This is a genomic window from Halostella salina (assembly GCF_003675855.1).
Taxonomy (GTDB): domain Archaea; phylum Halobacteriota; class Halobacteria; order Halobacteriales; family Natronoarchaeaceae; genus Halostella; species Halostella salina.
In genome coordinates this window covers 111418-167826 of the sequence record NZ_RCIH01000008.1, presented here as the reverse complement: position 1 = coordinate 167826, position 56409 = coordinate 111418, and the positions used below count along the sequence as shown (strand labels likewise).

The 56409-nt window shown below is 67.9% G+C and carries 56 protein-coding genes (2 of these 56 cut by a window edge); 38 read left to right on the top strand and 18 right to left on the bottom strand.

Features of this window, described 5'->3' with window-relative positions; translation table 11 throughout:
- Positions 1–315: the 3' portion of a zinc ribbon domain-containing protein gene (locus D8896_RS15920; protein ID WP_121823105.1), read on the top strand. 114 nt of this gene lie to the left of the window's left edge; the window shows 315 of its 429 coding nt (coding positions 115–429); its start codon lies beyond the left edge, outside the window; its stop codon occupies positions 313–315.
- Positions 316–319: 4 nt separating this feature from the next.
- Here the strand turns inward: D8896_RS15920 and D8896_RS15915 are convergent, their stop codons facing one another.
- A complete protein-coding gene (locus tag D8896_RS15915) occupies positions 320–916 on the bottom strand; it encodes a TetR family transcriptional regulator C-terminal domain-containing protein (RefSeq protein ID WP_121823104.1) in 597 nt (198 codons plus the stop codon).
- 157 nt (positions 917–1073) lie between these two features.
- Here D8896_RS15915 and D8896_RS15910 point away from each other — a divergent pair, with 157 nt between their 5' ends.
- Entirely contained in the window at positions 1074–2510 is a 1437-nt protein-coding gene (locus D8896_RS15910) for an MATE family efflux transporter (RefSeq protein WP_121823103.1), read from the top strand.
- Between the two features lie 3 nt (positions 2511–2513).
- Complete coding sequence (locus D8896_RS15905; protein ID WP_121823102.1) at positions 2514–3296, top strand: polyprenyl synthetase family protein; 783 nt, start codon at positions 2514–2516, stop codon at positions 3294–3296.
- 197 nt (positions 3297–3493) lie between these two features.
- On the opposite strand, the gene D8896_RS15900 is transcribed toward D8896_RS15905, so the two are convergent.
- Positions 3494–3820, bottom strand: coding sequence for a NifU family protein (locus tag D8896_RS15900; RefSeq protein ID WP_121823101.1), 327 nt, complete (start codon positions 3818–3820; stop codon positions 3494–3496).
- Positions 3821–4662: 842 nt separating this feature from the next.
- Here D8896_RS15900 and D8896_RS15895 point away from each other — a divergent pair.
- The 3 genes from D8896_RS15895 (at position 4663) to D8896_RS19540 (ending at position 6520) form a co-directional block, all read left to right on the top strand.
- On the top strand, positions 4663–5781 hold the full coding sequence (locus D8896_RS15895) for a tyrosine-type recombinase/integrase (protein WP_121823100.1): 1119 nt from the start codon (positions 4663–4665) through the stop codon (positions 5779–5781).
- A gap of 72 nt (positions 5782–5853) precedes the next feature.
- Positions 5854–6279 (top strand): universal stress protein, encoded by a 426-nt coding sequence (locus D8896_RS15890; RefSeq protein ID WP_121823099.1) that lies wholly within the window; start codon positions 5854–5856, stop codon positions 6277–6279.
- Positions 6280–6355: 76 nt separating this feature from the next.
- Positions 6356–6520 (top strand): hypothetical protein, encoded by a 165-nt coding sequence (locus D8896_RS19540; RefSeq protein ID WP_162991602.1) that lies wholly within the window; start codon positions 6356–6358, stop codon positions 6518–6520.
- A gap of 7 nt (positions 6521–6527) precedes the next feature.
- Here the strand turns inward: D8896_RS19540 and D8896_RS15885 are convergent, their stop codons facing one another.
- The 5 genes from D8896_RS15885 to D8896_RS15865 form a co-directional block, all read right to left on the bottom strand.
- On the bottom strand, positions 6528–7292 hold the full coding sequence (locus tag D8896_RS15885; protein WP_121823098.1) for a sensor domain-containing protein: 765 nt from the start codon (positions 7290–7292) through the stop codon (positions 6528–6530).
- A gap of 96 nt (positions 7293–7388) precedes the next feature.
- Positions 7389–7763, bottom strand: a complete 375-nt coding sequence (locus D8896_RS15880; RefSeq protein ID WP_121823097.1) for a CBS domain-containing protein — start codon at positions 7761–7763, stop codon at positions 7389–7391.
- Positions 7764–7810: 47 nt separating this feature from the next.
- Positions 7811–8638, bottom strand: a complete 828-nt coding sequence (locus tag D8896_RS15875) for a ZIP family metal transporter (RefSeq protein ID WP_205596854.1) — start codon at positions 8636–8638, stop codon at positions 7811–7813.
- A gap of 95 nt (positions 8639–8733) precedes the next feature.
- Entirely contained in the window at positions 8734–9117 is a 384-nt protein-coding gene (locus tag D8896_RS15870; protein WP_121823095.1) for a cupin domain-containing protein, read from the bottom strand.
- Positions 9114–9368, bottom strand: coding sequence for a hypothetical protein (locus D8896_RS15865; RefSeq protein WP_121823094.1), 255 nt, complete (start codon positions 9366–9368; stop codon positions 9114–9116). The genes D8896_RS15870 and D8896_RS15865 overlap by 4 nt, the downstream gene beginning before the upstream one ends.
- 304 nt (positions 9369–9672) lie before the next feature.
- Between D8896_RS15865 and D8896_RS15860 the strand changes: the two genes are divergently transcribed.
- Together D8896_RS15860 and D8896_RS19535 are read left to right on the top strand one after the other, a co-directional pair.
- Positions 9673–10830 carry a glutathione-independent formaldehyde dehydrogenase gene (locus D8896_RS15860; RefSeq protein ID WP_121823093.1) on the top strand — a complete coding sequence of 386 codons (1158 nt, stop codon included), beginning with the start codon at positions 9673–9675 and terminating at the stop codon, positions 10828–10830.
- Between the two features lie 66 nt (positions 10831–10896).
- Positions 10897–11055: a hypothetical protein gene (locus D8896_RS19535; protein ID WP_162991601.1), complete on the top strand. Its 159-nt coding sequence runs from the start codon at positions 10897–10899 to the stop codon at positions 11053–11055.
- Positions 11056–11074: 19 nt separating this feature from the next.
- Here the strand turns inward: D8896_RS19535 and D8896_RS15855 are convergent, their stop codons facing one another.
- Entirely contained in the window at positions 11075–12193 is a 1119-nt protein-coding gene (locus D8896_RS15855; RefSeq protein ID WP_121823092.1) for a CobW family GTP-binding protein, read from the bottom strand.
- 135 nt (positions 12194–12328) lie between these two features.
- On the opposite strand from D8896_RS15855, the gene D8896_RS15850 reads away from it, so the two are divergent.
- Entirely contained in the window at positions 12329–13177 is an 849-nt protein-coding gene (locus D8896_RS15850) for a thioesterase family protein (protein ID WP_121823091.1), read from the top strand.
- 8 nt (positions 13178–13185) lie between these two features.
- On the opposite strand, the gene D8896_RS15845 is transcribed toward D8896_RS15850, so the two are convergent.
- Together D8896_RS15845 and D8896_RS15840 are read right to left on the bottom strand one after the other, a co-directional pair.
- Positions 13186–14832, bottom strand: coding sequence for a hydantoinase B/oxoprolinase family protein (locus tag D8896_RS15845; protein WP_121823090.1), 1647 nt, complete (start codon positions 14830–14832; stop codon positions 13186–13188).
- Positions 14829–16838 (bottom strand): hydantoinase/oxoprolinase family protein, encoded by a 2010-nt coding sequence (locus tag D8896_RS15840; RefSeq protein WP_205596853.1) that lies wholly within the window; start codon positions 16836–16838, stop codon positions 14829–14831. The genes D8896_RS15845 and D8896_RS15840 overlap by 4 nt, the downstream gene beginning before the upstream one ends.
- A gap of 248 nt (positions 16839–17086) precedes the next feature.
- On the opposite strand from D8896_RS15840, the gene D8896_RS15835 reads away from it, so the two are divergent.
- The 6 genes from D8896_RS15835 (at position 17087) to D8896_RS15810 (ending at position 19609) form a co-directional block, all read left to right on the top strand.
- Positions 17087–17347 (top strand): AbrB/MazE/SpoVT family DNA-binding domain-containing protein, encoded by a 261-nt coding sequence (locus D8896_RS15835; RefSeq protein WP_121823088.1) that lies wholly within the window; start codon positions 17087–17089, stop codon positions 17345–17347.
- A gap of 2 nt (positions 17348–17349) precedes the next feature.
- Positions 17350–17751: a PIN domain-containing protein gene (locus D8896_RS15830; protein ID WP_121823087.1), complete on the top strand. Its 402-nt coding sequence runs from the start codon at positions 17350–17352 to the stop codon at positions 17749–17751.
- A 52-nt stretch (positions 17752–17803) separates the two neighbouring features.
- Positions 17804–18163 (top strand): ArsR/SmtB family transcription factor, encoded by a 360-nt coding sequence (locus tag D8896_RS15825; RefSeq protein ID WP_121823086.1) that lies wholly within the window; start codon positions 17804–17806, stop codon positions 18161–18163.
- The gene (locus tag D8896_RS15820) at positions 18160–18516 is read left to right on the top strand and encodes a DUF7521 family protein (protein WP_205596852.1); all 357 of its coding nucleotides are present in this window, start codon (positions 18160–18162) and stop codon (positions 18514–18516) included. Before D8896_RS15825 ends, D8896_RS15820 begins: the two co-directional genes overlap by 4 nt.
- Positions 18513–18785 (top strand): DUF7521 family protein, encoded by a 273-nt coding sequence (locus D8896_RS15815; RefSeq protein ID WP_121823085.1) that lies wholly within the window; start codon positions 18513–18515, stop codon positions 18783–18785. The genes D8896_RS15820 and D8896_RS15815 overlap by 4 nt, the downstream gene beginning before the upstream one ends.
- Before the next feature lie 86 nt (positions 18786–18871).
- Positions 18872–19609 carry a sensor domain-containing protein gene (locus D8896_RS15810; RefSeq protein ID WP_121823084.1) on the top strand — a complete coding sequence of 246 codons (738 nt, stop codon included), beginning with the start codon at positions 18872–18874 and terminating at the stop codon, positions 19607–19609.
- 53 nt (positions 19610–19662) lie between these two features.
- Here the strand turns inward: D8896_RS15810 and D8896_RS15805 are convergent, their stop codons facing one another.
- On the bottom strand, positions 19663–20307 hold the full coding sequence (locus tag D8896_RS15805) for a universal stress protein (protein WP_121823083.1): 645 nt from the start codon (positions 20305–20307) through the stop codon (positions 19663–19665).
- A 210-nt stretch (positions 20308–20517) separates the two neighbouring features.
- On the opposite strand from D8896_RS15805, the gene D8896_RS15800 reads away from it, so the two are divergent.
- The 6 genes from D8896_RS15800 (at position 20518) to D8896_RS15775 (ending at position 25581) form a co-directional block, all read left to right on the top strand.
- On the top strand, positions 20518–21630 hold the full coding sequence (locus D8896_RS15800) for a P-loop NTPase (RefSeq protein ID WP_121823082.1): 1113 nt from the start codon (positions 20518–20520) through the stop codon (positions 21628–21630).
- A 117-nt stretch (positions 21631–21747) separates the two neighbouring features.
- A complete protein-coding gene (locus D8896_RS15795; RefSeq protein WP_121823081.1) occupies positions 21748–22272 on the top strand; it encodes a DoxX family protein in 525 nt (174 codons plus the stop codon).
- 13 nt (positions 22273–22285) lie between these two features.
- Complete coding sequence (locus D8896_RS15790) at positions 22286–22582, top strand: hypothetical protein (RefSeq protein ID WP_121823080.1); 297 nt, start codon at positions 22286–22288, stop codon at positions 22580–22582.
- Between the two features lie 148 nt (positions 22583–22730).
- The gene (locus tag D8896_RS15785) at positions 22731–23351 is read left to right on the top strand and encodes a helix-turn-helix domain-containing protein (RefSeq protein ID WP_121823079.1); all 621 of its coding nucleotides are present in this window, start codon (positions 22731–22733) and stop codon (positions 23349–23351) included.
- A 56-nt stretch (positions 23352–23407) separates the two neighbouring features.
- On the top strand, positions 23408–24295 hold the full coding sequence (locus D8896_RS15780; RefSeq protein WP_121823078.1) for a universal stress protein: 888 nt from the start codon (positions 23408–23410) through the stop codon (positions 24293–24295).
- Between the two features lie 65 nt (positions 24296–24360).
- Complete coding sequence (locus D8896_RS15775; RefSeq protein WP_121823077.1) at positions 24361–25581, top strand: iron-containing alcohol dehydrogenase family protein; 1221 nt, start codon at positions 24361–24363, stop codon at positions 25579–25581.
- A gap of 34 nt (positions 25582–25615) precedes the next feature.
- Here D8896_RS15775 and arcD read toward each other — a convergent pair whose 3' ends face one another.
- Positions 25616–27064 (bottom strand): arginine/ornithine antiporter ArcD, encoded by a 1449-nt coding sequence (gene arcD / locus D8896_RS15770; protein WP_121823076.1) that lies wholly within the window; start codon positions 27062–27064, stop codon positions 25616–25618.
- A gap of 159 nt (positions 27065–27223) precedes the next feature.
- Between arcD and D8896_RS15765 the strand changes: the two genes are divergently transcribed.
- Entirely contained in the window at positions 27224–27994 is a 771-nt protein-coding gene (locus D8896_RS15765) for a creatininase family protein (protein WP_121823075.1), read from the top strand.
- 317 nt (positions 27995–28311) lie between these two features.
- Here D8896_RS15765 and D8896_RS15760 read toward each other — a convergent pair whose 3' ends face one another.
- Entirely contained in the window at positions 28312–30255 is a 1944-nt protein-coding gene (locus tag D8896_RS15760) for an archaea-specific SMC-related protein (protein ID WP_121823074.1), read from the bottom strand.
- Positions 30256–30534: 279 nt separating this feature from the next.
- Here D8896_RS15760 and D8896_RS15755 point away from each other — a divergent pair, with 279 nt between their 5' ends.
- Complete coding sequence (locus tag D8896_RS15755) at positions 30535–31299, top strand: IclR family transcriptional regulator (protein WP_121823073.1); 765 nt, start codon at positions 30535–30537, stop codon at positions 31297–31299.
- A gap of 125 nt (positions 31300–31424) precedes the next feature.
- On the opposite strand, the gene D8896_RS15750 is transcribed toward D8896_RS15755, so the two are convergent.
- Positions 31425–32288 carry a fumarylacetoacetate hydrolase family protein gene (locus tag D8896_RS15750; RefSeq protein ID WP_121823072.1) on the bottom strand — a complete coding sequence of 288 codons (864 nt, stop codon included), beginning with the start codon at positions 32286–32288 and terminating at the stop codon, positions 31425–31427.
- Positions 32289–32379: 91 nt separating this feature from the next.
- Between D8896_RS15750 and xacF the strand changes: the two genes are divergently transcribed.
- The 4 genes from xacF to D8896_RS15730 all read left to right on the top strand — a co-directional run bounded on the left by xacF (position 32380) and on the right by D8896_RS15730 (position 37166).
- Positions 32380–33819, top strand: coding sequence for a 2,5-dioxovalerate dehydrogenase (gene xacF / locus D8896_RS15745; RefSeq protein ID WP_121823071.1), 1440 nt, complete (start codon positions 32380–32382; stop codon positions 33817–33819).
- Positions 33820–33889: 70 nt separating this feature from the next.
- On the top strand, positions 33890–34972 hold the full coding sequence (gene gfo6 / locus D8896_RS15740) for a D-xylose 1-dehydrogenase Gfo6 (protein ID WP_121823070.1): 1083 nt from the start codon (positions 33890–33892) through the stop codon (positions 34970–34972).
- A gap of 74 nt (positions 34973–35046) precedes the next feature.
- The gene (locus tag D8896_RS15735) at positions 35047–35913 is read left to right on the top strand and encodes an MBL fold metallo-hydrolase (protein WP_121823069.1); all 867 of its coding nucleotides are present in this window, start codon (positions 35047–35049) and stop codon (positions 35911–35913) included.
- A gap of 77 nt (positions 35914–35990) precedes the next feature.
- Entirely contained in the window at positions 35991–37166 is a 1176-nt protein-coding gene (locus tag D8896_RS15730; protein ID WP_121823068.1) for a mandelate racemase family protein, read from the top strand.
- Positions 37167–37271: 105 nt separating this feature from the next.
- On the opposite strand, the gene D8896_RS15725 is transcribed toward D8896_RS15730, so the two are convergent.
- Positions 37272–38750 carry a CoA-acylating methylmalonate-semialdehyde dehydrogenase gene (locus tag D8896_RS15725; protein WP_121823067.1) on the bottom strand — a complete coding sequence of 493 codons (1479 nt, stop codon included), beginning with the start codon at positions 38748–38750 and terminating at the stop codon, positions 37272–37274.
- 167 nt (positions 38751–38917) lie between these two features.
- Between D8896_RS15725 and D8896_RS15720 the strand changes: the two genes are divergently transcribed.
- The 3 genes from D8896_RS15720 (at position 38918) to D8896_RS15710 (ending at position 42397) form a co-directional block, all read left to right on the top strand.
- Positions 38918–40264, top strand: coding sequence for an aminotransferase family protein (locus tag D8896_RS15720; RefSeq protein ID WP_121823066.1), 1347 nt, complete (start codon positions 38918–38920; stop codon positions 40262–40264).
- A gap of 84 nt (positions 40265–40348) precedes the next feature.
- Entirely contained in the window at positions 40349–40870 is a 522-nt protein-coding gene (locus tag D8896_RS15715) for an Lrp/AsnC family transcriptional regulator (RefSeq protein WP_121823065.1), read from the top strand.
- A 147-nt stretch (positions 40871–41017) separates the two neighbouring features.
- Positions 41018–42397 carry a dihydroorotase gene (locus D8896_RS15710; protein WP_121823064.1) on the top strand — a complete coding sequence of 460 codons (1380 nt, stop codon included), beginning with the start codon at positions 41018–41020 and terminating at the stop codon, positions 42395–42397.
- A gap of 21 nt (positions 42398–42418) precedes the next feature.
- Here the strand turns inward: D8896_RS15710 and D8896_RS15705 are convergent, their stop codons facing one another.
- Positions 42419–43657 (bottom strand): Zn-dependent hydrolase, encoded by a 1239-nt coding sequence (locus D8896_RS15705; protein ID WP_121823063.1) that lies wholly within the window; start codon positions 43655–43657, stop codon positions 42419–42421.
- A 127-nt stretch (positions 43658–43784) separates the two neighbouring features.
- Here D8896_RS15705 and D8896_RS15700 point away from each other — a divergent pair, with 127 nt between their 5' ends.
- From D8896_RS15700 to D8896_RS15690, 3 genes are read left to right on the top strand one after another with little or no spacing between them, the layout of a single operon-like run.
- Positions 43785–44447: a phosphoribosylanthranilate isomerase gene (locus D8896_RS15700; protein WP_162991600.1), complete on the top strand. Its 663-nt coding sequence runs from the start codon at positions 43785–43787 to the stop codon at positions 44445–44447.
- A 2-nt stretch (positions 44448–44449) separates the two neighbouring features.
- Entirely contained in the window at positions 44450–45370 is a 921-nt protein-coding gene (locus tag D8896_RS15695) for a carbohydrate kinase family protein (protein WP_121823183.1), read from the top strand.
- A gap of 51 nt (positions 45371–45421) precedes the next feature.
- A complete protein-coding gene (locus tag D8896_RS15690; protein ID WP_121823061.1) occupies positions 45422–46351 on the top strand; it encodes a nucleoside hydrolase in 930 nt (309 codons plus the stop codon).
- Between the two features lie 19 nt (positions 46352–46370).
- Here D8896_RS15690 and D8896_RS15685 read toward each other — a convergent pair whose 3' ends face one another.
- Entirely contained in the window at positions 46371–47777 is a 1407-nt protein-coding gene (locus D8896_RS15685; protein ID WP_162991599.1) for an ADP-ribosylglycohydrolase family protein, read from the bottom strand.
- Between the two features lie 122 nt (positions 47778–47899).
- Complete coding sequence (locus D8896_RS15680; protein WP_121823059.1) at positions 47900–49588, bottom strand: bifunctional metallophosphatase/5'-nucleotidase; 1689 nt, start codon at positions 49586–49588, stop codon at positions 47900–47902.
- Positions 49589–49779: 191 nt separating this feature from the next.
- Here D8896_RS15680 and D8896_RS15675 point away from each other — a divergent pair, with 191 nt between their 5' ends.
- From D8896_RS15675 to D8896_RS15655, 5 genes are all read left to right on the top strand, one after another.
- A complete protein-coding gene (locus tag D8896_RS15675; protein ID WP_121823058.1) occupies positions 49780–51075 on the top strand; it encodes a DUF7405 family protein in 1296 nt (431 codons plus the stop codon).
- Between the two features lie 144 nt (positions 51076–51219).
- Entirely contained in the window at positions 51220–52392 is a 1173-nt protein-coding gene (locus D8896_RS15670; protein ID WP_240452050.1) for an iron transporter, read from the top strand.
- 287 nt (positions 52393–52679) lie between these two features.
- Positions 52680–53624, top strand: a complete 945-nt coding sequence (locus tag D8896_RS15665) for a BMP family lipoprotein (RefSeq protein WP_162991598.1) — start codon at positions 52680–52682, stop codon at positions 53622–53624.
- 90 nt (positions 53625–53714) lie between these two features.
- Complete coding sequence (locus D8896_RS15660) at positions 53715–55280, top strand: ABC transporter ATP-binding protein (RefSeq protein WP_121823056.1); 1566 nt, start codon at positions 53715–53717, stop codon at positions 55278–55280.
- Positions 55277–56409 carry the 5' portion of an ABC transporter permease gene (locus tag D8896_RS15655; protein WP_205596851.1) on the top strand. Its footprint extends 76 nt past the window's final position, so the window shows 1133 of its 1209 coding nt (coding positions 1–1133); its start codon is at positions 55277–55279; the stop codon falls past the right edge of the window. Before D8896_RS15660 ends, D8896_RS15655 begins: the two co-directional genes overlap by 4 nt.

The following is a 56409-nucleotide window of genomic DNA, read 5'->3' as shown; positions in this document are numbered from 1 at the left end:
CTCGTGCTGTTCGCCGTGACCGTCCTGTTCGTCGACCCGGCCACCGTCAACGCGTTCGCGACCGGCGGCTCCGTGGACCCGCTTGCGATCGCGCCGATCTACGTCGTCGGGGCGGTGAGCGTCATCGACGCCTACCTCCTCGCCCGGGCAGGGAACTTCGTCGCCCGGATAACCCCGAACGGGGACGGCGAGTTCACGCACTGCCCGAACTGCGGCAAGGAACTCGACGGTGACCTCGACTTCTGCCAGTGGTGTTCGACGGACCTGGCCGACGTCGAGGTGGCGACGCCGGCGGACGAGGGTTCCGAACGGTAGCCGGTCAGTTCTCCAGCAGGGTCGCCTCGACGTACTCGTCGGCTGTCTGTCTGGCTGTTTCGAGCGCCTCCATATCGTCGAAAACCACGGCACGGGTACGAGCGCCGTCGACAATTGTCATCAGTCCGCGCGTCACGTGGTCCGCGTCGGCGTCCGCGAACGCGCCCTCGTCGATCCCGTGGTTGATCACCGCCTTAAGCATGTAACGGATGTACTCGTCGTTCTGCCGGAATCGGTCGCTGAACGCCTCCTTGTACGGTGCCTGACTCCGCATCTCCAGTAACGCGACCGCGAGGTCCTGGTTCTCCTGTGGCTTGAGCAGCAACTCGTCGAGCAGGATGTCGAGTCGCTGCTCGGGGTCGGTCGTCTCGATCCCCTGAATCGAGTCGACGAACCGCTCCAGGAGGTAATCGAGGAACGTGGCGAGTAACTCCTCTTTCGTGTCGTAGTAGTAGTGTACCGCCGCGGTCGACTTCCCGTACTCCTCGGCGATCCGCTTGACCGTGAGGTCGGCGTACCCGTGGGTACGAAGTGCCCGGTAAGTCGCCTGCATTATCTCCTCGTTGGGCTCGGAGAACGTATGCTCCGATGGGTCGGCCATTACGTACCGCGTTCGTCCGTGACCGCATAACGGTTTTGACCCACGTTCGGACCGGGTTCCAAAGCCTTTTGACTAACTGGTTAGTAAGTCGGACAACTACCGCTATGACCGACCACGTAGCAACCGGCAGTCCGAACGTGACGGAGGCCCCAAGCTGATGGGGGTGCGGAGTCGTCTCGGCGCGCTGTTCAAAGGGCCCGAGGAGTTCGACCTCACGTCCGGCGGCATCGGGAAACCCCTCTTCTTCCTCTCGATGCCGATCGTCGTGACGAACCTGTTTCAGACGGCCTACAACCTCGCGGACACGTTCTGGCTGGGCCAGTACAGCACGGACGCGCTGGCGGCGATCAGCTTCGCGTTCCCGATGGTGTTCCTGCTCATCTCCCTGGGCATGGGTATATCGGTCGCCGGGAGCGTCCTCGTCGCCCAGTACACCGGGGCCGGCGAGGAGCGAGAGGCCGAGTACGCGGCCTCACAGACCGTAACGTTCGCCGTTACCGCGTCGGTGCTACTGGGCGGTATCGGCTACTTCCTCGTCGAGGACTTCCTCGGACTCATGGGCGCGTCCGACGACGTGTTGCCCCTCGCGTCGAGCTACATGGAGGTCATCTCGCTGGGACTGCTGTTCATGTTCGGGTTCGCGGTGTTCATCTCGCTCATGCGTGGCTACGGCGACACGATCACCCCGATGCTCGTCATGTTCGGGTCGGTCGTCCTCAACATCGTCCTCGACCCGTTCCTCATCTTCGGGTGGGGGCCGTTCCCGCGACTCGGCATCGAGGGTGCCGCCATCGCGACCGTGTTCTCGCGCGCGCTGGCGCTTTTCGTCGGGCTGGCGATCATGTTCCGGGGGACACGCGGCGTCGAGATCAACCTCCGTGACATGGCCCCGGATTTCACCTACCTCCGCCGGCTCCTCCGCATCGGGCTGCCGGCGTCGGTCGAGGGAACTGGACGGGCGCTGTCGATGAACCTGCTCCTGTTCATCGTCGCGCTGTTCCCGGACGCGGTCGTCGCCGCCTACGGTATCGGAACGCGCGTGTTCTCGGTCGTCTTCCTGCCGGCGATCGCCGTCGCCCGCGGCGTCGAGACGATGACGGGGCAGAACATCGGCGCGGCCAAGCCCGACCGTGCCGATCGGGCGGCCGGGCTCGCGGCGACGGTCCTCTTTGCCGTCCTCACGGGCGCGGGAGTCCTCGTCTGGCTGCTCGCCGCGCCGATCGCCGACGTGTTCACGACCGACCCCGCGGTCGTCGACATCGCCGCCGGCTTCCTGCGCTACGTCGCGCTGACGTTCGGGTTCATCGGCATCATGCGCGCGTACACCGGAAGCTTCCGCGGAGCGGGCAAGACGCTCACTGCCGCCGCCATCTCCGTGTTGATGCTCGGGCTCGTCCGGTTCCCGATCGCCTGGGTCGCCGCCGGCGAGATCGGCGAGACCGGCATCTGGCTGTCGTTCGCGGTGTCGAACGTCGTCGGGGCGGCGGTCGCCTACGCGTGGTATCGGCGCGGGACGTGGCGCGAGGGCGACCTCACCGAGTCCAGGGTCGACCTCGACGACCCGAGCACGTCGACCTCGGCAGGTGGTGACTGAGCGATGGACCCGCAGGCCAACGACCGGTGTGTGAAGGTCGACGACCTGATCGGGAACCTGCTTGACGGGAAGGATGGAAGCGCGATGGCGGTTGCCCGCGAGGCAGTTCGAGCGGCCGATGACGAATGGTACGGCCGGTTCGTGGCGGTGACGTACGAGTCGGTCGTGGGTACGACCGACCCCGACATGGTGGTCCCTGCGGGGGCAGCGATCGAACTCCTCCGGGGCTACTGCCGGCTCCGATGTGAACTGCTCGGAGACATCGCCGCTGATCCCGGTCGTTCCCCCTCATGGGACCCGACGACGGCGCTACTGGCCGGCGATTATCTCTCAACGTCGGCGTACGCAGCCCTGGGTTCGCCCGACCACGTGGCCCTCGGCGACTGCTTCCGTGCACTCACCGCGGCGATCGAAGGGATCACTGATGCGTTCTACGCCGAACACGCGCAGGCGTCGGCCGACCCGAACAGACCGCTTCCTGACCGGCTGGCGGGCAGTCTCGGTGCGTGTGCTGCTGTCATCGGTGCGACACTGGCCGGCGTCGACGCGGATCGGCACGATGCCATCGCGGAGTTCGGCGAGGGGCTTGCCGCCGCCAGACTGCTCCAGTCCGCCCTCGACCCCGACGCTACCGGGTTTCCACACGTCCGGTTCGAAGCCGAGGACCGGCGGCTCCGCCAGCGTGCCCAGCGCCGACGGGCGGACGCTGAACTCGCGGTCCGAAAGCTTCCGACGAGCGTCGACTCGACGGTCCTCCGAACGTTCCACGAGACCTCGCTTTCGTGACTGTTCCAGTTCGAATCCGGTGAACGTGGGGTCGGACTCCGGACTCGTGCTATTGCCGCCAGTTCGGAGACGCTCTTGACCTCCTCCCACGGCTAAAGCCGTGGCTTTCGCCTCGCTACCGCTGTAAAAACAGATCCCGACCTGCGACGCCTATCGAGACGCCGGTGGATGCGACGCTCGACGACGACACCCGTCAGTTAGAACGGGGGATTGTAATCCTCGTACTCGTCCATGTCCTCCATGTCCTCGGTTTTCGATGGCATCACCGCGGCGCTCGGGCCGCCCGAGCGAACGACCTCGACGTCTTCGAGGCCGTCGACGCTTTCGGGTAGACGGCGCTCGATGGCTTTCATCGTCATCGGGGCGATGCCACACCCGGAACACGCGCCGCCGATGGCGACGGTCGCAGTTCCGGCCGCTTCGTCGACGTCACGCACTTCGAAATTGCCGCCGTGTTGCTGGATCTGCGGAACGTTGTTGCTCAGGAAGTTTCGCGTCTGTCGTTCAAGCCCTTCTGCGCTCATTGCAGTTCAGCATATTCCCGCAAGTATCATAAAACTGTGGTATTAGGGGATCCTAAAAACTGGTGTTTAGGGGCTCCTAAAGAGCACTCATACGCGAATACCAGAACAGGTACTACCTCTATGATATTTTTCGTGTCGCCTAAAAACGGCACCCGCGATTTCGTCATCCTGTTTGTGGCCGCGGTGCGACGGGACTGCCTCTGCAAACACGCGAGACCGACCACGATGTTGCGTACCGGAGTATCAGGCGTGAAAAACGGGTCCAGACCGCAACACGTCTTCCCCGGATCCGCGCTACACAACTCGCTGACGATACGTATCGTGGGTCGGTCGGTGACGCTGGGTTCGGATATTTCTGATTTCTGTCCTGTGGTTCGCCAGTTTCCCGGATGTATCCGACCCACTGCCTGTCGAATCCGGGTTACGAACGCGACTGTTCACTGAGTTGTTCTATGAACGACCCGATCATCCCCTGTGATGTGGTGGATTCCGGGGGTATCGGTGAGCATCGAACGGATATCGTTGTCGGATCGGACGGGGAGGCGTATCAGCGTTCAGGGTATCCGACCGGTCTCGGGTACGACGCGCCGTTCTCGTTTTTGTACCGGGGGCGTGGACAATTTGGTATATCACTATGAACTTTATAAATCTGAAAAACCACGTTTCCCGCCGTAACAGACCCACATACGCCTTTTCTCTGTGGAATACATTTACTCGTGCTTAGTGAGGTAAGCACGAGTAAATATAAGGGCCCACCTGCCCTCGTCCGAAGCGAACACGATGCGATCGGAAGGATCACCGGATACCGGTGCGGAACCGACCGTTCTCGGAGGGGACTCCCCGTGACGCGGATCGACGCCGTGGTCGACGACTTCCTCGCGGACAAGGGAAAGGGTCGCGGCGGCGAATCGGGCAACTATCGGCGCGACGCTGCTCGCGAACTCGACCGGTTCGTGTCGTTTCTCGACGACGAGAACCGTCCGACCGAGTTCGATGACCTGTCGCCGTCGGACCTCCGGGCGTACGCCCGGCAGCTCGCCCGGCAGGGGTGGACAGCCGGCACCGTACGGACGTACTACGCCTACGTCTCGTCGTTCTGCGGCTGGGCGGTCCGCGAGGGCTTCCTCCCGGAGAACATCGCCCAGCGACGCGAGGCGACCGAGCCGCTACCGGCGGAGAACGGCCGAACGAGCGGAGACCAGCAGGCGTGGAGTCCCGCGGACCGACGGGCGCTCACGTCGTTCGTCGATGAGCGCGTCCGGGAAGCATTCGCCGGCGAGGACTCCCGCGCCGCCATCGCGGCCTGTCGAGACCGCGCGCTCGTCTACCTCCTGTCGTACTCGGGGGTTCGTGGGGCCGAGGTGCTCGCCGACCGGAACGACGACCGGCGGGACGGGGTCCGCTGGCGCGATGTCGAACTCGACGACCGCTACCTGACGGTGTTCGCCAAGAAACAGCGGTTCGACGACCGCGGTCTCCCCGAACCGGTCGTAAACCCAATACGACGATATCGAACTGAACTCGACCCGCCGAGCGACGACTGGCCGGTGTTTCCGACGTTCCACCGGCCGACGCTGGCCGACCGGATCGAGACGGAACTCGCGGATCGCGGGTACGACGACGCGGCGATCGCCGACGCCCGAGCCGACCGAACGGTGTTCGAGACGTGCCTGGCGCTCGACGTGGCCCCGCCGTCGATCACGACGGACGCCGGACGCCGGATACTTCGTCGACTCTGTGACGAGGCCGACATCAACCTCGACGACGACAACGACTACCTCCAGCCCCACGGCGCGCGGCGCGGCGCGGGCGAGGTACTGGTCCGAACCTTCGGGCACGCTGCCGCGGCGCGGGCGCTCGACAACTCGGAGGAGATCGTCCGGGAACACTACTCCCACATCGAGGCCGGCGACATGGCCGACCGCATGACGGACGCGTTCGAGGAGATCGACGGGGAGTGACGGCGTCGGTCCCGCCGGTTGCTCATCGGTCGCGGAGCCAGATACTTGTCATCCCTCCGTGTAGGTCGATCCATGACGGATATTCTGGTCCCGATCGACGGGTCGCCGCTGTCGTACAGTGCGCTCGAATACGCGCTGGAGCACTTCCCCGACGACTCCGTGACGACGCTGTACGTCATCGACCCGGTCGAGGCGGCGTACCCGGCGAACGTCGAGACCGTGCCGATGGGCGAGGAGTGGTACGAGAGCGCCAAGGAACGGGCCGACGGGATCCACGACCGCGCCCGCGAGATCGCCGCGGAGTACGACGCCGAACTGACGACGCTCACGGAAGTCGACCGGCCCCGACACGCCATCATCTCCTACGTCGAGGAGCACGATCCCGAGGGCATCGTCATGGGGAGCCACGGTCGCGACGGGATAGAACGGCTCCTGCTCGGCAGCGTCGCGGAGTCGGTGATGCGACGGTCGGAAGTCCCGGTGACGGTCGTCCGCTGACACAGGCCGCTCGGTCTTTCGGGTGTCACCGATCCCCACGGTTCCGTTTTTTCCGCCTCCACGTGGTCCACAGCGTATGGCGCTACCGACCTGGAGCGAGTACTGGAACGAGATCGAACCCACGGCGGTGCTTCTCGTCGGGTTCGTGCTGTTCGTCGTTCCCGAACCGACGACGTCCGTGCTCGGCGCGGGGCTGCTGCTGTTCGGCGCGGCGTGGTGGTTCTACGAGTGGGGTCGCTGACCGTCGGTCAGATATCCCTGTCGACGACCGGGTTGACCGACGCCTCGCCGAGCATGAACTGCGCGTAGCGACCGGTGATCCAGGCGAAGGCGTTCGTGACGTTCATGGCGGCGAGCAGGAGACAACAGCCCAGCAGCGACATCAACAGCGCCTGCGGCAGGGTGGTCACTTCCCACGAGGTGATTGTCACCACCGTTTCGACGCCGATGAGCAGGCTATCCCAGGGGACGTACAGGGAGGGCGTCAACTGGACCGGCCCGTGCATGATGAGACCGACGTGGACGCCGGGCTGGTCGTAGAACAGCGGGACGGCCATCAGCGTGCCGCTGGTCACGAACAGCGTCAGCAGGAGGATAAACGAGAGGATCCCCACGACGAACTTGCTCGCGAGGTACAGCACGGCCTTCCACGTGTTCACCGAGAGGAACAGGCCCTTCGCGCGGGTCAGGACCCCTTCCTCGCGGAGCCACACTCGCTCGGGCGTGTCGATGTCCACGCCGAGCAGCACGCTCGCCAGTATCGATTCGAACCGGGCAGCGCCGACCGCACAGACCAGCACGAGCGCGGTCAACGGCACGCCGACGACGAGGACGATCATCGCCAGCGAGAGGGACAGCCCGACCGACAGCGCGATAAAGTACGCGAGCCCGAGCGGGAACGCAAGCGCCAGGTACAGCAGGTTCTTGTAGGTCTGCGCCCGGAACGGCACGCCGACGACGGACCGGACCGTCGGCCGCTTACCCCGGAGGTTGGAGGGGGTTCGGAGGGACATCAATCGTTTGACCTGACCGGGGCACAGCCAATAAACGTTAGGGAACGTCTCTACCGGCCGGATCTCTCGGGTCGGTGAAGTCGCCCCCGACGGCGGTCAGGACAGATGCGCGGTCACGTCTGTCGAGGAGATCATCCCAACGTAGTCGTCGTCGACGACCGGGAGGTGTTTGATCCCGTACGTGGTCATCATCGCGGCGACCTCCTCCATGTAGAGGTCCGGCGCGGCGGTCTCGACGTCGGTCGTCATCACGTCGCTCACCGCCAGTTCGGTCACGTCACGGCCGTCGGCGACGGCGTCCAGCACGTCCGTACTGCTGATGATGGCCCGTGGCGTCGTCGGCACGACCAGCGCGTTGATGTCCTTCTCGCGCATCCGCTGGGTGGCTTCCATCACCGTGGCGTCGGCGGGGATCGTCTCCAGCGGCGAGGACATCACGTCTTCGACGGTCGGTCTGTCGTCGGAACTCATACTCCCATGGACGCGTGTGAGGACCATGGAGCTTTCGACCGGACGCCCTACGCGAGCGCGATGTCCAGATAGAGCATCACGATCGTGCCGAGGATCGTACCCAGCGTGGCGACCCGCTCGTTGCCCCGCGTGTGGGTCTCGGGGACGATCTCGTCGCTGATGACGAACAGCATCGCGCCCGCAGCGAACCCCATCGCGTAGGGGAGCAGCGCGGACACCCGCTGGACGGCGAACGCGCCGAGCACGGCCAGCGGTATCTCGACGACGCCCGCGCGGATCCCTGCGACTGCCGCGTAGAACCGCCTGTCGAGCCCGGCGTTGACCGCGGCGACCGACACGGCGAACCCCTCCGGGATGTTCTGAATCCCGATCGCGAGCATGAGCGGGATGGCGGCGGCCGGGTCGCCGCTGCCGAAGCCGACGCCGACGGCGAGCCCTTCGGGCATGTTGTGGATGGTGATCGCCAGCACGAACAGCACGACGCCCGCGAGCCGTTTGTCGTCGACCGGGAGGCTCTCCGAGGGGTTCGCGGCGTCCGTCCGTCGCCGCCCGGTGACGAGATAGTGTGCGTGGGGGACGAGCACGTCGGACCGGTCAAGCGCCACCGCGCCGAGCGCGACGCCAAGCAGCACGGGGATCGGATCACCGCCCGAGTACGTCTCGATCCCGGGGATGATCAGGCTCGTGAAGCTGGCGGCGAGCATCACGCCCGCGGCGAAGCCGAGCACGCCGTCCAGTGACCGCTCGGAGGGGTTCCGCCAGACGAACACGAGCGACGCGCCGACGAGGTTCAGCGTCGCGATGAACAGGCCGCCGACGAACCCGTGGACGACCGGATCGCTGCCGAACAGCTCGACGAACTGCTCGGCTACCATCCGCGCCACCCGGGAGCGGTCATTGGTTGGGTCACCTGTCGACGCCCGGACTCTTGAAGCTACTCACGTCCCGGAACGCCCGCCGCGGAAACCGGTCACCCGTCGTCGAGCGGATCGAACTGTCCGGTCCGAAGTCCCTTCCGAACGGGGTCGTGCTCGGCGTCGGTCGGCGGCGGTGCCGTGACGAGCAGCGCCTCCAGCCGCTCGTCCGCGTCGGCTTTCACGCCGCGGTCAGCGTTCGCTGCGACGACGACAACGTCACCGGGGTCGACCCGGTGTTCGTCGTCCCCGTCCCGGACTATGCCCGTGCCGGACCGAACGTGGATCGCCACGTCGCTTGCCGGCGCGTGCACCGGAATGAACTGGCCCGGTTCGAAGTACCCGCAGACGATTTTCATCCGGTCGCTTTCGAACACCTGGACGGCGGAGAACTGGCCGTCGCCGTAGGTGCGTTCTGCGTCGAAGTCCGTCGCCGTCATGCGGACCCCTCTGTCCGGCAGACGTCACAGCCGATCGACCAGACGGCGATCAGCGCCACGACCACGGGGACGTGCGCGAGGACCAGCAGCGGAAACACGAGCCGACCGAGCCCCAGCGCGCTTCCGAGGGTTCGGACGGCAGTTCCGAACAGGGGCAGCGCCAGGAGCGCACCCAGGGTTATCGCACCCCGCACCGGCAGCGACTGGTCGTCGATCGCGTGGTGGAGGTGGTGGACGTGCTCGCGGATCATCGGCCGGTACCTCCCGTACTGGTGGCCGTCGATGCTAGTTCACGAGGTCTCAGCCCCAGTGAGTTTTTAGGCTTGCCTAAATACATACGGTTTGATCTGTCCGAGTGGTGATCAAAGTCCTTCTGTCGAACGTGTTCGTGTTAGCCCTCGAGGGAACCCCTGCGAGCCGGTGGCCGCCGACGGGTTCCCGAGCCGACGGGCCACCGGCGACCGTGGTATAACTGACCTGGTACTACCAAATTTACACAAACGATACTTATATTGTACGACCTACAGTTATACAGTGGTGTACTAACTAATGTCAATGGACGCCGTCGTTTATAAAGGCCCACATGAGGTAGCGGTCGAGGAAGTGGACGAACCGGAGATCGAACACCCGAACGACGTGCTGATCGACATCACGACGACGTGTATCTGTGGCTCCGACCTCCACATGTACGAGGGACGGACGGCCGCGGAGCCGGGGATCGTGTTCGGCCACGAGAACATGGGGATCGTCACGGAGGTCGGCGACGCCGTGACCTCGCTGGAGGAGGGCGACCGCGTCGTCGCCCCGTTCAACGTCGCCTGCGGGTTCTGCGAGAACTGCGAGGAGGGGTACACCGGCTTCTGTACGAACGTCAACCCCGGGTTCGCCGGCGGCGCGTACGGCTACGTCGCTATGGGCCCGTACAAGGGTGGACAGGCCGAGAAACTCCGGATCCCCTACGCCGACTTCAACGCGCTCCAGTTGCCCGAGGGCGACGAGCACGAGGACGCGTTCTCGCTGCTGGCGGACATCTTCCCGACGGGCTGGCACGGGACCGAACTCGCCAACCTCGAACCGGGCGACTCAGTCGCCATCTACGGCGCGGGACCGGTCGGCCTGATGGCCGCCTACAGCGCGAAGATCAAGGGCGCTGCGGAGATCTACGTCGTCGACCGCGTGCCGAGCCGACTCGACCTCGCCGAGGAACACTGCGACGCCACCGCGATCAACTTCGAGGAGGGCGACCCGGTCGATCAAATAAAGGACGCGCACGGTGGCGGGGTCGACAAGGGCGTCGACGCCGTCGGCTATCAGGCGATCGACCCGGACAAGGAGGCCGACGACGCCTACGACCCGGCCCGGGAGAACCCGGCAGTCGTCATCAACAACCTCATCCGGACCGTCAAGCCGACGGGCGAACTCGGCATCCCGGGGCTGTACGTCCCGGAAGACCCCGGCGCGCCCGACGAGATGGCCGCGCAGGGCCGCCTCGGGATCGACTTCGGCCTGCTGTTCGAGAAGGGGCAGGCGCTCGGCACCGGGCAGTGCAACGTCAAGGAGTACAACCGGGAGCTTCGGGACCTGATCATCGAGGGCCGCGCCGACCCCAGCTGGGTCGTCTCCCACCGCGTCGACCTCGACGAAGCGCCGGAGATGTACGAGGCGTTCGACGACCGCGAGGAGGGCGTCACGAAGGTCCTGCTGGAGCCCTGACCCGCCCGCGGAATCCTTTTTTCGGCGACACGACTAAACAGCCGGCCGTCGTAGGTTGCCCGTCCGATGTGCCAGTACTGTAGCTACCGATACCACGACGACTGGGCCAGACTGCTCGCCTACGACGACGTGTATCAGGCGGCGACGGGCGGCGACTCCGAGTCGACGTACGGGTTCCACGAGTCGTGGGACGAGGTCCGGGAGGACGTGGGCTACGGCGCGTAGCGGCACCGTTCTCGACTCCTCAGGACTCCCGCGGAAACGGGTCCTCGTCGTACGACGCCGACCGCTCCGCGTCCGTCGCGAGGCAGTCGTCGAGGGTGGCGGTCAGCGCGTCACGGTCCAATTCCCGACCGATGATCACGAGCCGCGTCGCCGGGTCGTCGCCGCCCCACTCGCCGATCGGGCCGGCCTGGACGGCGGGACCGGCCTGGCTGACCCCGAATACTTCGTCGGGGCGGCTCGCGACCCACGCGAACCCCTTCGCCCGGACCACGTCGCCGCGCCACTCGTCCAGCCACGCGTCGAACCGCTCCGGGTGGAACGGGCGGTCGCTCCGGTACACGACTGACTCGACGCCGTGGGCCGCGGCGGCCGGCTGTTCGCCGTGGTCGTGACCGTGCCCGTTGTCGTCGCCACCGTGGTCCCCGCTTTCCGCAAGCGCTTGCTTCCACCCTTGCCGTCGTCGTGCATCCTCAAAGTCGAACAGCCCGGTTCCGAGCACCTCGCCGGGATCCACCTCGGAGTAGGTCGTTCGGTGGAGCTTCGCCCGCGGCTGGAGTTCCCTGACCGCCGCCTCGACGGCGTCGAGTTCTTCGTCGGGCACCATGTCGCACTTGTTCAGCAGGAGTACGTCGCAGAACTCGATCTGGTCGACGAGCACCTCCGTCAGGGGGCGCTCCGGGTCCGGGGCAGCGTCTGGCAGCGACGCGTCCGGGTCGAACGCCTTCCAGAACCCGTAGGCGTCGACGACCGACACCGTCGTGTCGAGCCGGAGGCGGTCGGGGACCTCGTCGCCGTCCGCCCCCGTCAGCGTCCGCGCGATGGGGATCGGCTCGCTGATCCCGGACGCCTCGACGACGAGATAGTCGAACGACCGGGATTCCGCCAGCTCCGTGACCTCGGTGACGAGGTCGTCCTGCAGCCGACAGCAGATGCAGCCGTTCGAGAGGTCGACCACCCCTTCCTCCGTCTCGCCGTCTAACAGTTCCGCGTCGACGTTGACCTCGCCCATGTCGTTGACGACGACCGCGATCCGGCGGTCGCCGGGGTCGTTCAGCAGCCGGTTGACCAGTGTCGTCTTCCCCGCCCCCAGCGGCCCGCTGACCACCGTTATCGGGACCGCGTCGTCAGGTGCGCTCATGTCGGACGTTCACACGGTCCCCACGGTAATCAAACCCCGGCGTCGAGACGACGGGCCGATCTCCCGTCACGGCGACCGCCCGTCTCGTTTGCCGTTTCCTGTACTGTAGTAACCCCCGGTCCCGACCCCACGGACGTGCAAACGATCAGCGACCACCGAGTGAAGTTCGGCGAGTTCGCCGGGCCGCTCGTCCACGGCGCGACCTTCTTCGACTGGCAACTGCGCTCGACACAGGAGCTGGCCGCGGCGGTCGACTACCCGTTCGAGACGATCCTCGCGGACGACGGCATCCCGTACGCCCCCGTCGTCGTCAGCACCTCGGTCGACCGCTACCCCGCCATCGGCGACAGCGTCTCCGTCGAGACGGTGCCCCGTGAGGTCGGCGAGTCGAGCGTCGAACTGGTGTACGAGACCGTCGACGGCGACGGCGACCCGGTGTCGACGGCGCGGATGACCCATGTGACGATCGGGACCGACGGCTCCGCCCTCCCGCTGCCCGAGACTGCGCAGTCGGCACTGGACGACGCGTGCGTCGACCGCGACCCCGCGGTCGGACCCGACGACGCTGAAGGTGATTCGGCGGCCGACGACTACCCGTCGTTCTCGAAGTCGGTCCCGATCCGCAGTCCGCACATCGAGGGAGCCGAACTGGCCTACTTCGAGGAGTACCCGCGGTTCGCCGACGTGGCGATGGAGGAGTTCCTGACGGAGCAGGGCACCGGCCTCGCGGAACTGAACGACGAGAAGCGACCGTACAAGCTCCGTGACTGGCGCTGGGAGTTCCAGTCGCCCGTGCTGTTCGAGTCGACGCTGACCGTGGACTGCGACGTGGTCGACGTGACTCCGGAGCGGATCCGGGTCGCACACGAGCTGTCCAGCGGCGGCCGGACCAACATCGAGGGCGTCACCGAGTACGGCTGTTTCGACCGCGACGGGAACCCCGTGGCGTACGACGACGCGATGCTCGCGCCGTTCGAGTCGTAAGAAGCGACTTATCGGTCCTCGACGGTTCCGTCGGCGCGGTCCTGCGCTCGCGCGTCCGGGTCGCGGTCCGCCGGGTCGCCGTACCCGCCGCCGCCCGGCGTCCGCACCGTGACGGTCGTGCCGGCGGGGACCTCGCGCGTGCATTTCGCGGGCACCGCGTCGCCGCCGATGCGGTTCTCGCCGGTCGCGCCGTCCGCACCGCCGTCGACGCCGGCCGGCGCGTGCCGGCGGCGCTCGGTCAGCAGCGAGACGACCGCGTCCGTCTGGACCGTGACGGCCCGCTCCAGTCCGAGTCCGCCGCGGTGCTCGCCGTCGCCGCCGCTGTCCGGGCGGAGCGCGTACCGCTCGACGCGGAGGGGGTACTCCGTCTCGATCGACTCGACCGGCGTGTTGAGCGTGTTCGTCATTCCGACCTGCACGCCGTCCATCCCGTCGGCGTCCGGCCGCGCACCGAACCCGCCGCCGACCGTCTCGTAGTAGGTGAAGCCGTCCGCGCCGCGGCCGCCGACCACGAGGTTGTTCATCGTCCCCTGCCCGTCGGCCGGCAGTTCGCCGGGCATCGCCTCGCGGAACGCCGCGAGGGTCACGTCCGCGACGCGCTGGCTGGTCTCGACGTTGCCGCCGACGACGGCGGCCGGCGGCCGTGGGTTCAGCAGGCTCCCCTCCGGCGCGTCGACGGTCACCGGCTCGTAACAGCCGTGGTTCGGCGGGATCTCGGGGTCGGTCACCGCCCGGAGGACGAAGTAAACGGCGCTTCTCGTCACGGCGAGCGGCGCGTTCACGTTGCCCGGCACCTGGTCCGCGGTGTCCGCGAAGTCGGCCGCGACGGTCGGCCCGTCGACGGTGAGTTCGACCGCCACCGGCACGTCGTCGTCCGTCAGGCCGTCGCCCTCAAGTGCGTCGCGGGCGCGGTACGTGCCGTCCGGGATCGCGGCGAGTTCGTCCGCGACGCGCCGGCGGGAGTAGTCGATCACAGCGTCGAACGCCGCCGTCAGGCGGTCACGGCCGCGCTCGGCGAGCAGTTCGCCCACGCGCTCCTCGGCGCGGTCGGTGGCCGCCAGCTGCGCCCGGAGGTCGGCGCGGCGCTCGTCAGGGTTGCGGACGTTCGCCAGGAACAGGTCGCGCACGTCGTCGACGACCTCGCCGTCCGCCCGGAGCCTGACGGGCGGGAGCCGGAGGCCCTCCTGGTACACCTCGGTCGCGCCGGCGGGCATGCTCCCCGGCGCGGTCCCGCCCACGTCCGCGTGGTGGGCGCGGGTGGCGGCGTAGCCGACGATCCGGCCCTCTGGTGCGACGGGCGAGACGACGGTCACGTCCGGCAGGTGCGTGCCGCCGGCGAACGGGTCGTTCAGGACGAACGCGTCGCCGGGTGCCGGGTCGCGCTCGCGGACCGCGTCGACGGCCGCCGGCATCGCGCCGAGGTGAACCGGGATGTGCTCGGCCTGTGCCACCATCCGGCCGTCGGCGTCGAACAGCGCCGCCGAGCAGTCCTTGCGCTCCTTGATGTTGGGCGAGTACGCGCCCCGGATCAGCACCGACCCCATCTCCTCGGCGATCCCGGACAGCCGGTTCCGGAACACCTCCAGCGTCACCGGATCGACCCCGCCGTCGGCCGGATCGCCGTCGGAGTCTCCCCCGGGGCCGCCGTCGCTCACGGCGACCCCTCCGTGAGAACCACGGCCCCGTCCCCCCTGACCGTGCCGGCCCACCCCGGCGGCACGACAGTCGTGCTCTCCGGGCCGTCGAGGACGGCCGGCCCGTCCACCCGGTCGCCCGGGGCCAGCGCGCGCCGGTCGTACGCGGTCGCGTCGCGTGGCTCGCCGTCGAACCACGCCTCGCGGGTTCCCTGACGGGCGTCCCCGTCGCCCCCGTGGTCGGTCTCGGCGACGCCTCGCTCGATCCGGGCGGTCGCCCGGAGCGTGACGGCCTCGACCGGTTCGTCGACGCTGTAGCCGTACGCCCGCTCGTGGGCGGCGTGGAACCGCTCCCTGACCGTTGCTGGGTCGAACCCGCCATCGACCGTGACTTCGAGCTCGAAGCTCTGGCCGGCGTACCGGCAGTCGACCGCCCGCTCGACGGTCGCGGCGTCCGGGTCGGTCGCCTCGGCCAGCGCCTCGTCGGCCAGGGCGGCGAACGCGTCGTCCATCGCCGTCGGGTCGGCGTCGGCGAGTCGGACCAGCCGGGTACGCACTGCGTCGTGCTCCTCGTCGGCATCGAGCAGGCCGTACGCCGAGAGGACGCCGGATGGCAGGGGGACGACGACGGGGTCGATGTCCAGCGCGGCAGCCAGCGCCGCGGCGTGCATCGGTCCCGCGCCGCCGAACGCCACGAGGCCGAACTCGCGCGGGTCGATCCCGCGCTCGACGGTCACCTCGCGGATCGCCCGCGTCATCGTCGCGTTCGCCACGCGGTAGACGCCGCGGGCCGCCGCTATCGCGCCGTCCAGCCCCGCCTCGTCGGCGAGGTCGGCGAGCGCGTCGCGGGCGGCCGCGGCGTCGAGTTCGAGTTCGCCCCCGAGCGCCGCCGTCGGGTCGACGTAGCCGAGGACGACCGCGGCGTCCGTGACGGTGGTGCGCTCGCCGCCCCGGCCGTAGCATGCCGGCCCGGGGTCGGCTCCGGCGGACTCCGGGCCGACCCGGAGCGCGCCGCCCGCGTCGACCCACGCGACGCTCCCGCCGCCGGAGCCGACCGTGTGCACGTCGACCATCCGCGTCCGGACCGGGATGCCGTCCACGTCCGCGTCCGCGGTGCGCTCCGCCCGCCCGTCGCGGACGAGGCTCACGTCGCTCGACGTGCCGCCCATGTCGAACGTGACGAGGCCGGCGAGGTCGTGGTCGTCCCGGACCGGCTCGCCCACACGGTTCGCGCCGACGACGCCCGCCGCCGGCCCCGAGAGCACCGTTCCGACCGGGCGGTTCCGGACGGCCTCGGCGGTTGCGACCCCGCCGTTGGACTGCATGACGCGGGGCGACGGAACACCCTCATCGGCCGCGCGCTCGACGAGGCTGCCGAGGTAGGCGTCGACGAGCGGCGCGACGTACGCGTCGACGGCCGTCGTCGCCGTGCGCTCGAACTCCCGGAACTCGGCGAGCACCTCGTGAGACGCCGACACCGGCACGTCGAGTTCGTCGCGCAGCACCGCGGCCGCGCGGCGCTCGTTTTCGGGGTGGGCGTAGGCGTGGAGGAACGCCACCGCCACGCTCTCGACGCCGGCGGCTCGTAGCTCGGCGGCCACCTCGCGCAGTTCGCTCTCGTCGACGGCCGTCTCGACGCCGTCCGGCGTCGTCCGTTCGGTCACCTCGTAGCGCCGTCGCCGCGGGACGAGGGGGGCCGGCTTCTCGGCGTCGAGGTCGTACAGCGCCGGGCGGGCCTGCCGGCCGATCTCCAGCACGTCGCGGAACCCGTCCGTGGTGACGAGGCCGGTCGTCGCGCCGTCGCGTTCGAGCAGGGCGTTGACCGAGACGGTCGTGGCGTGGACGAACTCGCCGACCTCGCCGGGGTCGATCCCCGCCGTCCCGCAGGCCTTCCGGATCCCCTCGATCACGCCGACGCTCCCGTTCTCGGTCGTGGGCACTTTCGCCGTCACGAGGTCGTCGTCCGTGACCAGTACCACGTCGGTGAACGTGCCGCCCACGTCGACGCCCACCCGAACGCCGCTCACGCGGCGGTCACCTCGTCGGTCGCGTCGCCCGGCCGTGTCGGAGTATCGGTTTCGAGCATCCTCTGTGTCTACAGTTCTCACGGCCCGGTTCGGGCAAAAGCGTTGCCGTGATCGAACGATCGGGTGTCGCCCCCGCCGTTCGCGCTGTCCAGTACCGCCCTGTCGGTGTAGCCGCCGGGCGCTCCGAGACAGGAAGTAGATCCAGTTTACGGGAAGAATTTAGTATCCTCACGTACTACGCCCGTTCGATGTCGAAGTCGACCGACAAACGGGGGCGGATCTACCTGCCGAAGGAGGTCCGAGAGCGGTTCGGTGACCGGTATCGGATCGTCGAACTGCCGAGCCACGTCGCGCTGTTTCCGGTCGACCCGGACCCGCTCACGGGGGTTCGGGAAGCCGTCGGCGACGCCTTTGCGGGCGCGGACCCGGACGAGTTGAAGGCCGACGCGCGAGCCGCCGTCGCGAGGGACGCCGCCGCGGATGCCGACGACGGGGAGCGGGAGGAGTGACCGTGTACGTTGAGACCGACTTCCTCACTGCCCTGGTGAAAGACGACGACTGGCTCCGCGAGGCCGCCGTCCGGGCGCTGGAGGAGCGCGACGACATCCACACCTCACTGCTGGCGTATGCAGAGCTGCTCGTGCTGTTCTACGACCGCGACGACGGGGCGTACGAGATCGACGCGCCGCGGGCGGTCACGAACCTCCTCGAACTCGTGCCGATCGTCCCCGAACACCACGAGGACGCCGTGCTCGCCGCCGCGGCGTTCATCGAGGAGGACGATCTGACGCCGTTCGATGCCGTTCATGCCGGTATCGCAGCGACTCGGGACGAACGCGTCCTCACGACCGAGACGGACTACGAGTCGGTCGGGCTCGATCGGGTTCCGCTCGACGCCGACGGGACGGAGTGACGCGGCCCCGAGTGTCCCGGATTTTTATACCATCCGACGGAAGGAGTCGACGATGAGTGCGGGCGACGGGCAGGAGCCGGACGAGGCCCTGTTCACGCTGCTCGAGGACGAGTACGCCCGCGAGATCCTCGTCGAGACGCACGAGGAGCCGCGGTCGGCGCGGGCGCTGAGCGAAACTTGCGACGCCTCGCGCTCGACCATCTACAGACGCATCGAACGCCTGCAGGACCATGGACTCGTCGAGAGCCGTCAGCAGCTGGACCCGGACGGCCACCACCGCGAGGTGTTCGTGGCGACGCTCCGGCGCGTGTCGGTGGAGCTGACCGACGACGGGTTCGTGGTCGAGGTCGACCGCGCCGAGGAGGACGCGGCGAACCGCTTCACGAGACTGTACGAGGAGTTCGCAGGATGACCGGGATCACACCACTCACGGCCGCTGGCGCGCTCACCCGGGTCGTCCCGGCACAGGTCGAGGTCACCGGCGGGTCGGCCGCCGTCGCCGCCGCGGCGCTCGTGACGTTCTTCGTCGCGCTGGCGCTGTCGGTGCTCGTCACGTACCAGTGCGTCCGGGGCTACCGGCAGTCCCGCCGGCGGCCGATGCTGTTCCTCGCGGTCGGCGTGTTCCTGCTCGCGAGCGCGCCGATGTTCCTGCGGCTCCTGCTCGGGAACCTCCACGCAGTCACGCCCGCGACGCGAATCTTCGTCGTCGCGGTGACCGAACTGGCCGGGCTGCTGACGATACTGTACGTGGTGTACGACCCATGATATCCCAATCCATCGCCGACGCCGCGACAGCGCTCACCGCCGTCGTCGGGCTGTACGTCGCGTACCTCGCGTTCCGCGGGTACCGACAGAACGCCAGCCCGGTCATGCGGGCGCTGTCCGCGGGCGTCGTCTGCATCGCCGTCGTGCCGTTCCTCGTCATCAACGTCGGGGGGTCCGTGGTCAGCCTGACCGACGCCCAGGCCCTGCTCGCGGTGCTGGTCTCGCACACCCTCGGCCTGGTCGTGATCTACGCGACCCTCCGGAACTGATACTTAACCGTTTCGTCGGGTCGCCGGGTTGGCAACCCTGTGGCCCCTTATACGGGCCGTCCGCCGAAAGGTGTACCCGTCCGACGATGTCCACCGCTACCCCCGACCGAGGCGGACCGCTCCGGCGGTTCCTCGGCGCTCCGTTCAGTCCGCAGACGTACAGCAACCTCGCGTACCTGGCGCTGGCGTTCCCGCTCGGGATGGCGTACTTCATCGGGATCACGATCGGCCTCACCTTCGGCGGTGCCCTCGTCATCGTCTGGGTCGGCGTCCCGATACTGCTGGGAACGATCGCCGCCGCGACCGTCATCGCCGGGTTCGAGGCGGCGCTGGCCCGGCGGCTGGTCGGCACCGACGCGCCCGCCCCGGCCTCCCTGCGGGGGTTCGACCCCGCCGATATCCCGCGTCCCGGCAACGGCGTCATCGCCGCCGTCGTCCGGTTCCTGCTACGGCCCACGACGTGGACGAGCCTCCTGCTCGTCCTCGTCAAGTTCGTCTTCGGCGTGGTCGCGTTCAGCGCGCTGGTCGCCGTCGGCGCGACGGTCGCGAGCGCGCTCGGCGCGCCGCTGCTGTACAACCAGCCCGGCGTCACGTACCAGTTCGGCGGCTACACGGTCTCGACGCTGGAGACCGCACTGGCCGTCAGCGGCGTCGGCGTCGTCGGCGCGTTCGTGGGGCTCCACCTGCTGAACTGGCTCGCCGAAACCGGTGCCGCCGTGACGGCCGCCCTCCTCGACGTCGCCGACGAACGGTCCGGCCCGGACGGAACAACCGAGAACCGGGAGCCGGCCGACGTCGACGGGACTGACGACGAGTCGGCGTAGCGCCGGCCGTCGTTCTGCCCGCTACCGGCCCGCCGCCTCCCGGCGTTCGCGGATCAGTCGTCAGTTCGCGCGATCCGGGTGTTGCCGGTCGTGGCGTCGATGTGAACCCTGAACTCTCCGCCCTCGGCTCGGAACGGGACGATCCACGCGCTCGTCCCGCGGTAGGGCTCCTCCAGCGGTTCGACCGGTGCGTGGCCGGCGTCGGCGAGGGCGGCCTCCGCACGCTCGATGGCCGCTCCCGGGGTGTCGACCGCCGGCGTCTCGTCGACCATCCGGACCGTGATCACCGGGACCGTCGCCTCCCGGACCACGCGTTCGGTCACGCTTCCGAGGAGAACGCGGTCCAGCCCCGTCCGCCCGTGGGTTCCCATGACGATGGCGTCCGCGTCGGTGTCGGTCACTGCGGCCAGGATCTCGCTGTCGACTTCGCCGCGTCGAACCTCAGTCTCCACCTCGACGTCCGCCCGCTCGGCCGCCTTCTCGACGGCGGCCAACCCCTCCCGACCGCTCGTCTCGATCGTTTCGAGCGCCGCTCCGCCCAGCGCGCGGTACTCCGTCGCGTCCACGACGAACAGAGCGTGGACCGTCGCGTCGACCTCGTCGGCGACCGCGACGGCGTGTTCGATCGCCCGCCGGCTTCCCTCGCTACCGTCCGTCGGGACCAGGATGTGGTCGTACATGGCGATCCCCGTTTGCATCTACCGCGACCGCTCTCAAAAGGCCGGGGGGGATTCCCGTGGTACGGGAATCGGCCGACTCAGGTCGGTTCGGACGGCGTATTACCCCCCGAAATAAACCCCTGTATTTTCGTGCGGAACCGTGGTGCCCGTGGCGGACCGACGATCCGACACAGGGAGACCGGTTCGCGCAGTCCACGACGCTGGACCGCCGGCGACCCCGACAGGACCATGACGATACGCGAATCCACGGTGCTCGAACGCCTCGACGCGGTCGAAGACCCGGCACTCGGGGGATCCATCGTCGACCTCGGGCTGATACGCGGAGTCCGGGTCGACCCGGCGACCGTGCACGTCACGGCGGCGTTGCGCGCCCCGTACGCCCCCGACGAGCGACTGATCCAGCACCGCATCCGAACCGAGCTGGCCGACCTTGGGCGGGAGGTCCGGATCTACGCCGAAGGTGCGGGCGACCCCGGCGTGCTCCAGCACGCCAACGCCGTCGCTGTGACCGCCGGGGACCGTGGCGTCGGGAAAACGACAGTGGCCGTCAACGCCGCGACGGAGCTCGCGGGTCGCGGCGCTCGCGTCGGCGTCCTCGACGCGGACGGGAACGGACCGAGCGCGGCGGAGCTGGTCGGGCTTCCGGACGACCGACGGCGCGACGCCGCCGAGCGGTTCGTCCCGGCCGAGACGGACGGACTGAAACTGCTGTGTGCGGACTGGTTCCGCACCGACGGTCGGCCGACAGCGGGGCGACCCCCCGAGGACGGGCTGCTGACGGCGCTCGTCTGCGACGTGGAGTGGCGGCCACTCGACTACCTGTTCGTCAGCCTCCCGCCGGGCGGCGAAGCCGGGTCGGGAGTCGGGGAGGTCGGTATGGCCGGGGCGGTCCTGGCGACTACGACGATGCCCGACGAGGGAAACGCCGCGATCCGCACCGTCTCAACGCTCGCTGAACACGATATACCGGTCCTGGGCATCGCGGAGACGGTGCGGTCGTTCCAGCGGGCGAGCGGTGGTCGGTCGACCGACGGGGCCGGCGGTGAAGCGCTTGCGACGGCGGTCGACCGGCGGCCCCTCGGCCCGCTCCCCGTCGACCGGCGGCTGCGGCATGGTTCGGACGGCGAAGGCGACGACGACCGGACGCGGGCGGCGTATGCCGCGTTCGTCGACGCGGTCACGAACGAGGTTGGGAAGCGGCAGCGACGCGCGGTCCGGCGGACTGGCGAGGCGGACGCGGCGTCACCGCCCGACGGACGGCCTCGGGTGACGAACGTCGGGGACTGGACGACCGGAGAGTCGGGCCGCGGCCCCCGGTCGGGGTCGACCGGCGTCCAGTGAAGGGCCGATCCTCCCGGTCGTGACGGTGCGCCGGTGTGCGTACTTAAAACCCTGTAAACTGGTGGGACGCGCATTCGACCCTCCCCGTGGTAGGAGTACGTGTGAGGTGAGATAACCATGTCATATCAGGCGGCCAATCCGCTGTCGGACGAGTTCGAGTTCGAACTGTCGGGGCCGCTCGCGGGGTACTGGCTGGCGTTCCTGCGGGTCGTCACCGGCTGGTGGTTCTTCCACGCGGGGATCACGAAACTGATCGAGGACGGCCTGGCGTACAGCTACGGGCCGGCGTACCTGCAGGGAATGGAGGGCACGGCGCTCGGTCCCATCCCGGTGTGGATGGGGAACAACCTCGCCTGGTTCATCGAGCCGATGGTGCCGCTGGGCGAGACGCTGATCGGACTCGGGCTGCTGTTCGGGGTTCTGGTCCGGCTGGCGTCCTTCTTCGGGGCGTTCTTCATGGTCCTGTTCTGGATCGGCAACGCCGGCTTCGGCAACGGGCTGGTGAACGGCGACTTCATGGGCCTGCTGCTGTTCGTGACGATGGCGGTTCTGGCGACCGGCCGCTACTACGGCCTGGACGCGGTCATCGAACGCACGGAGTTCGTCAAGCAACGCCCCAGACTGCGGTACCTGCTCGGCTAAGGAGGGACAAAACATGAAATCACAGTACGACACCGTCGACAAGGCGGCGATGGCACTCGGCAGCGCGCTCATGCTGCTGGGGGTCGTCGTCCTCGGAATCGTGGAACTGATCGCGGGCGAGCCGTACAGTCCGGTCCCGATCACCAACGACGCCGGCGAGGTGCTGGCGTCCCCGGCCGTCGACCCGGTACTGCGGACCGGGCTCGTCATCGCGGGGCTCGTGGTCCTAGTGCTGTGGGGAATCTACCGGATGGCGACGCCCGAACCCAGAACGGAGGACGCCCGGAGCGCCGAGCTACCGTCCGACTGATCCGGACTGGACGGCGGGGGTCCCCTGCGTTCGGGTTTTTTCCGACGAGGTCACCGGCTGGCGGGTGATAAGTGCGAACCTCCCGATTCTCAGGTTCGGAGAACAGGGGCCGTGTATATAGGCGGAGCCGGTCCAACCCCCAGATGTGATGATCGGGGACACCGCGAACGCGAACGAGACGGCGATGGGGGTGGGGCCACTGGAGGTACAGCTCGCCGTCGAGGTCGACTCCGCCTCGGTCTGTCCGCTCCGGGAGCGCGACGCGGACGAGATCAGACAGTCGCTGAGCCGGTCGGCCGTGGACGAGACGTGTCAGGTCGTCGTCGAAGGCGACGGGGACGCGGACTACGAGCGCACCACGGTCGGCGAGACCTGTCCGTGCTCGGTGCTGGCGGACCACGACTGTATCCCGGAGATCGAATCCGTCGAGGACGGTCGTCTGCTGTACTCGGTCGTCGTCCCGAGCCGCGAGGAGCTTCGGGCCGTCGTTAGCGACCTCCGGGGCGTCGGCGCGTCGGTGTCGCTGGAACGCATCCGGGCCGACAGCGCCGACGACGGGTCGTCGGTCGACGGCGTCGCGCTGACGGCAAAACAGCGCGAAGTGCTCACGCTGGCCATCGAGGCGGGCTACTACGAGCAGCCGCGGAACGCCTCGCTGTCGGACCTCGCCGGGGAACTCGGTGTGACGCCCTCGGCCGTGTCACAGCGGCTGAACGCGATCGAACGAAAGCTCGTCCGTACCCGTGCCCGTGGCATCAACTCGCAGTGAGTGCCCGGCCCCCGATTTAAGTCCGAACGCGGTCAACCGACACGCAGACCCCATCCATGTACGACACGATTCTGATTCCGACGGACGGCAGCGACCACGCGGCAGCTACGGCCGGGCACGCACAGGCGCTCGCGCGGCGGTTCAACGCGACGGTACACGTGATCAGCGCGGTCGACCTGGTGACTGCCGGCGGGATGTTCAACGCGGGCGGCGTCGACAGCGAGTTCGTCGACCGGCTCGAAGCGGACGCGGCGGAAACCGTCGAGTCCGTCGAGGCGCTCGTCACGGGGGAGACGGCGGTCGAGACAGCAGTCGTCAGGGGGTCGCCGGCCGAGGCGATACTCGACTACGCCGACGACCACGACGCGGACCTGATCGCCATGGGGACCCACGGCCGGACCGGCGTGGACCGGTACGTCGCCGGCAGCGTCACGGAGCGCGTCGTCCGGCTCGCGGACGTGCCGGTCCTGACGGCGAAGCCGGTCGAAGATGACGGGGGCGAGGGGCAGTACGACGATATCCTCGTCCCGACCGACGGCAGCGACCACGCGGCCGCCGCGGCCGAGCACGCCGTCGGGATCGCGCAGGCCATGGACGCCCGCGTTCACGCGCTGAACGTCGTCGACTTCTCCAGGGTCGCAGCCAGCCCGAACCTGCGGCCGCCCGCCGAACTCACCGAGCGCCTCGAAGCGGAGGGGGAGAAGGCGACGGAGGCGGTCGCGGAGCGAGCACGGGAAGCTGGTGTCGACGCCGTCACCGCCGTCGTTGAGGGGTCCCCCTCCCGGGACGTGCTGGCGTACGCCGAGGACCACGGGATCGACCTGATCGCCATGGGAACTGCCGGCCGGACCGGGCTGAAACGGGTCCTCCTCGGGAGCACGGCCGAGCGAACCCTCCGACACGCGGAAGTCCCGGTGCTGACAGTCACCCATGGCGACGAGTGAGTGACGAGCCAACCGTCGGCGGGAGAACCCCGAGGGTTACGTACAGTCCGGCCCAGTGGACAGACATGACCGAGCTTCGCCCGGACGGGACCGACCGTTTCGAATACGACTCGCCGGTGCTCCGGTTCGACCGCGGCGTCGTGGACTCGCTCGCCCCCGAACTCGACCGGCAGGGGATCGACAGCGTGCTCGTCGTCTGCGGGGAGACGGTCGGGAACACGCCCGAGGTCATCGACCCGGTGCTCGACGGACTCGGGGACCGCCTCGGGAGCGTCTTCGCCGAGACGACGCCGGAAAAGCGCCTGCGAACCGCGGTCGACGGCGCGGTCGCGATGCGGGAGGCGGACGCGGACGCCGTCCTGAGCCTCGGCGGCGGGAGCAGCCTCGACACGGCGAAGGCCGTCGCGGTGCTCGCGGCGTCGGACCGGTCGCCCGCCGACGCGGGCGGGGAGTTCGCCGAGCGTGGGACGCTCTCGATACCGGACGGCGTCCCGCCGATCGTCGCGGTGCCGACGACGCTCGCCGGCGCGGACCTCTCGCAGGTCGCCGGACTCACGGCCGCGCCCGCCGGTGGCCTGGTCGACGAGCCGGTGAGCGGCGGCATCGGCGACGCGCAACTGATGCCCGCCGCGGCGTTCTACGACCCGGACCTGTTCGCGACGACGCCGTGGGGGGTGCTCGCCGGGTCGGCGATGAACGGCTTCGACAAGGGGATCGAGACGCTGTACGCCCGAACTGCCGCGCCGGTCACCGACGCGACGGCCACCCGAGGGCTCTCGCTCCTGCGGGACGGGCTTCCGGCGCTCGCCGAGGACCACGACGACGGCGAGGCGCTGGAGCGCGTGGTGGAGGGGACCCTGCTCGTCCAGTACGGCATCTCGCGGCCCGACGGGACCACGCTGTCGCTGATCCACGCCTTCGGCCACGGGCTGACGGCGCACTCGACCGTCCAGCAGGGCGCGGCCCACGCCATCGTCGCGCCCCACGTCCTTCGCTACCTGTTCGAGCGCGTCGACGGTCGCCGCCGGCTGCTCGCCGAGGCGCTCGGCGCGGACGCCGAGGGCCGTTCCGACGACGCCCTCGCCGATGCCGTCGTCGAGGAAGTAGTCGCAGTCCGCGACGCGCTGGACCTCCCGTCCCAGCTCCGGACGATCGAGGACCTGTCCCGTGAGTCGTTCCCCGCCGTCGCGGACGCGGTCGTCACCGACAGTTTCGTCGACAACGGGCCGGCGAACCTCGACCCCACGCGGGAGGACGTCGAGGCAGTCCTCGACGACGCCTGGTGACGGCGACCGGACGGGTAGAGTCCCTCGTCGCGGATCAGTCGTCCGCGGTCGCTGGCTCGGGGTCGTCGGCGACGCCCTCCTGCAGGACGAAGCCGCGTCCGGCGGCCGCGGACACGAACAGCACCAGCGGCGAGAGGTACGCGAAGAAGTAGTACGGCGCGTACTCAAGCGTGGCAACGCCGAAGACGCCGGCCATGTACACGCCGCCCGCGTGCCAGGGGATCAGCGCGCCCGTCGGGGTGCCGACGGACTCTATCGCCTTCGACAGCGAGGCCGAATCGAGGCCGTACTCGTCGTACAGTTCCCGGAGCGTCATCCCCGGGACGACGATGCTCATGTACTGCTGGGCCGAGAACAGGTTCACGGCGAACGCGGAGGCCCCCGTCCCGGCGACGAGCGACGCCCGGCCGCGGACGGCCCCGGCGAGACGCGCCGCGAGCGTGGCGATGACGCCGGTCGCTTCGAGGAGGCCGCCGAGGGAGAGCGCCGCCACGACGACGGCGATGGTCCACGCGGACCCCTCCAGCCCCCCGCTGGTCAGCAGGCCGTTGACGAGTTCGACGCCGGTTTCGGGCCCCGTCCCGCTCAGGAACGTCTCCCAGGCGGCGGTGAACGGTCGCCCCTGCACCGCGACCGTCGTCCCGACGCCGGCGAACACGCCGGCGACCAGCGTCGGCAGCGCCGGATACCCGTAGAGCGCCAGCCCGAACGTGACGATCAGCGGGAGGAAGACGAGCACGGAGAGGTCGTACGTCCCCGCGAGCGCGGTCTGGATGGTCCCGACCCTGCCGGCGGGGATCTCCCCGGTGGCCGTCAGCCCGAGGACGGCGTACAGGACGACCGAGAGCCCGAGCGCGACCGCCGTGCCGTTGCGCATCGCCCGGATGTGGTCGTACAGGTCCGTGTCGGTCACCGCGGCGGCGAGGTTCGTCGTGTCCGAGAGCGGCGACTGCTTGTCGCCGGCGTAGGCCCCGGTGAGGATCGCACCGGCGGTCATCGGTGCCGGGACACCGAGCCCCGAGCCGATCCCGATGAACGCCACACCGAGCGTGCCCGCGGTCGTCCACGACGAGCCGATCGAGAACGCGACGACGGCCGCCAGCAGCGCGGTCACGGGCAGGAATATCTCCGGGCCGAGCGCGGCGAGGCCGTAGTACATCAGTCCCGGGATCGTCCCCGCGCTGATCCACGTCGCGATGAGCGCGTAGATGACGAAGAGGATCAGTATCGCCTCCATGCCCATCAGGAGGCTGTGGGCGATCCCGTCGTACAGGTCGTCCCACGTCAGGCCCATCCAGTAGCGGCCGACCAGCCCGGTCAGCACGGCGCTCCACAGCAGCGGCCCGTGCGGTGCCAGTTTCAGCACGCCCGACCCGACACCCAGAAAGACGACGACACCGAGCACCGGGACGATCGCTTGCCGCAACGGCGGCCGCCGCTCCGCGTCGAAGGTGAACCGCGTTCCGTCGTTCGCTGAGTCCATACCTGGGGTAATTACCTGAAGGAATTAAATAGTACGATTTGATTCGTGTAGTGTATTACCACACCACGGGAGCGGCTGACACTGGGCCAGGGCACTGCCGAACGAGCGGGGAGTCCGGACCGGACCCTTCAAGCGGCAGGCGTCCCACTTGTCGGTCGAATGTATCTCGCCGACGAGGCCTGGCCGGACCTTGAATCGTACTTCGAGGCGGAGTCGCTCGCGCTGGTGCCGCTCGGTTCGACCGAGCAGCACGGTCCGCACCTCCCGGAGGGAACCGACCACCTGATCGCGGAAGCGTACGCCCGGGAGGTGGCCGACCGGACCGGCTATCTCTGTACGCCCACGATCACCGTCGGCGTTAGCCCGCACCACCGGCAGTTCCACGGCACGATGTGGGCCGACGCGCCGGCGTTCCGCGACTACGTCGAGTCGATCGCACGGAACCTCACGTACCACGGCATCGACCGCATCGTGTTCGTCAACGCCCACGGCGGCAACGTCGAACACCTCCGCGAGGTCGGCCGCCGACTCCGCGACGACGGGACCGCCTACGCCGTCGAGTGGATGTGGGACGAGAGCATCCCCGACCTCGTCGACGAGGCGTTCGCGCGGAACGGCCCCCACGGCGGCCCGAAGGAGACGGCGATGATCCAGCATCTCCACCCCGAACTGGTCCACGACGACCGACTCGCCGACGCGCGCGACGGTGGGATCCCGAGCGTAGAGGACGCGGACACGGTCAAACACGGCGCGCGAACGTTCTACGACGCCATCGACAACACGGCCAACGGCGTCCTCGGCGACCAGACCGACGCGACCGCCGAGAAGGGCGCGCGACTGTTCGACGCCGCGTCGGAACAACTCGTCGCGCTCTGCGAGTGGCTGGCCGACCAGCGGTTCGAGGACCTGCTCCCCCGCGACCACGTCTGAACGCGAGCCGTCGGAGGCATGGGCGTCCGCGATCAATTTATATGACTCATGGGAAGTACTGTAACGTATCGATAGTTTGTAGGTTATCGTCCGATCTGAGCGAGCAATAGGCTGATCGGTTGTTTAGCTGCTTACAGGCGTTTTTCCTGGGGATTCCGCCGTAGTCGGGTTCGATTTCGGCGTGGACAGCCGAAGCGGAGAATAAGCGTGTTTCATCCCACTTATCGGGATGATCGCTATAGTCGGCGAGCAACCGAGAGAAAACGCTGTAACAGATATATCGATATTACTTATATTATCGAAAATCTATAGGTCTGCTACGCCCCGACCTCGGGCACCCGGTGGTACTCGTCGTCGAGCGCCTGTGCGTCCTCCTGAAGCAGCGCGACCACGAAGTAGTCGACGTGCGAGGAGAAGTAGTCGACGAGCGCCGCGATCCGGTCCGAGTCGATCGGCTCCAGCGCGTCCATGATCATGAACGGCACCGACTCGTACATGTCGTGGACGAGGTAGCCCGCCAGCGCGAACACGAGGCCGGTCACCTCGCGCTCGCTCTCGCTCAGGTGGTCGACGGTGTCCTCGTAGGCGACGCCGCTCTCGCTGCTCCGGACGACGTGGAGTTCGAAGCCGTTCTCGGTCGTCTTCCGGCGGCCATTCCGGACCTCGCGCTCGACGATTTCGATCCAGATGCGTTCGATGTTCTCGTAGTCGAGGATGGAGAGCACCTGGTCGATGTGGTCGTTGAACTCCTCGACGGCCTCGGACTCGATGCGGTCGATCCGCGTCCGGAGGTCGACCAGTTCCTCCTCCAGTTCCGCCCGACGGCGCTCGATCTCGTCCTCGCGTCCGATCTCGTCTTCGATCTCCTCGATCTCCGCGGCGACCTCGTCGCGCTCGGTCTCTAACTTCCCGAGTTCGTACTCCAGTTCGTTGGCCTCCCGGTGGTGGTCGAGGACGTCCTCGTACGTGTCGGTTTCGAGCGTCTCGACCTCGCGTTCGAGCGCCTCGATCTCCTCGGTGAGCGTCTCCTTCCGGTCGGTCAGTTCCGCCAGGTCGTCCTCCGTCGCCTCGATCTCGGTCTCGGTCCGCGCGAGCCGGGTCCGGATCTCCTCGCGGTTCTGTTGCCGGCGCTCGTACTCCCGTTTGCGGTCCGTGTACTCGTCGAGTTCGGCCTCGACCTCGTCCTTGGCGTCGATCTTCTCCGCCCGGAGGTCCCGGAGGCTGTCGAGGGTGTCCTCGATCCGGTCGACCTGCACCTCCGAGCCACAGGTCCAGCAGACGGTTTGCTGGTCGCTCTCGACGAGCTGGTCGGTGAGCGCGGCCGCTTCGCCGCCGTCGGTCACCGTATCGATGGCCGGGTGTTTCCCCTGACGGGCGTCGTCGACCATCTTCTCGTTGAACCGGATCGTGTTCTGTAGTTCGCTGATCTCGCTGTTCAGCGTCTGTTGCTCCCGTCGGAGGTCGTCGATCCGGTCCTCGATCGTGTCGAGTTCGGCGTCCGGGACGGCGTCGAGTTCGTCCTCGCGTTCGGCGAGTTCGCGGCGTTCGCTCCGGAGCGATTCGAGGCTCTCCCGCTTGGTCTCGATGTCGTAGCGGACGTCGTCGAGTTCCGACCGGACGTCGCTCAGCTCCGACAGCTTCGTTTCGAGTTCGTCCTGCTCCTCGCGACGGTCCTCCACGGAGGTGTCGACCTCGTCCAGTTCGCGCTCGACCGCTTCTAGCTCGGAGCGCTTTGATTCGATGTCGGCTTCGAGGGACTGCTTTCGCTCTTCGAGGTCGGGAAGCCGTCGCTTGAGCGACTGGATGCGGTCGAGTTCCTCGTCCAGATCGGCTTTCTCCCCCCGGACGCGCTCTATCTCCGACTGGATGGCGTCGGTGTCGACCGGGCGCATGATGAGTTCGCGCAGGTCGACGCCGGTTTCGACCGCCCGGCGCGCCTCGTTCGAACTCAGGAGGAACGCGAACAGGTCGGCCAGTTCCGGGTCGTCGAGGAACCGGTCGCCCTCCGCCACGATGTCCGATCCGGCGCGTGTGAACGTCCGCTCGTAGGTTTCGCCGCCGATGTCCAGCGCCACGCGACCCTCGTCGGCGTCGCCTTTCAGGGGTACGTGGTCGCTTCCGAGTCCCGCCATGATCGCCTGCAGAAACGACGTCTTGTTCGACGCGTTCGGTCCGGCGAGGACCGTCACGCCGGGCGGGATCTCCGCCTCGATAGACTCGATCCCGCCGATGTTCTCGATATCGATGCTGGCTGAGTCCATGGCCTACCGAATGCACGTTCGGCATTAATAGGTTTTGGATTCATCGAGATCAGCCAATGTAACGAACGTGCTTTACAGATATATCATTGTAATCTATTTGGCGGACGAACTGCGTTCACTAACGCAGAACGGAGAGCGCGTACTTTCGTCGAGCAACCGAAATCGTTCTGAGACAGCGTGCAACCGGCGTCTGCTGGGGGAACACTGTGAAGGGCGGCATAGTCCGTTCAGTAACGGCGAACGGATAGATATTTCTGCGAAACGCCGCTACGTAAGGGTATGGGAGAGAACGCGGCGTCACCGATCAAGTCGGTCGAACGGACGTTCGAGGTGCTGGAGACGCTCCGTCGACTCGACGGCGCGGGCGTCACCGCCGTCGCCTCGGAACTCGACGTGCCGAAAAGCAGCGCCTACAACCACCTCGAAACGCTCGAACAGGAGGAGTACGTCGTCAGGGAGGGATCCGAGTACTACGTCGGGCTACGGTTCCTCGGTCTGGGTCGATACGCGCGCCAGCGCGACGACCTGTACGAGACCGCACGGCCGGAACTGGAGTCGCTGGCCGACGAGACGGGCGAACTCGTCAACCTCCTCGTCGAGGAACACGGCCAGGGCGTCTACCTCTGCCGCGTCCGGGGCGACCAGGCGGTGAACGTCGCGGCGAGTACTGGGCATCGGGTCTACCTGCACAGCACAGCGCTCGGCAAGGCGATACTCGCACACAGCCCGGACTCCCACGTCGACGAGGTCCTGGCCGAGCAGGGGCTGCCCGCCGCCACGGAGCGGACGACGACCGACCCGGCGGAACTGAAGCGCCAGCTGGCCGAAGTCCGCGAGCGCGGCGTCGCGTTCGATCGGGAGGAGCGGATCGCCGGACTCTGCTGTGCCGCGGTGCCGGTGCTTGACGACGATGACCGACCGATCGCCGCGATCAGCGTCTCCGGTCCGAAGAGCCGGATGACGGGCGAGCGGCTGGAGTCGACGGTCCCGGAACTGCTGGAGAGCGTCGCGAACGTCGTCGAACTCAACCTCGCCTACTCCTGAACTCGCCGGGCCATCGGGCCGCGTGAGTTCGCCGGTTCGGTGTTCAGCAAAGAAAAACGCGCGTTTTCGGTGTGAGCCGAAGGGAGGGTGCCTTGCCACGGCCGGAACGGGCCCGACAGTCAGTCTCAGACCTCGACGACCGAGTTGGTCAGATCGCCGATGCCCTCGATGGAGATAGCGACGTCGTCGCCGGACTGCAGGGTGAACCCGTCCCCGGGGACGAGCGACGTGCCGGTGAGCAACACGCCGGTTTCGGGGACCGCGTTGTGGGCGGTCCAGTAGTCGACCAGTTCCTCGCAGGACCGGGCCATCTCGCCGGTCGAGGTGGCTTCGTCGTACAGCGTCTCGCCGTCGCGCTCGATGGACATCGACATCGTCAGGTCGTGCGGGTCGCCGACGGAGTCGACCGAGGCGACGCAGGGACCGAGCGAGCAACACCGGTCGTACACCTTGGCCTGCGGTAGGTAGAGCGGGTTCTCGCCCTCGATCGACCGGCTGCTCACGTCGTTGCCGACGGTGTAGCCGACGGTCTCGCCGTCGTAGAGGACGATCCCGAGTTCCGGCTCCGGCACGTCCCACTCGGAGTCGCCGCGCACCCCGATGGCGTCGCCCGGCCCGACGGTCCGGCTCGGCGTCGCCTTGAAGAATATCTCCGGCCGCTCCGCGCCGTACACGTCCAGATACATCTCGGGCATGCCGCTCTCGGCCTCGCGGGCCTCCTCGCTGATCTCGTAGGTGACGCCGGCCGCCCACACCTCCTCCGGAACGACCGGAAGCGCCGTCTCGGCGGACTGGCGGTCGACGACCGGGGCGTCGGCTACCAGGTCCTCGGCGAGCGCGTCGACGCCGGTCCCCGCGACGTTTGCGGCCGCGGCGAGGTCGGCGAACCCGTCGAGTCGGGGCTTCACTGCCGTGAGATCGTAAGCGGCGTCGCCGTCGGCGGCGACGAGTCTGTCGTCGGAACCGCTGTCGAGCCGATAGTATCGCATGGAGCAACGGTGAACCTTGGTCGTCATAAATCCCCCGTCGCACCGACCGCGAGGGTAAAGGGTTAAAGGCGAACGGGACGGATCAGTTGGTATGGCGACGGAGTACGAAAACTACGTAAACGGCGAGTGGACCGACGCGAACACCGGAGAGACGTTCGACACCTACGACCCGGCGAACCCGGACGAGGTCGTCGCAACGTACCCGCAGTCCGACGCGGACGACGCCGAGGCGGCCATCGAGGCGGCAGTCGCCGCGAGCGACGAGTGGGGGTCGACGCCCGGTCCCGAGCGCGGCCGCGTCCTCTCGCGGACCGGCGCGCTGCTGGCCGAGCGCAAGGACGAACTGACCGAACTCCTCGTCCGCGAGGAGGGGAAGACGCGCGCCGAGGCCGGCGGCGAGGTCCAGCGCGCCATCGACATCTTCGACTACTACGGCGCGAAGGCAAGCGACCTGGGCGGCACGGTCAAGGGGTCCAGTTCGCGGAACACGAACCTGTACACCAAAAACGAGCCGGTCGGCGTCGCGGGCCTGATCACGCCGTGGAACTACCCCATCGCCATCCCGGCGTGGAAGATCGCGCCCGCGCTTGCGGCCGGCAACGCGGCGGTCATCAAGCCCGCGTCGCTCGCGCCCGGCGTCGTCCACGAGATGGCGAAGGCGCTCGAGGAGGCCGGTCTCCCGGACGGCGTGCTCAACGTCGTCACCGGCCCCGGCAGCGAAGTCGGCGGGACCATCGCCAGCCACTCCGACGTGGACGCCATCTCCTTCACGGGTAGCACGAAGGTCGGCAACGGCGTGTACGACACCGCCACCGAGGACGGCAAGCGCGTCCAGCTGGAGATGGGCGGGAAGAACCCGACCATCGTCTCCGACACGGCCGACGTCGAGGAGGCCGCAGACATCGTCGCCTCGGGCGCGTTCGGCGTCACCGGGCAGGCCTGCACCGCCTGCTCCCGCGCCATCGTCTACGAGGACGTGTACGACGAGTTCGTCGAGGCCGTCGTCGAGCGCGCCGAGGCGATCGAGCCGGGCCACGGGCTGGACGAGCCCGACATGGGGCCTCACGTGAGCGAGTCCGAACTGGAGGGCACGCTCGACTACGTCGAGGTCGGACAGAACGAGGGCGCGACCCTCGAAACCGGCGGCGAGGCGATAGACGGCGAGGGTTACTTCGTGGAGCCGGCCGTCTTCTCCGACGTGGAGCCGGACTATCGGATCGCACAGGAGGAGATCTTCGGCCCGGTGCTGTCGGTCATCCCCGTCAGCGGCTACGAGGAGGCCGTCGAGGTGGCGAACGGCGTCGACTACGGGCTCTCGGCCAGCATCGTGACCGACGACCACACCGAGGCCAACCGCTACGTCGACGAGGCCGAGGCGGGCGTCGTGAAGGTCAACGAGAAGACGACCGGGCTTGAGCTGCACGTCCCGTTCGGCGGGATGAAGGCGTCCTCCAGCGAGACCTACCGCGAGCAGGGCGACGCTGGCCTCGACTTCTACACCATCTCCAAGACGGTGTACGACAACTACTGAGCGGGTAGTCAGTTCGCCTCTCCCGCGTTTCGACGCAACGACTATTACGGCCGCCCGTGACGGTCCCGACATGGAGCTAGAGGCGCTCGCCGACGACTTCGACCGACGGGACTGGCAGGAGATCACCGAGACCGACGACCCGGTCCGGTTCGCAATGATCGGCGTCGGGTGGTGGACCCGCGAGCAGGCGATGCCGGCCGTCGCGAACGGCGACCTCTGCGAGACGACCGTGCTCGTCAGCGGGGACCGCGAGAAGGCGGAGGAAATCGCGGCGTCGTCCCCGACCGTCGAGCACGCGATCACCTACGACGAGTTCCACGAGGGGAAAGCGAGCGACGCGTACGACGCCGTCTACGTCGTCACGCCGAACGCGCTCCACCTCCCGTTCGTCGAGACGGCCGCGAAGCTCGACAAGGCGATCCTCTGCGAGAAGCCGATGGAGGCGACCATCGAGCGCGCCGAGCGGATGGTCGAGGTCTGCGACGAGCACGACGCGACGCTGATGATCGCCTACCGGATGCACACGGAACCGGCGGTCCGACGCGCGAAGGACCTCATCGACGAGGGCGTGATCGGGGACCCGGTGTTCGTCAACGGCAACATGACCGAGCCGATCCTCGACCTCGTACCCGACCCGGACCAGTGGCGACTCGACGGCGAGCTGTCGGGCGGCTGTGCGGTGATGGACATCGGCCTGTATCCGCTGAACACCAGCCGGTTCCTGCTGGGTGCGGACCCGGTCAGCGTGCGCGGGACGGTCGCGTCCGTCAACGAGGAGTTCGACGACGTGCCGGACGAACACGGCGCGTTCCAGCTCGACTTCCCGGGGCACGTGTACGCGGTCTGTACTGCCAGCCAGAACGCCTACATGGCGAGCCACATCTCCGTCATCGGGACCGAGGGGCGCGTCCGGGTCGAACCCGCGTTCTACCCGTGGGACGACCGCGCGCTCACCGTCTCCCGGGGCGGGACGACGTTCGATGTCGGCTTCGAGCAGGCCGACCAGATGGAGGAGGAGTTCGAGTACTTCTCGCACTGCCTGCTGGCCGGCGACGACCCGTACCCCGACGGCGAGCACGGCCTCGTCGACATCGAGGCGATCAAGGCGGTCTACGAGGCCTCCGAAACCGGCGAAACGGTCGACCTGCGCTGAGAACAGCCCCGACACCTCCGCCCCGCGTCGCCCGGGCAGCAACGTTTTTGGGCCGCCCGGACGACCTCAGCGATATGGTAGACTCGACCTGGGACGACTGGTTCGTCAGCGACGAGATCGAGGGAGCCGACCCCGGTGACGGCGTGATCGTCTGGTATCTGGGCTGCAACGGCTTCGTGCTTCGGTCGGCGTCGACGACGCTGTACGTCGACCCGTACTTCGGGACCGGTGACCCGCCGAACATCGTCCGGATGATCCCGGTACCGCTGGACCCGGCTGACGCGACGGACTGCGACGGCGTGCTCGTCACCCACGAGCACATCGACCACATGCACCCGCCGTCGTACGGCCCGCTCGTCGAGGACTGCGGGGCCGACCTGTACGCACCGAGCGCGTCCTACGAGTCGCCGGACTACGACAGCGACCTGGAAGCGCCGGAGGACCGGCGCAACGTCGTCGCCGCGGGCGACGACTTCGAGGTCGGCGACTTCACGGTCCACGTCCGGGGCGCGAACGACCCGGACGCAATCGAGCCGGTGAGCTACGTCGTCGAGCACGAGGCGGGCACCTTCTTCCACGGGGGCGACAGCCGGCCGGCCGACGCGTTCGCATCCGTCGCCGGCGAGTTCGACCTCGACGTGGGCGCGCTCGCGTTCGGCTCGGTCGGGCAGATATACAAGCCGGAACTCGGCCACGGCGAGCGCACGAAGTGGTACATGGACGAGAACCAGGTGATCGAGGCGGCCAACCAGCTCGAACTCGACCGCCTCGTCCCCTCGCACCACGACATGTGGCAGGGCGTCGGCGCGGACCCGAAGGTGCTCCACGAGCACGCCACCTCCCACGAGTACCCGCGAGTCATCGAACCGCCCCACGTCGGCTGCTCGTTCCGCCTCGGCGAGCACGGGATCCAGCGGATCGGGGCGCTCGACGGGGACTGAGCGGAGTCGCCCTCTGACGGGACCCGTCCCCGGACAGGGTGGACAGTTTTATTATCCGCTCCGCGGAACGTCGGGTCATGGCACCGACGATAACCAAGATAGAGAGCCGCGAGTTCGAGTACCCCCTGGAGGACGTGGGGACGGACGAGCACGGCTTCAACCTGGTGTACGAGCCGGGAGAGACGACCTACCGGAAGCTGTTCGGCGTGAAGATCCACACCGACGAGGGGATCACCGGGGAGTACGTGGGCGGGAACTCCCCGGCCGCGGCCCAGTACAACATCATCGCGAAGTACCTGATCGGCAAGGACCCGCTCAAGCGCGAGAAGCACTGGTCGGAGATCAAGCGCGCGCTCCGCAAGTACGACCGGATGGGGATCGGCCCGATCGACATCGCGCTGTGGGACTTCGCGGGCAAGTACTACGACGCGCCGATCCACGAACTGCTCGGCACGTACCGCGAGCGCATCCCCGCCTACGCGTCGACGTACCACGGCGACGACGCCGGCGGGCTTGACTCGCCCGAGGCCTTCGCTGACTTCGCCGAGACGTGCCGCGACGAGGGGTTCGGCGGCTTCAAGATCCACGGCTGGGGCGGCGGCGACGAGTCGCGCGACCTCACCCGGGAGGTCGAGGCGGTCCACGCCGTCGGCGAGCGCGTCGGCGACGAGATGGACCTGATGCACGACCCCGCCTGCGAGCTGGAGACGTTCGCGGACGCGCTGGAGCTCGGTCGCGCCTGCGACGAACAGGACTTCTTCTGGTACGAGGACCCGTTCCGCGACGGCGGCATCTCCCAGCACGCCCACCGGAAGCTCGCCCGGAAGCTCGACACGCCGATCCTCCAGACCGAGCACATCCGCGGCCTGGAGATCAAGTCCGACTTCGCGAGCAACGAGGCGACCGACTTCCTCCGGGCCGACCCCGAGTACGACGCGGGGGTCACCGGCGCGATGAAGGTCGCACACATGGCCGAGGCGTACGGCCTCGACGTGGAGTTCCACGCGCCCGGCCCGGCACAGCGCCACTGCATCGCCGCGTGCCGCAACTCCAACTACTACGAGATGGCGCTGGTCCACCCGCACTGCCAGAACACCCAGCCGCCCGTGTACGAGGGCGGCTACTCCGACATGATGGACGCCGTCGACGACGACGGGACCGTCGCCGTGCCGGATGGCCCCGGCCTCGGCGTCGAGTACGACTGGGACTACATCGCGGACAACACGACCGGCGACGTGCACGTCTACGAGTGAGTACCTCGGGCGGCGACGCCCCCTGCCTCTGCCGTTCAGCGCGTTTTCCCCGTTTCCGGCGACGTTCAGCTGTTTTGTACGGAGCGGTTTCGACGACTGATCTAGTCAGGCGTCCGGCCAGCGCTCGATGTAGGTCATCGTGTCCGTGTAGAAGTGGATCATGTCCTCCCCCTGCGCGTGCAGGTCCCCGAAAAAGGAGTCCTTCCAGCCGCCGAAGTGGAAGAAGGCCATGGGTGCTGCCGTCCCGGCGTTCACGCCGAGGTTCCCCACGTCCGCCTCGTGGCGGACGGTCCGGGCGTCAGCGCCGCTGCCGGTGAAGAGGCTGGCCGCGTTGCCGAAGTCGCTGCGGTTCAGCACGTCGACCGCCTCGTCTATGTCCGCGACCGACAGCAGACCGAGCACCGGCCCGAATATCTCCTCCCGGGCGATGGACATCGACGGGTCCACGTCGCCGAAGACGGTGGGGCCGAGGAAGTTCCCGTCGGGGTAGCCCTCGACGGTCACGTCGCGGCCGTCGAGCAGCAGTTCCGCACCCTCGTCGACGCCGGCGGCGATCATGTCGCGGACCCGCGTCTCGTGTTCCGGCGTGATCAGCGCGCCGATGTCGGTGCCGTCGTCGAGTCCGTAGCCCACGGTTCGGTCCCGCGCCTCGTCGAGGACCAGGTCCACGAACTCGTCGTAGACGGCCCTCTCGACGACGACCACGTCGTTCGCCAGGCAGCGCTCGCCCGCGCAGGCACACGCCGACGAGACGGTCTTGCGCGCCGCGAACTCCAGGTCCGCCGTTTCCGTGACGATGATGTGGTTCTTCGCCCCGCCCTGCGCCTGGACGCGCTTGCCGTTCGCCGCCGCGCGCTCGTATATCTCCCGCGCGACCGGCGTGGAGCCGACGAACGACGCCCCGTGGACGCCGTCGTGGTCGAGGAGGTGGTTGACCGTCTCGACGCCGCCGTTGACCAGCTGGACGACGCCGTCCGGGAAGCCGGCGCGGTCGACCAGTTCGAAGATCCGCTCGGCAACGACGGGGTCCTGCTCGCTCGGCTTCAGCACGAACGCGTTGCCAGTGGCGACGGCGTACGGCAGGAACCACAGCGGGATCATGCCCGGGAAGTTGAACGGCGTGATCGCGGTGAACACGCCGAGGGGCTTCCGGACCGCCGTCTCGTCGATGTCGGGTGCGGCGTTCGGCAGGTGCCCCGCCTGCATCGTCGTCGGGACGCCGCAGGCCACCTCCACGTTCTCGATGCCGCGCCGGAGCTCCCCCTTCGCCTCGTCGAACGTCTTCCCGTGCTCCCGGACGAGCACCTCCGCGAGTTCGTCCTGATGGTCCTCCAGCAGGCGCTTGAGTTCGAACAGCGGCTGGATGCGCTCCTCGACGGGCGTCGACCCCCACGTCTCGAACGCCGCCTGGCCCGCGCGGACGGCCTCGTCCACGTCGGTTGCGGAGCTAAAGCCGACACGGGTGAGCGCCTCGCCGGTCGCCGGGTCCGTGACGGCCCGCCCGTCGGTCCCCGACGGCGTCCGCCACTCGCCGTCCACGTAGTTCCGTACGTCGTCCCACGGCGGGGACGTGTCGATAGTCATTCGACATCACCAACCACAGCCAACGCAATAAACCTTTTCAACAGCGTTCTCAAATTACGGTGAATACGATACAGAATCAGAAGTTAGAATCTATATTAGGATAAGATCCAACAGAAACGCGTTATAGCCAAAGATTAATCATAGCGGGGTGCGAAGCGCAACCACGAATGGCAGAACGTGACTCACCGGCAGATACCGGGCCGAACGAGGTCGAACGGACGGACAGGGAGCACGTGTTCGGGACGTGGTCCTACCAGAAGGAGGTCGACCCCACCGAGGTCGTGTCGACGGAGGGCGTGCGGTTCACGACGGCGGACGGGGACGAGTACATCGACCTCTCAAGCCAGCTGATGTGCTCGAACCTGGGCCACGAGGCCGAAGGGGTCGCCGACGCCGTCGCGGAGCAGGTCAGGGAGACGCCGTACGTCGCCCCGGGGTACACGACGGAGGCGCGGGCGAAACTGGGCGAAGCCCTCGCCGAGGTCACGCCCGGCGACCTCTCGAAGACGTTCTTCTCGACCAGCGGCACGGAGGCGGTCGAGGCGGCGATCAAGATCGCGCGGTTCTACACGGGAAAGCGAAAGATCGTCTCCCGCTATCGCTCCTACCACGGGGCGACCTACGGCTCGATCAGCGTCACGGGCGACCCGCGCCGCCTCCCGGCCGAGCCGGGCATTCCCGGCACGATCAAGGCTCCGGACCCGTACGCGTACGGGTCGAGCATGGACCCGATGGAGAGCGTCGACTACATCGACGAGATGCTCGAACTGGAGGGCGACACCGTCGCGGCGGTGCTCGTCGAACCCATCGTCGGGTCCAACGGCATCCTCGTCCCGCCCGACGAGTACCTGCCGCGCCTGAAGGAGGTGGCACACGACCACGGCGCGTTGCTGGTCTGTGACGAGGTGATGTCCGGGTTCGGCCGCACGGGCGAGTGGTTCGGCACCGACGTGTTCGGCGTCGAACCGGACATCATGACGATGGCGAAGGGGCTGACCGGCGCGTACCAGCCCCTCGGCGCGACGGTCGTCACCGACGAGATCGCCGACCACTTCGAGGAGAACATGTTCTGTCACGGGCACACGTACTCGGGCCATCCCGTCGCGGTCGCGGCGGGGCTGGCCGCCGTCGAGACCTACCGCGAGGAGAACCTCATTGAGCGGGCCGCCGAGGTGGGCGAGTACCTCGGCGAGCGCATCGAGGAACTGGGGGAGCGCCATCCGAGCGTCGGCGACACCCGCGGCGTCGGGCTGTTCCGCGGGATCGAACTGACGAAACACCCGGAGAAACGGGTCCCGTTCGGCGAGCGCGAGGACAAGATCGGTGAGGGGAACACCGTGGTCGACGAGGTGGCCGCGCGGGCGGCCGACCACGGCACCTACGTGGCGAACATGATCAACACGCTGATCGTCGCCCCGCCGCTGACGATCACGGAGGCGGAGATAGACGAGGCGATGGCGGCGCTGGACGCCGGGCTGGAAGTGTCCGACGCGGCAATGGAGACGCCGGAGTGACCCGGCGGTCCACGCGTCGGAGCACCCGGCGGATCCGGGCACGCAGATGACAGGATTAACCCCGAGGAGGTCGTTTGGGTCGGTATGAACGAATCTCACCTGACCGCGCCGGAGTTCGACGAGACGGATCTCGCCATCCTCGAACGCGTCGAGCGGGACTTCGACGTGAGCCTGGAGACGCTGGCCGAGGATCTGGACATCTCGAAGTCGACGATCCACTACCGGCTGAACAAGCTGAAGGAGGCGGACGTGATCACGGGGATCACCGCCGACGTGGACCCGCTGGCGCTCGGGCTGGAGATGGTCGCGATCACCGACGTGTCGGTGACACACGAGCGGGGCTACTCCGAAGCGATCGGCGAGCGACTGAACGAACTGGACGGCGTCGAGCAGGTGTACTACACGATGGGCGACGTGGACTTCGTCGCCATCAGCCGCGTCCAGTCGCGGGACCAGCTGAACGACCTGATCGACCGGATCGTCGCCATCGACGGCATCAACGAGACGTCGTCGAAGTTCGTGATGCAGGAGTTCGACAACGACCGGACGGTCGCCGCGGACCTCACCGATGAGGCCCGCGCCGCGGTGCTCGGCGAGGACGGGTAGCGCGACACGCCGGTGCGCCGTTCGGCCGGCCCCGCAGCCGCGCCTGAGTTCCCTGTCGCATTCGTTCATAAATACAGTGCTTCTTCGAACGTTGTTCGACAGTTCGGCCACCGAATTGTTTATTTGACTACGATGAGATGAATACCCATGGCAATCGACATCGTCGTACACGGCGGGACGCTGGTGACCGCGGACGGAACGATCGACGCTGCCCTCGCCATCGACGGCGAGGAGATCGTCGGGGTCGGCGACCGCGAGCGCCTCCCGGAGGCCCGCGAAACGGTCGACGCGAGCGGTCAACTGGTGCTTCCCGGGGTCGTGGACCCCCACGTCCACGTCGCGGACCCGTTCTCCCTGGACACGTACGAGTCGGCGTCGCGGGCCGCCGCCGTCGGCGGGACGACCACCATGGTGGGGTTCGCCTTCCAGGCGTGGGGCGGCGAGATGGGCGTGTTCGAGGGCGATACCACCCTCCCCGAGGCCGTCGAGGAGGCGAAGGCACGGGGCGAGGGGGCACTGATCGACTTCGGCCTGCACGGCGCAGTCACGCGCGAGGACCCGGCCGTGCTCGACGACCTGCAGGCCGTCGTGGAGGCTGGCGTTCCGTCGATCAAGATGTTCACCGCATACGAGATCGGCCTCTCCAACGGGTTCATGCACCGCGTGTTCGAGCGGCTGGCCGACCTCGACGCCGTCGCGGTGCTCCACACCGAGGACGGGTCGGTCTGCGACGACCTGACGGAGCGCTTTCAGGCGGCGGGCAAGGGCGACGCCACGTACTACCCGCAGTCCCGGCCGGACTACGCCGAGGCGATGGCCGCGGACGACGCACTTCGGATGGCCGAGGCGACGGGGACGAAGTACTACGGGATCCACACGTCCTGCCGGAAGTCGGCGGAAGTCGTCGACCGCTACCGCGACGACGGGAGCATGGTCCGCGCGGAGACGTGCACGCATTACACGACCCTCGACGACTCCGTCTACGAGGTGCTGGGGAACCAGCCGATGATCGCCCCGCCGATCCGGAAGCCGGACGACGTGGAGGCGATGTTCGAGCACCTCCGCGACGGGACGCTCGACGTGGTGTCGACCGACCACTGCGGCTACAAGCTGGAGAGCAAGGCGGTCGACGACTGGTGGGACAGCACGTTCGGGGCGAACGCGCTCCAGACGAGCCTGCCGGTGTTCCACGACGAGGCCGTCAACGAGCGCGGCCTCTCGTACCCGTTCCTCGTCCGCGCGATGTGTACCAACCCCGCGAAGGTCTTCGGGATGCCGCGGAAGGGGACGTTAGACCCCGGTACCGACGCGGACGTGGTCCTGTTCGATCCGGACGAGACGTACACCGTCGCCGCCGAGGACAACGAGTCGAAGGCCGACTTCTCGATCTACGAGGGCCGCGAGGTGACCGGACGGGTCACGAAGACGTTCGTCCGCGGGACCCTGGTCGCCGACGACGGCGAGATAGTCGCCGACCGCGGGCACGGCGAGTTCCTCGAACGGGAGATCCCGGACTGGTCGCCCTGAATTCGGTCGGAGGAGAGCGATTCAGTCGGCCCGTCCCGCCAGTTCCAGCGCCGCCCCCGCGACCGTGTTGGCCGCCCTGTAACAGTCCGCCCAGCTCGTGTACTCGTCCTCGTTGTGGCTCTTGCCGTCCTCGCTCACGGCGAACACCATCGCCGTGTCGCAGACGGCGTTGGCGTGCGTGGCGTCGTGGCCGGCCCCGCTGAAGATGCGGCTCGCGTCGTACCCCAGGCCGGTCGCCGTGTCCTCGACGGCGTCGACACAGCGGTCGGCGAAGTGGACCGGGTCCACGCGCATCCGGTCCTCCCACTCCCAGTCGACGCCCTCGCGCTCGGCCGCGGCCTCGCACTCGTGGAGCACCCGCGCCTTCGCCTCGTCCAGCACCGACGGGTCCGGGTCGCGAAAGCCCCAGGTGAACGTCACCTCGTCCGGGATGACGTTGATGGAGTTCGGCGACACGTCCATGTAGCCGACAGTCCCGACGGTGCGCTCGCCGAGCGTCCCGGGGATGCGCCGGACCCCCCCGATAACGTCGGCCGCCGCGACGAGCGCGTCCTCGCGGTAGTGCATCGGCGTCGGCCCGGAGTGGTCGGCCTCGCCGTGGAACGTGGTCGCGCCCCAGACGAACCCGACGATGCCGGTGACGACTCCGACGTCGCTGCCCCACTCCTCCAGATACGGCCCCTGCTCGACGTGGAGTTCGAGGTAGGCGTCGTACGCCTCCCGCGGTTCGGCGGGAACGTCGCCCCTGTAGCCGATCCGCTCCAGTTCGTCCCCGAGCGCCGTGCCGTCGACGTCGGTCTTCGCGTACTCCGCCTCGATGTCGTGGGCACCGGCCCAGACGCCGCTGCCCTGCATCGCCGGCTGGAAGCGGGACCCCTCCTCGTTGGTCCAGTTGACGATTTCGACCGGGCGCTCGGTCGTGATATCCCGGTCGTTCAGTTCGCGCACCAGTTCGAGCGCGGCGACGACGCCGAGCGCGCCGTCGTAGATGCCGCCGTACGGCTGCGAGTCGAGGTGCGATCCGACGAGTACGGGGTCGGCGTCCGGGTCCGCGCCCGCCCGCCGTCCGAACATGTTGCCGAACTCGTCGACGCGCGTCTCCAGCCCGGCCGCCTCCATCTGCGCCATGAACCAGTCGCGGACCTCGCGGTCCTCGTCAGAGAGGGCGAGCCGGTGGAGGCCGCCGTTTTCGGTCCCGCCGATCGTCGCCTGGGTCCGCATCGTCTCGACTAGCCGGTCCTCGGTCAGTGTGAACGTCATTCATGGTGTACGTTTGCATAGCAGCATAAAAACCTTGAGTATGATGCGAAATCGCGACGGAATCGGATCAGCCGTCGATCCTGACCCGCCCGTGACCCTTATTGTAGTCGCCTCGAAATCGGCTGTCGTGATAGTTCAGATCTACTCGCTGACGACGGTCGACGACGTGCAGGCGTGTGCGGACGCGGGCGTGGACCACGTCGGCGTCGCCGCGGGGGGTCAGGACCTCCCGGCCTCGATATCCAACGAGCAGGCCCGGACGCTGTTCGAGGCGACGCCCGACGGAATGGCCACGGTCGCGCTCACGGTCGAGACCGAGGTCGACCCCATCCTCACGTACGCCGAGGACGTCGACCCGGACATCCTCCATCTCTGTCCCGACGTGGACGCCCTGACCGTCGACCAGGTCCGCGAGATACGCGAGGCGCTCCCGGCGTCGACGGACGTGATGCGGGCGCTCGACGTGGTCGGCGAGGAGACGGTCGGCGTCGCCGAGCGGCTCGACCCCGTCTGCGACTGGTTCCTCCTCGACACGGCGACCGACGCCGTCGAGGGGATCGGCGCGTCCGGCGAGACCCACGACTGGTCGGTGAGCCGGCGGGTCGTCGAGGCCACGGGGACGCCGACGATCCTCGCCGGGGGACTGTCCCCCGACAACGTCGCCGACGCCGTGCGGGCGGTCCGGCCGGCCGGCGTCGACTCGTACACCCACACCTCCGCGAGCGAGGCGCGGAAGGACCCCGAGAAGGTGCGGGCGTTCGCCGAGGCCGCGCGGAACGCGGCGGAGTGACCGTGAGCGACCCCCGAGTCGTCGCGGTCGGCAACACGCTCATCGACCACACCTACCACCTGACGAACCTCCCCGGCCCCGACGAGGGCGCGTTCGTCCGGGAGTACGAGCGTCGGCTCGGCGGCGTCGAGACGAACGTGGCGACGATACTCGCCCGGCTCGGTCACGAGACGGGGCTGGTCTCCTGCGTCGCCGACGACGACGACGGCGACGACGTGCTCGACAGGCTCGACGGGTCGCCCATCGACCACGTGACGGTCCACCGGGTCCCCGGCGTGCGGACCTCGTACTGCCTCGTGCTCACGGACCCGGAGGGGAACCGGGCGATCATCGGCGGCGGGGAGTCGGCGCTCGAACTCTCGCTCACCGACGCGGACGTGGCGACCGTCGCGGCCGCCGACGCGGCGTTCACCTCGGCGTACGCGCCGCTCGACGCGGTCGAGACGCTCGCCGCGCTGGACACGCCGCTGGTGTACGACCTCGCCGGCGAGTTCACCGACCTGACCGACCGCGGTCTGACGCGGGCGGCGCTCGACGACCTCGCTCCCGATATCGCACGGTTCGTCGGCAACCTGACCTCGGTCCGGTCGTACCTGCAAACCGACGACGGGCCGGAGGACTGCTGTGCCGCCCTCGTCGCGCGGGGCTTCACCGCCGGCGCGGTCACCTGCGGGGCCGATGGCGTCTACCTGTTCGACGAGGAGTCGGTCCGCCACGTCCCCGCGTTCGACGTGGCAGTCACGGACACGACCGGAGCGGGCGACGCCTTCACGGCCGGCCTGATCCACGCGTGGGTCCTCGACGACCTGCCGCTGGACGAAGTCGGGCGCTTCGCGAGCGCCCTCGCCGCGCTCAACTGCACCGTGACGGGGGCACACGCCGAGTCGCCGACCCTCGAGGACGTGCGGTCGTTTCTGGACTGACAGGGCCGAACGGGCAGTAAATTATTACCCCTGCCCCGCCACGGTGGGTACATGGCGACACGAGTACACCTTGACGTAGACCCGGGTAGCGACGACGCCGTGATGATCGCGATGGCGCTGGGCCACCCCGACATCGAGGTCGCCGGCATGAGCACCGTCGGGGGGAACTCCACCGTCGACAACACCACGCGGAACGCGCTGGCGATCCTGGAGCGGTTCGACCGGACCGACGTGCCGGTCGCCCGCGGCGCGGCCGAGCCGATGGAGGGCACGTTCGACACGGCGGAGTGGATCCACGGCGAGAACGGCATCCGCGGCGACCTCTCGGAGCCGACGACGGAGGCGATAGACGCCCACGGCGCGGAGTTCATCGTCCAGCAGGCCCGCGAGTACGGCGAGGACATCACCATCTGCGCCGTCGGCCCGATGACGAACCTCGCGATGGCGCTCCAGCTGGAGCCGGCCCTGCCCGAGCTGGTCGACGGCATTTACCTGATGGGCGGCGCGGCGACGGTCGCCGGGAACAAGACGCCGATGGCGGAGGCGAACTTCCACAACGACCCCGTCGCCGCGAGCCGGGTGATCCAGTCCGGGGAACCGTACATGGTCGGGCTGGACGCCACCCACGACGCGACCGTCTCGCTGGACACCATCGAGGACTACTCCGGGCTCGACGAACCGTACGACATCGTCGGTCCGTGGCTCGACTACCCCGACGAGATCAAGCAGTTCGGCGGCGGGATGGACCCGGCGATCCACGACGCCGCCGTCGTCGCGCACCTCATCGACCCCGAGGTGCTCACTTTCGAGTCGTACTACCTCGACGTGGAGACGACGGACGGCCTCTGTGAAGGTGCGGTCGTCTGTGACGAGCGGCGGGTGACGGAGAACGAGCCGAACGGCGAAGTCGCCGTCGCGGCCGACACGGAGCGGTTCCGCGCGACGTTCGAGGACGCCATCGACGGCCTGATCGAGGGGTGAACCGAACCGCGGTCGGTCGCTACTCGCTCGCCTCGCGCGCGAGTTCGAGGGTCTCCTCGGCCAGGTCCGAGATCCGCTGACGCTGGTAGGAGACGAGCGACGTCTCGACGGTGTCGTTCAGCGGCTCGACCCAGTCCTCGGGCAGCGCCTCCGCGCCGTGGAACAGGCCGAGGACCGACCCGAGGGTCGCCCCGTGCGAGTCGGTGTCGAACCCAGCCATAACCGCCAGGGAGAGCGAGTCGCCGAAGTCGCCCTCGCCCCACAGGAGGCCGACGGCGAGCACCTCGGCGTTGCTGATCGTGTGGACCCAGTCGAACTGGTTGCTCTCGTCCCAGCGGTCGTGGATCCGCTCGACGGCCGCCTCGTAGTCGAGTCCGTCCTCGTACCACTCGATGACCTCCGTAACGGCGTCGGCGAGGCGGCAGTGCTCGGGCACCTCCGAGAGGCCGACCTCCAGCAGCCGGCGGGGGTCGGACTCGAACGGCGCGGCGGCCATCATCGCGGCCGCGAACATCTCGCCGTAGATGCCGTTCTTGACGTGGCTGACCGAGGCGTCCCGCCACGCGTATTCGGCCGCCTGTTCGGGGTCGCCCAGCGCGACGTAGGCCCACATGTCGGCGCGGATCAGCGCGCCGACGTGCTCGCGGTAGGGGTTCCGGAGCGACGCCGACTCCGGCGGCGTCACGAGGTTCATGAAGTTCCGGTAGGCGATCCGCTCGGCCGTGTACGTGTTGAACGCCGGCAGGTTCTGGAGCCAGTAGTTCGCCACGTCGACCGGCTCGAAGTCGAAGCCGTGCTCGTTCAGGATGCCGAGTCCGACCGCGACGTAGTCGATGTCGTCGTCGACGGGCATGTGCGGCACGTCGTTGACGAACAGGCTCTCCGACGCCTCCGAGGACTCGACCGTGTTGTAGATGTCGTACTCCTCGGCCAGCGACTCGTCCGAGCGCATGTAGCCGCTGAGCGGGTACTGGTCGCTCGCTTTCAGATACTTGTGGATCTTGTCGCGCGACCAGCCCTGCACGGGCTTGCCGAGGAAACAGCCGGCGACCGCACCGAGCCAGCCGCCGTAGATCACGTCGTACGGGTCGTCGAGGTCGTCGAACCCGTCGCCGAGCCGTCGCGGCCCCTCGGGGCGGGCGTCCCGGATCCCCGCGAGGTCCGACGGCTCCTCGTACTCGTAGTCGGTCCGGATCGGCAGGTCGCGGGTGTCGTCGAGCAGGTCGTGAAGCTCCGCCTGACTCACCGACTCGGCGTCGAGTAGTTCGTCGAACCGCTCCTCCATCCCCGAGATGTCCTTGCCCTCGTCACGGCACTGGCGGCGTTCGTACTGCACTTCGCGTTCGTTCGGGGCGAGAAACAGGGGCGTCGGGAGCGCGTCCTCGATCTCGACCTCTATCATCCCCGGATCGTACTCTGCGGTCATACGGGTCATTGGTCCCACTGTGACACGATAAAGATATGGTCAGGGGAACCCCGTTGCGCCGTGCGTTACCGTCGAAAAATCGGGAAAACGGTGGTTGCCGTGGCCCTGATCGCCCGGCGTGGTTACTCGATCGAGATGCGTCCTTCGACCTCGGGGGAGATGGTGCCGTCGGCCTCGACGGCGTTCGCGACGATGACGGACAGTAGCTGGCCCTCGTTCGCGTCGATGATCCTGGGCGCGTCCTGCAGCATCGTGTAGCCGTCCCCGCCCGTCGCGGTGAAGTTGTTCGTCGCCATGGTGTACGTCGCCTCGGGGTCGACTTCCTCGCCACCGACCGTCAGCTCGGTCAGTCTGTCGCCCTGCGATGCGTCCGGGTCAACAGTGTAGGACATCCCGCTCACCTGAAGGAACCCACCGTCATCGTTCTGACTGGCGCTGTGTTCCATCGTCTCGGTCAACGTCTCGCCGGACACCTCGACGGTCACGAGGTTGTTCCCGAACGGAAGCAGGCTGTAGACGAGTCGCTTCGTCACGTCGCCCTCCGGATACAGCGTGTCGGTGCGGATGCCACCGCCGTTCTGGATGGCCACGTCAGTCCCGCCCTGGGCACGGAGCGCGTCGGTGATGTAGTTCCCCAGGTTGGACTCCTCCTCGCGGACGACGCTCTCCCGCGCGTCGAGCGGGACCGTCGTCTCCCCGATCACGGTGTCCAGCTGGGCACTGAGGTCCTCCTCGTACCCCTGTGCGACTTCGAGGACCTCGGGGTGCGGTTCGAGTCCGTCCTCCTCCACGGCGGCCGCGGTTTCGTGGACCGTCAGGCTGTGGTCCGACCGCTCCCCCTCTTCGACGGTGAGCGTGAGTTCGCCGATGTACTCGTACTCGTCGCCGACGAAGGAGAGTACCGTGTCGTTGACGACCTGTGGCTCCTCGGAGAACGTCGCCGCGTGGTCGCCGACGATGGCGTCGATGCCGTCGACCTGCTCGGCTAGCTCCGTGGCCGCCTGCGCTGCGACGTGGGACATGACGACGACGAGGTCGGCCCCGTCGTCCTGCATGTCGCTAACCGTCTCGCTGACCGGATCCGCGAGCCCCGGGACCTCCGTGTTCTCTCCCATCGAGGTGATCGTCGGGGCGGCGACGTTGATGATCCCCGTGAGTCCCACGGTGAGGTCGCCGACCTCCACGAGTTCGTACCTGCTCGCGCCCTGCTCCGCGCCGAACACGTCGCCGGATTCGGTGTCGCGAACGTTCGCGCTCACCCACTGGAACTCGCTGTCGGAGATGCGGTCGCGCGTCACCGCCGGTCCCATGTCGAAGTCGTGGTTGCCGAACGTATCGAACTCCAGGCCGCCCGCGTTGAACGCGTCGGTGATGTGCTTGCCGTCGAACTGCGCGGAGAGCACGGACGACGCCAGGTCATCGCCGCTACCGAGCTTGATCGAGTGCTCGTGCTCGTCGGCCACCTGGTTCATCAGCTGGAAGTACGTGGCGACGTTGACGTTCCCCTCCAGGTCCCCGTAACTGCCGTGGACGTGCGTGTCGTGAACGAACGTTACCTCGCCCGAAGCGGCCGGTTCCGGCTCCTCGGTGGTTTCCGCCTCCGTGGTCTCCTCCTCGGTCGGCTCTTCGGTTTCGTCGTCTGACGGCTCCGTCGTGTCGCCGCCGTCGGACGATTCGCTGCAGCCGGCAACCCCGGCGACGCCGACGGCCGCAGTCGTCGCAATAAACCGACGACGGTCGATCCCCCCCTCCGCGCGGTCCCCGCTCTTGTCGCTCCCCGAACTGTCGTTGCTTGTGCCTCGGTCTGGCATAGCCCCACAAATGAAAAGCGAACTAATAAATTCTTACCAACAAATCATACCATACGAAGTTAAAAAATACAGGCAATATCGCCGGATATTTCGCCAACATATAATAATACCGGGGATTTCGAGTTAGGATTAAAATCATAGCGGGGGCGGCCGTGAACTTATCTATCTGAAGACCAACTAGTAGACGACCGATGACAACCGAACGCGGTGAACTCACGCGACGGGAGGCGCTTCGGGTCGCCGTGGCCGTCGGCGGGTCGGCGGGACTCTCGGCGTGTCTCGAACTCGAGAGCGGATCCGAGGGCGGAACGACCGGTGAGCGGACCACGAGTCCGTCGACTGACGGTGAGTTACCGGACCGACAGCATGCCTGGAACGCCGTCCTCCGGACCGACGAGTACGGCAATCCCCGAACGCCGCGCCACCACGTCCTCCTGCTGGCGGACTACACCGGGGAGGGACCGGTCGGCGACGACGACCGCTCGGGGGCGGCGGACGCCTTCCGCGAACTGGAGGCCGCGTACGAGTGGTCCGCGGACGGCCTGCTGTTCACCGTCGGCTACTCGCCCGCGTACTTCGACCGGTACGACGCGTCGCTGCCCGACGCCGTCGACCTGCCGCCGCCGACGGCACTCGCCCCCTTCGAGGACCCGGCCCTCGACACCCCGGACCTGCTCGTCCATCTGGCGAGTGACCGAGCCTCGGCGGTGGTGGAGGCCGAACGGGCGCTGTTTGGCGAAACCGACACGGCCAACGGCAAAGCGGTGAGCGAATCGCTCGCGGGAGTGGTGGAGCGCGTCGACCGGCGAACCGGGTTCATCGGGGCCGGGCTCCCGGCGGAACACGACGACGCGGACGGCGTACCCGAGGGGGCGGTCCCCGAGGACGCCCCGCTGTTCATGGGGTTCAAGTCCGGGTTCGCGGGCAATCAGGCGACGGAGGACAGCGTCACGATCACCGAGGGGCCGTTCGCCGGGGGTACGACCCAACAGCTCTCGCTGATCCGCACGGAGCTCGACCAGTGGTACAATCAGGACTCCCGCTGGCAGCGCGTCGCAAAGATGTTCTCCGCCGAGCACGCCAGGGAGGACCTCGTCGAGGGTGTCGGGGAGAACCTCGGCGACTCGTCGCTCGTCACCGAGACCGGCGTCGCCGACACCGTCGAGGACGACGCGTTCGAGGAGGGAGTCGTCGGACACACGCAGAAAACCGCACGCGCACGGGACGAAGACGGCAACCCCCGCATCCTGCGCCGCGACTTCGCAACGGTCGACGACGGGCGGACCGGAGTCCACTTTCTCAGCCTGCAGGAGCGCATCGCGGACTTCGTGCGAACGCGGGAGGCCATGAACGGCACGGACGTGGCGAACGTCGGCGGCGTGGGCACGAAGAACAACAACGGGATCCTGCAGTACATCACGACCGTCCGCCGCGGGAACTTCCTGGTTCCACCCCGCTCGGATCGGTCGTTCCCCCGCCCACAGTGAGTCCGCATCGGGGGATCGCGGCGGGATCGGGATGCTATCATGGATCCACCCCGGTAATCCGGACGTAGACTGCGCTTAGCGGACCGTTCGCACCGCCAATGGTTTATGTTCAGCAGAGCTAGATGAGGGTAGCCGAACTCACGAATGACGCCCGACAAGGAAACCACACGCCGAAGGTTCATCGCCGCGAGCGGCGTCGCGGTCGGGACTGGGCTCGCCGGCTGTTCGACGGACGGCGAGGCCGACGCCCCGACGGAACGGACAACCGACACCGGCACGGACACGGCGACGACCCGGCCGCAAACCGAAACGGCGGAGCCGCCGTCGGACGACATGCCTGAGACGGCGGTGGACGGCGACGACGCGATAGTGTACATCCCGTCCCACCGCGACGGGATGCGGATGGCCGGGATGACGACGGTCGGGCCGTACGCGGTGTCGATGTCGTACACGCTGCTCCACGACTTCTGGGTCCTGACCGGGCAGGAGTCGAGTTACGTGTCGATCGAATCGGGACGAGGGATGCATCTCATGGCGAGCGTCTGGGACCCGGAGTACGGGCACGTCGTCCCGCTCGGGAGCCCGACCGTCGAGGTCAGGGCGGCCGGGAGCGGCGACCTGGTCACGGAGAAGTCGCTGTGGCCGATGCTGTCACAGCAGATGGGCCCGCACTTCGGCGACAACGTCACGTTTCCGGCGGAAGGCGAGTACACGGCCCGGCTCACGATGGACCCCGTGTCGGCGCGCCAGATCGGCGCGTATCACGACCGGTTCACCGAATCGGTCGACGTGTCGTTCGACCTGCCGTTCCGGTACGACATCATGCAGAACATTCGGGAACGGTTCATGGAGAACTCCGGCGACCCCGGGGCACTCGAACCCATGGAGATGGGGGCACGCCCCACCGGGGCGTTACCGGCCCCGGCGGATCTCCCCGGCCGCCACGTCGGCGTCGCGGAGAGCGCGGACGCGACCTTCGCGGTTCAGGTGCTGGAGACGGCTCCGAACGGGGTCGACAGTTCGGCTCCGTATCTCGCTATCTCCCCCCGAACTCCCTACAATCGCTACCCGCTCCCGTTCATGGGGCTCCGGGCGACGGTTTCCGACGGGTCCCGGCAGCTCTTCCAGGACACCGTTCCGAGCGCGATCCATCACGAACTGGGGTACCACTACGGCACGCCGGTCCCGGACCTCTCGATGGGAACGGACCTGCTGCTGGAGGTCGGTGCACCGCCACAGACCGCCAGACACCGCGGGTACCAGACCGCATTCATGCGGTTCGACGATATGTCGATCCCGCTCACCGACGCGGAGTGACGAGCCACGGGTCGCCGGCTGCTGGACCTGACACGGTGGGTCCTCCGGGCGAAGTGCGGGGCCGATCGCGACGCGTGGGATCGCGGCGCGATCTTTTTCAGTGGATCGGATATCGATATAACCCCTAAATATAAATAACACAGGCGTTTTGTTCGCCTATGCCACAGACTAGCCTAGGAAGAAGGGCATACGTAAAGGCTCTCGGAGCGGGTTCGGTCGTCGGTCTCACCGGCTGTCTCGGCGGAAACGAGGAAAGCGGCTCGAGCGACACGACTCAGGTCGCGATCGTGTATCCGGTCGCCGGCCTCGGTGACCAGGGCTTCAGCGACAACGCACAGGAGGGCCTGCTCCGCGCGGAGGAGGAACTCGGCATCGAGTACTCCGAAGGTGAGCCGAGCAGCAACTCGGAGTACCAGGACTTCCACAACCAGTTCGCCGCGTCGCAGAACCCGAACTACGACCTCATCATCGGACTGACGTTCGACCAGGTCACCCCGATCGAGAACGTCTCTGCCGACTTCCCCGACCAGAACTGGACGCTGATCGACGCCGCCGTTCAGGACCGCGACAACGTGTCGAACATCTCCTTCTCGGAGCACGAGGGCTCGTACCTCGCCGGTACGCTGGCGGGCCACATCGCCACGAACGGCTTCGAATCGGAGACGGCATCCGCGCCCGGCGAGGGCGTCGTCGGCTTCGTGGGCGGCGCACGGAACCCCGTCATCGAGCGGTTCGAGGCCGGCTACCGCGCCGGCGTCAAGGGCGTCGACGAGAGCATCGAGTTCCGGTCCGCGTACGCGGGTGCGTTCAACGCGCCCGACCAGGGCCAGTCGATCGCACAGTCGATGTACAACGAGGATGCCGACGTCGTGTACCACGCCGCGGGTGGCACCGGCATCGGGATGTTCGAGGCCGCACAGGAGGCCGGTCGCCCGGCCATCGGCGTCGACACCGACCAGTCCATCACCGCGAGCGACTACGCGGACGTCATCGTCGCGAGCATGCTCAAGCGGATGGACTCCGCAGTGTTCACCACCATCGAGAACGTGACTGAAGGCGAGTTCGACGGGACGTCGAACGTCACGCTGGGACTGGAGGACGACGCCCACGAGCTCGTGTACGGCGACTCCATCGGCAGCGCCGTCAGCGACGAGGCCCGCGAGATGGTCAGCAGCGCTCGGCAGCAGATCATCGACGGCGAGATATCGCCGCCGGAGACGGTTGACGGGTAGGGAACACCTTCGACCCCCCGTGGGTGAGGTCTCCGGAAACGGAGGGTATTTAACCATCGTTTATCAAATACGGCAGCAAATCGTGGACACATGAGCCAATCAGTTGAACTTACGAACATACGAAAGACCTTCCCGGGAGTCGTCGCGAACGACGACGTCAGTCTCAGCGTCGACGGGGGCGATATCCACGTCATCCTGGGGGAGAACGGCGCGGGGAAATCCACGCTGATGAACGTCCTGTACGGGCTCTACCAGCCCGACGGCGGGACGATCCGGATCAACGGCGAGGAGAAGAGCTTTGACTCCCCGCAGGACGCCATCGACGAAGGCATCGGGATGATCCACCAGCACTTCAAGCTGGTCGGCCCGATGACGGTCACCGAGAACATCGTCCTCGGGTCGGAACCGAAGGACTCCCTCGGCGTCGGCGTCGACATGGAGACCGCCAGACAGGAAGTGGCGGAGCTCAGCGAACGGTACGGGTTCGACATCGACCCGGAGGCCGTCGTCGAGGACGTGAGCGTCGGGGTGAGACAGCGCGTGGAGATCCTCAAGGCGCTGTACCGCGGTGCGGACATCCTCATCCTCGACGAGCCGACCGCCGTGCTCACGCCCGACGAGATCGAGTCCCTGTTCGACGTGTTCGACGAACTGATCGAACAGGGGAAGACGATCATCTTCATCACGCACAAGCTCGGCGAGGCGATGACCGTCGCGGACGACATCTCCGTGCTCCGGGACGGGAAGAAGGTCACGACCCTCCCGGTCGAGGAGGCGACCAACAACAAGCTCGCGGAGCTGATGGTCGGCGACGAGGTGCTGCTCGAACTGGACCTCGAGCCCCATCCGAAAGGGGAGAAGCTCCTCGACGTGACAGACCTCCGGATCGAGCACGACGACACGACGCCCGTCGAGGACGTTTCGCTGACGGTCCGCGAGGGGGAGACGCTCGGCATCGCCGGCGTCGACGGCAACGGCCAGACGGAGCTGTCCGACGCGCTCGCCGGGCTGACCGAGATAGACGGCGGGTCGGTCACGTTCGACGGCGAGGACGCAACCGACTGGGACCGCACCCAGCTGAACGACGAGGGGCTCTCCTACATCCCGCCGGACCGGCAGGAACAGGGACTCGTGATGGAGTTCGACCACGGCGAGAACGTCATTCTGGGCGAGCAGCACACGTTCCCGCTCGGCCGCCGGATGCGGGACGACGACCTCGCCGAGGACATCGTCGAGGAGTACGACGTCCGGACCTCCGGCATCGGGACCGCCGTGAAGTCCCTCTCCGGCGGGAACCAGCAGAAACTGCTCGTCGGGCGCGAACTCGAGCGCGACCCGAAGCTCGTCATCGCCAGCAACCCCACGCGGGGGCTCGACGTCGGGAGCATCGAGTTCATCCACGAGCAGCTGCTCTCCGTCAGGCGGCAGGACCGGGGCGTGCTGCTCATCTCCTCGAAGCTCGACGAGCTCCAGCAGCTCTCCGACCGGATCGCGGTGATGTACGAGGGCGAGATCATCGACACGGTCGACCCCGAAACCGTGACCGAGCGCGAGCTCGGACTGCTCATGGCCGGACAGGAACTGGCGGACGACGAGGCCCCCGAAGCCGATCCGAACGCCTCGCAGACGGCTGGAATCGACGGTGAGAACGAATGAGCGGGTCGGGACCGAACCTGCCCGACAGGCTGGAGCGGATCCTGGGCCGGATGGTCGACGCGTCGACCAGAGAACGGATCCTCATCAGCTTCGCCTCGCTCGCGCTGGCGCTGGCCGTCGGCGCGGTGCTGTTGCTCCTCTCCGGCGCGGTGGCGACCTGCGAGTCGCCGTTCCTCACGCTCGGCGGCACGCAGTTCTGCTACAACCCCATCGAGGTGTACCGCGTGATGCTGAACGGCGCGATCGGCTCGCCGTACAGTCTCGGCCTGACGCTCCGCGAGACGACGCTGCTGATCCTTGCGGGCGTCGCGGTCGCAGTGACGTTCCAGGCTGGCATCTTCAACATCGGGACGCAGGGGCAGTTCATCTTCGGCGGCCTCGCGGGTGCGGCCGCGGTGCAGTACACCGCGAGTCTGGTGCCGGCGAACGCCATCGGCGGTCTCGTGCTGTTCGCCTTCGGCATGCTGGTCGCGGGGCTGGCCGGCGCGCTGTACGGCGCGCTCCCCGGCGTTCTCCTGGCGTACTACGACGCCAACGAGGTCATCACGACGATCATGCTGAACTTCATCGCGGGCGCGGTGGCGTTCACGGCGGTCCGGTCGTTCCTGCGTGAGGGAGCCGCCGTCCAGACGGCGCTGATCCCCGACCACGCCGTTCCGCCGGCCATCCTCTTCCCCGAGGCGTCGTCGTTCTCCGTGCTCATCTTCATCCCGACGCTGTTGATAGCCGTCGGCGCACACTACATGTTGAAGAACTCGACGCTCGGGTACAACATCCGTCTGAGCGGGGAACAGCCCGCCGCCGCGGAGTACAGCGGCGTCGACGCGAAGCGCGTCATCGTCCGCACGTTCACCCTGTCGGGGCTGCTCGGCGGCCTCGCCGGCGGCGTGTTCGTGTTCATGGTGCTGGGCTACTGGCAGCCCAGCGTTCCGCAGGTCGGGTTCGACGGTATCACCGTCTCCGTGCTGGCGGCGAACAACCCGCTTGGCGTCATCCCGGCGGCCGCGCTGTTCGGCGTCATCAAGAGCGGCGCGATCGCACTGGACCTGACGCTCGGTGTGCCGCGCCAGCTGGCCGGCGTGCTGCGCGGCATCATCATCCTGTTCGTGGCGATGCCCGAGTTCATGCG

Bases quoted from the DNA above. Each gene is read 5' to 3' on its own strand.
- D8896_RS15915 (WP_121823104.1), bottom strand. From the start codon at position 916: ATGGCCGACCCATCGGAGCATACGTTCTCCGAGCCCAACGAGGAGATA.
- D8896_RS15910 (WP_121823103.1), top strand. From the start codon at position 1,074: ATGGGGGTGCGGAGTCGTCTCGGCGCGCTGTTCAAAGGGCCCGAGGAG.
- D8896_RS15905 (WP_121823102.1), top strand. From the start codon at position 2,514: ATGGACCCGCAGGCCAACGACCGGTGTGTGAAGGTCGACGACCTGATC.
- D8896_RS15900 (WP_121823101.1), bottom strand. From the start codon at position 3,820: ATGAGCGCAGAAGGGCTTGAACGACAGACGCGAAACTTCCTGAGCAAC.
- D8896_RS15890 (WP_121823099.1), top strand. From the start codon at position 5,854: ATGACGGATATTCTGGTCCCGATCGACGGGTCGCCGCTGTCGTACAGT.
- D8896_RS19540 (WP_162991602.1), top strand. From the start codon at position 6,356: ATGGCGCTACCGACCTGGAGCGAGTACTGGAACGAGATCGAACCCACG.
- D8896_RS15885 (WP_121823098.1), bottom strand. From the start codon at position 7,292: ATGTCCCTCCGAACCCCCTCCAACCTCCGGGGTAAGCGGCCGACGGTC.
- D8896_RS15880 (WP_121823097.1), bottom strand. From the start codon at position 7,763: ATGAGTTCCGACGACAGACCGACCGTCGAAGACGTGATGTCCTCGCCG.
- D8896_RS15875 (WP_205596854.1), bottom strand. From the start codon at position 8,638: ATGGTAGCCGAGCAGTTCGTCGAGCTGTTCGGCAGCGATCCGGTCGTC.
- D8896_RS15870 (WP_121823095.1), bottom strand. From the start codon at position 9,117: ATGACGGCGACGGACTTCGACGCAGAACGCACCTACGGCGACGGCCAG.
- D8896_RS15865 (WP_121823094.1), bottom strand. From the start codon at position 9,368: ATGATCCGCGAGCACGTCCACCACCTCCACCACGCGATCGACGACCAG.
- D8896_RS15860 (WP_121823093.1), top strand. From the start codon at position 9,673: ATGGACGCCGTCGTTTATAAAGGCCCACATGAGGTAGCGGTCGAGGAA.
- D8896_RS19535 (WP_162991601.1), top strand. From the start codon at position 10,897: ATGTGCCAGTACTGTAGCTACCGATACCACGACGACTGGGCCAGACTG.
- D8896_RS15855 (WP_121823092.1), bottom strand. From the start codon at position 12,193: ATGAGCGCACCTGACGACGCGGTCCCGATAACGGTGGTCAGCGGGCCG.
- D8896_RS15835 (WP_121823088.1), top strand. From the start codon at position 17,087: ATGTCGAAGTCGACCGACAAACGGGGGCGGATCTACCTGCCGAAGGAG.
- D8896_RS15825 (WP_121823086.1), top strand. From the start codon at position 17,804: ATGAGTGCGGGCGACGGGCAGGAGCCGGACGAGGCCCTGTTCACGCTG.
- D8896_RS15820 (WP_205596852.1), top strand. From the start codon at position 18,160: ATGACCGGGATCACACCACTCACGGCCGCTGGCGCGCTCACCCGGGTC.
- D8896_RS15815 (WP_121823085.1), top strand. From the start codon at position 18,513: ATGATATCCCAATCCATCGCCGACGCCGCGACAGCGCTCACCGCCGTC.
- D8896_RS15810 (WP_121823084.1), top strand. From the start codon at position 18,872: ATGTCCACCGCTACCCCCGACCGAGGCGGACCGCTCCGGCGGTTCCTC.
- D8896_RS15805 (WP_121823083.1), bottom strand. From the start codon at position 20,307: ATGCAAACGGGGATCGCCATGTACGACCACATCCTGGTCCCGACGGAC.
- D8896_RS15800 (WP_121823082.1), top strand. From the start codon at position 20,518: ATGACGATACGCGAATCCACGGTGCTCGAACGCCTCGACGCGGTCGAA.
- D8896_RS15795 (WP_121823081.1), top strand. From the start codon at position 21,748: ATGTCATATCAGGCGGCCAATCCGCTGTCGGACGAGTTCGAGTTCGAA.
- D8896_RS15790 (WP_121823080.1), top strand. From the start codon at position 22,286: ATGAAATCACAGTACGACACCGTCGACAAGGCGGCGATGGCACTCGGC.
- D8896_RS15785 (WP_121823079.1), top strand. From the start codon at position 22,731: ATGATCGGGGACACCGCGAACGCGAACGAGACGGCGATGGGGGTGGGG.
- D8896_RS15780 (WP_121823078.1), top strand. From the start codon at position 23,408: ATGTACGACACGATTCTGATTCCGACGGACGGCAGCGACCACGCGGCA.
- D8896_RS15775 (WP_121823077.1), top strand. From the start codon at position 24,361: ATGACCGAGCTTCGCCCGGACGGGACCGACCGTTTCGAATACGACTCG.
- arcD (WP_121823076.1), bottom strand. From the start codon at position 27,064: ATGGACTCAGCGAACGACGGAACGCGGTTCACCTTCGACGCGGAGCGG.
- D8896_RS15765 (WP_121823075.1), top strand. From the start codon at position 27,224: ATGTATCTCGCCGACGAGGCCTGGCCGGACCTTGAATCGTACTTCGAG.
- D8896_RS15760 (WP_121823074.1), bottom strand. From the start codon at position 30,255: ATGGACTCAGCCAGCATCGATATCGAGAACATCGGCGGGATCGAGTCT.
- D8896_RS15755 (WP_121823073.1), top strand. From the start codon at position 30,535: ATGGGAGAGAACGCGGCGTCACCGATCAAGTCGGTCGAACGGACGTTC.
- D8896_RS15750 (WP_121823072.1), bottom strand. From the start codon at position 32,288: ATGCGATACTATCGGCTCGACAGCGGTTCCGACGACAGACTCGTCGCC.
- xacF (WP_121823071.1), top strand. From the start codon at position 32,380: ATGGCGACGGAGTACGAAAACTACGTAAACGGCGAGTGGACCGACGCG.
- gfo6 (WP_121823070.1), top strand. From the start codon at position 33,890: ATGGAGCTAGAGGCGCTCGCCGACGACTTCGACCGACGGGACTGGCAG.
- D8896_RS15735 (WP_121823069.1), top strand. From the start codon at position 35,047: ATGGTAGACTCGACCTGGGACGACTGGTTCGTCAGCGACGAGATCGAG.
- D8896_RS15730 (WP_121823068.1), top strand. From the start codon at position 35,991: ATGGCACCGACGATAACCAAGATAGAGAGCCGCGAGTTCGAGTACCCC.
- D8896_RS15725 (WP_121823067.1), bottom strand. From the start codon at position 38,750: ATGACTATCGACACGTCCCCGCCGTGGGACGACGTACGGAACTACGTG.
- D8896_RS15720 (WP_121823066.1), top strand. From the start codon at position 38,918: ATGGCAGAACGTGACTCACCGGCAGATACCGGGCCGAACGAGGTCGAA.
- D8896_RS15715 (WP_121823065.1), top strand. From the start codon at position 40,349: ATGAACGAATCTCACCTGACCGCGCCGGAGTTCGACGAGACGGATCTC.
- D8896_RS15710 (WP_121823064.1), top strand. From the start codon at position 41,018: ATGGCAATCGACATCGTCGTACACGGCGGGACGCTGGTGACCGCGGAC.
- D8896_RS15705 (WP_121823063.1), bottom strand. From the start codon at position 43,657: ATGACGTTCACACTGACCGAGGACCGGCTAGTCGAGACGATGCGGACC.
- D8896_RS15690 (WP_121823061.1), top strand. From the start codon at position 45,422: ATGGCGACACGAGTACACCTTGACGTAGACCCGGGTAGCGACGACGCC.
- D8896_RS15685 (WP_162991599.1), bottom strand. From the start codon at position 47,777: ATGACCGCAGAGTACGATCCGGGGATGATAGAGGTCGAGATCGAGGAC.
- D8896_RS15680 (WP_121823059.1), bottom strand. From the start codon at position 49,588: ATGCCAGACCGAGGCACAAGCAACGACAGTTCGGGGAGCGACAAGAGC.
- D8896_RS15675 (WP_121823058.1), top strand. From the start codon at position 49,780: ATGACAACCGAACGCGGTGAACTCACGCGACGGGAGGCGCTTCGGGTC.
- D8896_RS15670 (WP_240452050.1), top strand. From the start codon at position 51,220: ATGACGCCCGACAAGGAAACCACACGCCGAAGGTTCATCGCCGCGAGC.
- D8896_RS15660 (WP_121823056.1), top strand. From the start codon at position 53,715: ATGAGCCAATCAGTTGAACTTACGAACATACGAAAGACCTTCCCGGGA.